The organism is Microbacterium martis (assembly GCF_047246685.1).
Taxonomy (GTDB): domain Bacteria; phylum Actinomycetota; class Actinomycetes; order Actinomycetales; family Microbacteriaceae; genus Microbacterium.
Window position 1 is genome coordinate 54,056 of sequence record NZ_JBFOKT010000003.1, and the last position, 55,769, is coordinate 109,824.

Annotated in this window: 57 protein-coding genes and 2 tRNA genes (2 of these 59 running past the window's edge); 20 read left to right on the plus strand and 39 right to left on the minus strand. The window is 69.9% G+C overall.

The window, feature by feature from the left end; genetic code table 11:
- The 4 genes from rlmB to AB3M90_RS13845 form a co-directional block, all read right to left on the minus strand.
- Positions 1-510: the 5' portion of a 23S rRNA (guanosine(2251)-2'-O)-methyltransferase RlmB gene (gene rlmB / locus AB3M90_RS13830; RefSeq protein WP_412952863.1), read on the minus strand. The gene continues 498 nt to the left of window position 1, outside the view; 510 of the gene's 1,008 nt are visible here — the first part of the coding sequence; its start codon is at positions 508-510; its stop codon lies beyond the left edge, outside the window.
- The gene (cysS, locus tag AB3M90_RS13835) at positions 503-1,903 is read right to left on the minus strand and encodes a cysteine--tRNA ligase (RefSeq protein WP_412952865.1); all 1,401 of its coding nucleotides are present in this window, start codon (positions 1,901-1,903) and stop codon (positions 503-505) included. The genes rlmB and cysS overlap by 8 nt, the downstream gene beginning before the upstream one ends.
- A 9-nt stretch (positions 1,904-1,912) precedes the next feature.
- A complete protein-coding gene (gene ispD / locus AB3M90_RS13840; RefSeq protein WP_412952868.1) occupies positions 1,913-3,175 on the minus strand; it encodes a 2-C-methyl-D-erythritol 4-phosphate cytidylyltransferase in 1,263 nt (420 codons plus the stop codon).
- A gap of 75 nt (positions 3,176-3,250) precedes the next feature.
- A complete protein-coding gene (locus AB3M90_RS13845; protein ID WP_412952870.1) occupies positions 3,251-3,733 on the minus strand; it encodes a CarD family transcriptional regulator in 483 nt (160 codons plus the stop codon).
- A gap of 135 nt (positions 3,734-3,868) precedes the next feature.
- Between AB3M90_RS13845 and AB3M90_RS13850 the strand changes: the two genes are divergently transcribed.
- On the plus strand, positions 3,869-4,417 hold the full coding sequence (locus AB3M90_RS13850) for a DNA modification methylase (RefSeq protein ID WP_412952873.1): 549 nt from the start codon (positions 3,869-3,871) through the stop codon (positions 4,415-4,417).
- 68 nt (positions 4,418-4,485) lie between these two features.
- On the opposite strand, the gene AB3M90_RS13855 is transcribed toward AB3M90_RS13850, so the two are convergent.
- Positions 4,486-5,169, minus strand: a complete 684-nt coding sequence (locus AB3M90_RS13855; RefSeq protein ID WP_412952876.1) for a response regulator — start codon at positions 5,167-5,169, stop codon at positions 4,486-4,488.
- A complete protein-coding gene (locus tag AB3M90_RS13860) occupies positions 5,166-6,389 on the minus strand; it encodes a sensor histidine kinase (protein ID WP_412952879.1) in 1,224 nt (407 codons plus the stop codon). Before AB3M90_RS13860 ends, AB3M90_RS13855 begins: the two co-directional genes overlap by 4 nt.
- Positions 6,390-6,581: 192 nt before the next feature.
- Between AB3M90_RS13860 and phoU the strand changes: the two genes are divergently transcribed.
- Positions 6,582-7,280 (plus strand): phosphate signaling complex protein PhoU, encoded by a 699-nt coding sequence (gene phoU / locus AB3M90_RS13865; protein WP_412952881.1) that lies wholly within the window; start codon positions 6,582-6,584, stop codon positions 7,278-7,280.
- Positions 7,281-7,368: 88 nt separating this feature from the next.
- On the opposite strand, the gene AB3M90_RS13870 is transcribed toward phoU, so the two are convergent.
- The gene (locus tag AB3M90_RS13870) at positions 7,369-8,118 is read right to left on the minus strand and encodes a phosphoglyceromutase (protein WP_412952884.1); all 750 of its coding nucleotides are present in this window, start codon (positions 8,116-8,118) and stop codon (positions 7,369-7,371) included.
- 69 nt (positions 8,119-8,187) lie between these two features.
- On the opposite strand from AB3M90_RS13870, the gene AB3M90_RS13875 reads away from it, so the two are divergent.
- The gene (locus AB3M90_RS13875) at positions 8,188-9,012 is read left to right on the plus strand and encodes a class I SAM-dependent methyltransferase (RefSeq protein ID WP_412952886.1); all 825 of its coding nucleotides are present in this window, start codon (positions 8,188-8,190) and stop codon (positions 9,010-9,012) included.
- A 147-nt stretch (positions 9,013-9,159) separates the two neighbouring features.
- On the opposite strand, the gene ygfZ is transcribed toward AB3M90_RS13875, so the two are convergent.
- The 3 genes from ygfZ to AB3M90_RS13890 form a co-directional block, all read right to left on the minus strand.
- Positions 9,160-10,275 carry a CAF17-like 4Fe-4S cluster assembly/insertion protein YgfZ gene (gene ygfZ / locus AB3M90_RS13880; RefSeq protein WP_412952889.1) on the minus strand — a complete coding sequence of 372 codons (1,116 nt, stop codon included), beginning with the start codon at positions 10,273-10,275 and terminating at the stop codon, positions 9,160-9,162.
- A 38-nt stretch (positions 10,276-10,313) separates the two neighbouring features.
- Positions 10,314-10,916 carry a nitrobindin family protein gene (locus AB3M90_RS13885; protein WP_412952891.1) on the minus strand — a complete coding sequence of 201 codons (603 nt, stop codon included), beginning with the start codon at positions 10,914-10,916 and terminating at the stop codon, positions 10,314-10,316.
- 148 nt (positions 10,917-11,064) lie between these two features.
- Entirely contained in the window at positions 11,065-11,355 is a 291-nt protein-coding gene (locus AB3M90_RS13890; protein ID WP_412952894.1) for a hypothetical protein, read from the minus strand.
- A gap of 76 nt (positions 11,356-11,431) precedes the next feature.
- Here AB3M90_RS13890 and AB3M90_RS13895 point away from each other — a divergent pair, with 76 nt between their 5' ends.
- The 8 genes from AB3M90_RS13895 to AB3M90_RS13930 all read left to right on the plus strand — a co-directional run bounded on the left by AB3M90_RS13895 (position 11,432) and on the right by AB3M90_RS13930 (position 20,614).
- Positions 11,432-12,115, plus strand: coding sequence for a winged helix-turn-helix transcriptional regulator (locus tag AB3M90_RS13895; protein ID WP_412952896.1), 684 nt, complete (start codon positions 11,432-11,434; stop codon positions 12,113-12,115).
- Positions 12,116-12,165: 50 nt separating this feature from the next.
- Positions 12,166-14,331: an RNA degradosome polyphosphate kinase gene (locus AB3M90_RS13900; protein ID WP_412952899.1), complete on the plus strand. Its 2,166-nt coding sequence runs from the start codon at positions 12,166-12,168 to the stop codon at positions 14,329-14,331.
- Complete coding sequence (locus AB3M90_RS13905; RefSeq protein WP_412952902.1) at positions 14,328-15,266, plus strand: NUDIX hydrolase; 939 nt, start codon at positions 14,328-14,330, stop codon at positions 15,264-15,266. The genes AB3M90_RS13900 and AB3M90_RS13905 overlap by 4 nt, the downstream gene beginning before the upstream one ends.
- A gap of 141 nt (positions 15,267-15,407) precedes the next feature.
- Positions 15,408-16,511, plus strand: coding sequence for a phosphate ABC transporter substrate-binding protein PstS (pstS, locus tag AB3M90_RS13910; RefSeq protein ID WP_412952904.1), 1,104 nt, complete (start codon positions 15,408-15,410; stop codon positions 16,509-16,511).
- Positions 16,512-16,640: 129 nt separating this feature from the next.
- Positions 16,641-17,609, plus strand: coding sequence for a phosphate ABC transporter permease subunit PstC (pstC, locus tag AB3M90_RS13915; RefSeq protein ID WP_412952907.1), 969 nt, complete (start codon positions 16,641-16,643; stop codon positions 17,607-17,609).
- Between the two features lies 1 nt (position 17,610).
- Complete coding sequence (gene pstA / locus AB3M90_RS13920; RefSeq protein WP_412952909.1) at positions 17,611-18,720, plus strand: phosphate ABC transporter permease PstA; 1,110 nt, start codon at positions 17,611-17,613, stop codon at positions 18,718-18,720.
- Between the two features lie 39 nt (positions 18,721-18,759).
- Positions 18,760-19,539, plus strand: coding sequence for a phosphate ABC transporter ATP-binding protein PstB (pstB, locus tag AB3M90_RS13925; RefSeq protein ID WP_412952911.1), 780 nt, complete (start codon positions 18,760-18,762; stop codon positions 19,537-19,539).
- A gap of 202 nt (positions 19,540-19,741) precedes the next feature.
- Positions 19,742-20,614: a type IV toxin-antitoxin system AbiEi family antitoxin domain-containing protein gene (locus AB3M90_RS13930; RefSeq protein ID WP_412952914.1), complete on the plus strand. Its 873-nt coding sequence runs from the start codon at positions 19,742-19,744 to the stop codon at positions 20,612-20,614.
- Positions 20,615-20,712: 98 nt separating this feature from the next.
- Here AB3M90_RS13930 and AB3M90_RS13935 read toward each other — a convergent pair whose 3' ends face one another.
- From AB3M90_RS13935 to sigK, 4 genes are all read right to left on the minus strand, one after another.
- Positions 20,713-21,597: an aminodeoxychorismate lyase gene (locus tag AB3M90_RS13935; RefSeq protein WP_412952917.1), complete on the minus strand. Its 885-nt coding sequence runs from the start codon at positions 21,595-21,597 to the stop codon at positions 20,713-20,715.
- Between the two features lie 176 nt (positions 21,598-21,773).
- Complete coding sequence (locus tag AB3M90_RS13940; RefSeq protein ID WP_412952919.1) at positions 21,774-22,403, minus strand: DNA-directed RNA polymerase subunit beta; 630 nt, start codon at positions 22,401-22,403, stop codon at positions 21,774-21,776.
- Between the two features lie 29 nt (positions 22,404-22,432).
- A complete protein-coding gene (locus tag AB3M90_RS13945) occupies positions 22,433-23,146 on the minus strand; it encodes an anti-sigma factor (protein WP_412952922.1) in 714 nt (237 codons plus the stop codon).
- The gene (gene sigK, locus AB3M90_RS13950; RefSeq protein ID WP_412952925.1) at positions 23,143-23,742 is read right to left on the minus strand and encodes an ECF RNA polymerase sigma factor SigK; all 600 of its coding nucleotides are present in this window, start codon (positions 23,740-23,742) and stop codon (positions 23,143-23,145) included. Before sigK ends, AB3M90_RS13945 begins: the two co-directional genes overlap by 4 nt.
- Before the next feature lie 185 nt (positions 23,743-23,927).
- Here sigK and AB3M90_RS13955 point away from each other — a divergent pair, with 185 nt between their 5' ends.
- Together AB3M90_RS13955 and AB3M90_RS13960 are read left to right on the plus strand one after the other, a co-directional pair.
- A complete protein-coding gene (locus AB3M90_RS13955; protein ID WP_412952928.1) occupies positions 23,928-24,584 on the plus strand; it encodes a fasciclin domain-containing protein in 657 nt (218 codons plus the stop codon).
- A gap of 918 nt (positions 24,585-25,502) precedes the next feature.
- On the plus strand, positions 25,503-26,048 hold the full coding sequence (locus AB3M90_RS13960) for a type 1 glutamine amidotransferase domain-containing protein (protein WP_412952931.1): 546 nt from the start codon (positions 25,503-25,505) through the stop codon (positions 26,046-26,048).
- Here AB3M90_RS13960 and AB3M90_RS13965 read toward each other — a convergent pair whose 3' ends face one another.
- Positions 26,049-26,573, minus strand: coding sequence for a CGNR zinc finger domain-containing protein (locus AB3M90_RS13965; protein ID WP_412952934.1), 525 nt, complete (start codon positions 26,571-26,573; stop codon positions 26,049-26,051).
- A 26-nt stretch (positions 26,574-26,599) separates the two neighbouring features.
- On the opposite strand from AB3M90_RS13965, the gene AB3M90_RS13970 reads away from it, so the two are divergent.
- Positions 26,600-26,812, plus strand: a complete 213-nt coding sequence (locus AB3M90_RS13970; protein ID WP_412952936.1) for a hypothetical protein — start codon at positions 26,600-26,602, stop codon at positions 26,810-26,812.
- Between the two features lie 8 nt (positions 26,813-26,820).
- Here AB3M90_RS13970 and AB3M90_RS13975 read toward each other — a convergent pair whose 3' ends face one another.
- The 13 genes from AB3M90_RS13975 to AB3M90_RS14035 form a co-directional block, all read right to left on the minus strand.
- Positions 26,821-27,456: a M23 family metallopeptidase gene (locus AB3M90_RS13975; protein WP_412952939.1), complete on the minus strand. Its 636-nt coding sequence runs from the start codon at positions 27,454-27,456 to the stop codon at positions 26,821-26,823.
- Entirely contained in the window at positions 27,453-27,986 is a 534-nt protein-coding gene (locus AB3M90_RS13980) for a DUF1697 domain-containing protein (protein WP_412952941.1), read from the minus strand. Before AB3M90_RS13980 ends, AB3M90_RS13975 begins: the two co-directional genes overlap by 4 nt.
- Entirely contained in the window at positions 27,983-28,564 is a 582-nt protein-coding gene (locus tag AB3M90_RS13985; protein ID WP_412952944.1) for an isochorismatase family protein, read from the minus strand. Before AB3M90_RS13985 ends, AB3M90_RS13980 begins: the two co-directional genes overlap by 4 nt.
- Positions 28,565-28,631: 67 nt before the next feature.
- Positions 28,632-28,704, minus strand: a tRNA-Thr gene (locus tag AB3M90_RS13990).
- 84 nt (positions 28,705-28,788) lie between these two features.
- Positions 28,789-30,345 (minus strand): alpha/beta hydrolase, encoded by a 1,557-nt coding sequence (locus tag AB3M90_RS13995; RefSeq protein ID WP_412952945.1) that lies wholly within the window; start codon positions 30,343-30,345, stop codon positions 28,789-28,791.
- On the minus strand, positions 30,342-31,499 hold the full coding sequence (locus tag AB3M90_RS14000; protein WP_412952948.1) for a DNA polymerase III subunit delta': 1,158 nt from the start codon (positions 31,497-31,499) through the stop codon (positions 30,342-30,344). The genes AB3M90_RS13995 and AB3M90_RS14000 overlap by 4 nt, the downstream gene beginning before the upstream one ends.
- Positions 31,500-31,673: 174 nt before the next feature.
- Complete coding sequence (gene tmk, locus AB3M90_RS14005) at positions 31,674-32,309, minus strand: dTMP kinase (protein WP_412952950.1); 636 nt, start codon at positions 32,307-32,309, stop codon at positions 31,674-31,676.
- Positions 32,306-35,212, minus strand: a complete 2,907-nt coding sequence (gene topA, locus AB3M90_RS14010; protein WP_412952953.1) for a type I DNA topoisomerase — start codon at positions 35,210-35,212, stop codon at positions 32,306-32,308. The genes tmk and topA overlap by 4 nt, the downstream gene beginning before the upstream one ends.
- Before the next feature lie 79 nt (positions 35,213-35,291).
- On the minus strand, positions 35,292-35,618 hold the full coding sequence (locus tag AB3M90_RS14015) for a helicase (RefSeq protein WP_412952956.1): 327 nt from the start codon (positions 35,616-35,618) through the stop codon (positions 35,292-35,294).
- Positions 35,618-35,986, minus strand: a complete 369-nt coding sequence (locus AB3M90_RS14020; RefSeq protein WP_412952958.1) for a TadE family type IV pilus minor pilin — start codon at positions 35,984-35,986, stop codon at positions 35,618-35,620. Before AB3M90_RS14020 ends, AB3M90_RS14015 begins: the two co-directional genes overlap by 1 nt.
- Complete coding sequence (locus tag AB3M90_RS14025) at positions 35,986-36,183, minus strand: DUF4244 domain-containing protein (protein WP_412952961.1); 198 nt, start codon at positions 36,181-36,183, stop codon at positions 35,986-35,988. Before AB3M90_RS14025 ends, AB3M90_RS14020 begins: the two co-directional genes overlap by 1 nt.
- A gap of 48 nt (positions 36,184-36,231) precedes the next feature.
- Positions 36,232-37,137 (minus strand): type II secretion system F family protein, encoded by a 906-nt coding sequence (locus AB3M90_RS14030; RefSeq protein WP_412952963.1) that lies wholly within the window; start codon positions 37,135-37,137, stop codon positions 36,232-36,234.
- Positions 37,131-38,138 (minus strand): TadA family conjugal transfer-associated ATPase, encoded by a 1,008-nt coding sequence (locus AB3M90_RS14035; RefSeq protein WP_412952965.1) that lies wholly within the window; start codon positions 38,136-38,138, stop codon positions 37,131-37,133. Before AB3M90_RS14035 ends, AB3M90_RS14030 begins: the two co-directional genes overlap by 7 nt.
- Before the next feature lie 425 nt (positions 38,139-38,563).
- On the opposite strand from AB3M90_RS14035, the gene acs reads away from it, so the two are divergent.
- Positions 38,564-40,531 carry an acetate--CoA ligase gene (gene acs, locus AB3M90_RS14040; RefSeq protein WP_412952969.1) on the plus strand — a complete coding sequence of 656 codons (1,968 nt, stop codon included), beginning with the start codon at positions 38,564-38,566 and terminating at the stop codon, positions 40,529-40,531.
- A 126-nt stretch (positions 40,532-40,657) separates the two neighbouring features.
- Here the strand turns inward: acs and AB3M90_RS14045 are convergent, their stop codons facing one another.
- Positions 40,658-41,116: a RidA family protein gene (locus AB3M90_RS14045; protein ID WP_412952971.1), complete on the minus strand. Its 459-nt coding sequence runs from the start codon at positions 41,114-41,116 to the stop codon at positions 40,658-40,660.
- Positions 41,113-41,337: a Sp36 family protein gene (gene sp36, locus AB3M90_RS14050; RefSeq protein WP_412952974.1), complete on the minus strand. Its 225-nt coding sequence runs from the start codon at positions 41,335-41,337 to the stop codon at positions 41,113-41,115. Before sp36 ends, AB3M90_RS14045 begins: the two co-directional genes overlap by 4 nt.
- 111 nt (positions 41,338-41,448) lie before the next feature.
- On the opposite strand from sp36, the gene AB3M90_RS14055 reads away from it, so the two are divergent.
- From AB3M90_RS14055 to AB3M90_RS14075, 5 genes are all read left to right on the plus strand, one after another.
- Positions 41,449-44,016: a transglycosylase domain-containing protein gene (locus AB3M90_RS14055; RefSeq protein WP_412952977.1), complete on the plus strand. Its 2,568-nt coding sequence runs from the start codon at positions 41,449-41,451 to the stop codon at positions 44,014-44,016.
- Positions 44,013-44,948 carry a metallophosphoesterase gene (locus AB3M90_RS14060; protein ID WP_412952980.1) on the plus strand — a complete coding sequence of 312 codons (936 nt, stop codon included), beginning with the start codon at positions 44,013-44,015 and terminating at the stop codon, positions 44,946-44,948. The genes AB3M90_RS14055 and AB3M90_RS14060 overlap by 4 nt, the downstream gene beginning before the upstream one ends.
- Before the next feature lie 56 nt (positions 44,949-45,004).
- Positions 45,005-45,081: transfer RNA gene (locus AB3M90_RS14065), tRNA-Pro, on the plus strand.
- Between the two features lie 64 nt (positions 45,082-45,145).
- Entirely contained in the window at positions 45,146-45,622 is a 477-nt protein-coding gene (locus tag AB3M90_RS14070) for a VanZ family protein (protein ID WP_412952983.1), read from the plus strand.
- Positions 45,619-46,374 (plus strand): HAD-IIB family hydrolase, encoded by a 756-nt coding sequence (locus AB3M90_RS14075; protein ID WP_412952985.1) that lies wholly within the window; start codon positions 45,619-45,621, stop codon positions 46,372-46,374. The genes AB3M90_RS14070 and AB3M90_RS14075 overlap by 4 nt, the downstream gene beginning before the upstream one ends.
- A 22-nt stretch (positions 46,375-46,396) precedes the next feature.
- Here AB3M90_RS14075 and AB3M90_RS14080 read toward each other — a convergent pair whose 3' ends face one another.
- From AB3M90_RS14080 to AB3M90_RS14120, 9 genes are all read right to left on the minus strand, one after another.
- Positions 46,397-47,677, minus strand: a complete 1,281-nt coding sequence (locus AB3M90_RS14080) for an alpha-hydroxy acid oxidase (protein ID WP_412952988.1) — start codon at positions 47,675-47,677, stop codon at positions 46,397-46,399.
- A 10-nt stretch (positions 47,678-47,687) separates the two neighbouring features.
- The gene (locus AB3M90_RS14085) at positions 47,688-48,437 is read right to left on the minus strand and encodes a FadR/GntR family transcriptional regulator (protein WP_412952990.1); all 750 of its coding nucleotides are present in this window, start codon (positions 48,435-48,437) and stop codon (positions 47,688-47,690) included.
- 115 nt (positions 48,438-48,552) lie between these two features.
- Entirely contained in the window at positions 48,553-49,206 is a 654-nt protein-coding gene (locus AB3M90_RS14090) for a thymidine kinase (protein ID WP_412952992.1), read from the minus strand.
- Between the two features lie 10 nt (positions 49,207-49,216).
- Positions 49,217-50,647, minus strand: a complete 1,431-nt coding sequence (gene mqo, locus AB3M90_RS14095; RefSeq protein WP_412953372.1) for a malate dehydrogenase (quinone) — start codon at positions 50,645-50,647, stop codon at positions 49,217-49,219.
- A gap of 95 nt (positions 50,648-50,742) precedes the next feature.
- Entirely contained in the window at positions 50,743-51,813 is a 1,071-nt protein-coding gene (locus tag AB3M90_RS14100; RefSeq protein ID WP_412952994.1) for an aspartate-semialdehyde dehydrogenase, read from the minus strand.
- 242 nt (positions 51,814-52,055) lie between these two features.
- Positions 52,056-53,336: an aspartate kinase gene (locus AB3M90_RS14105; RefSeq protein ID WP_412952996.1), complete on the minus strand. Its 1,281-nt coding sequence runs from the start codon at positions 53,334-53,336 to the stop codon at positions 52,056-52,058.
- Between the two features lie 91 nt (positions 53,337-53,427).
- Positions 53,428-54,366, minus strand: coding sequence for a DMT family transporter (locus AB3M90_RS14110; protein WP_412952998.1), 939 nt, complete (start codon positions 54,364-54,366; stop codon positions 53,428-53,430).
- On the minus strand, positions 54,363-54,956 hold the full coding sequence (recR, locus tag AB3M90_RS14115) for a recombination mediator RecR (protein WP_412953001.1): 594 nt from the start codon (positions 54,954-54,956) through the stop codon (positions 54,363-54,365). The genes AB3M90_RS14110 and recR overlap by 4 nt, the downstream gene beginning before the upstream one ends.
- Positions 54,956-55,769 carry the final stretch of a DNA polymerase III subunit gamma and tau gene (locus AB3M90_RS14120; RefSeq protein ID WP_412953003.1) on the minus strand. It continues 1,544 nt past the right edge of the window, so only the last 814 of its 2,358 coding nucleotides appear in the window; its start codon lies beyond the right edge, outside the window; its stop codon occupies positions 54,956-54,958. The genes recR and AB3M90_RS14120 overlap by 1 nt, the downstream gene beginning before the upstream one ends.

Genomic DNA, 55,769 nt, shown 5'->3' on the forward strand with positions numbered 1-55,769 from the left:
ATCCTGCGGGTGGGCGTACTCGTAGGGCGGCACCTTGATCGCGACGCCCTGGTGCACGCCGTCGAAGCCGGCCATTCGGTCGAGCTCCTGCCGCGTGACCTCGAGCACCGGGATGCCGCGGTGCGTGGCGATCGACAGCATCTCCTTGACGCGGTCGTCCATCTCGACGCGCTGCGCGATGTAGAAGGCCGTCGCCGGGATCTTCGCCCGGAGCGCCTCGAGCACCGAGTTGCGGCCCGTGACGTTCTCGGTGTCGTCGCCGGACTTCGCCTTGGGCGCGCGATTCGGGTTGCTGCCCGATGACGGGCGCGCGCCCGGACGGCCCTTGCCGCCGGCGGCCGCATAGCGCTCGGCCGCGGCCTTGCGCTTGCCGGCGGGATGCCAGGCGCGGTCCTCGGCCTTGGGGGTCGGACCGCGCCCCTCGAGCGCCTTCCGTCCGAGACCGCCCGTGCCCTTGGTGGGGCCCTTCTTCTTGCTGTTGCTCGCGCCGGGGCGCTGCGGCTTAGCCATCGATGCTCCAATGAGTTCCGGCCGGAGAGTCCTCCAGCGTGATTCCTGCGGCGGCGATCGCGTCACGGATGCGATCGGCCGCCGCCCAGTCCTTCTCCGCCCGCGCCTCGGCGCGCTGGGCGATCATCGTCTGCACGAGGGCGTCGAGTGCGGATGCCGCGGCGTCGGACGCCGCATCGGATGCCGGGGTGAGGCCGAGGACCGAGGTCATCGCCACCACGGCCCGCAGCGCATCGAGCGCGGCATCCGTCTCCCCCGCGTCGAGCGCGGCGTTGCCCGCGCGCACCGTCTCGTGCAGCACGGCGAGCGCCTGCGGCACTCCGAGGTCGTCGTCCATCGCCGCCGCGAACGCCTCGGGGATGCTCTGCGAGACGAAGAATCCGATGCCGTCTCCGGCGACTCGCGCGGCTCGCTGCAGGAAGGTGCTGATGCGGCCGAGCGCGGCATCCGCCTCCGACCACGACGACTCGGTGAGGTCGAGACTCGACCGGTAATGCGCGGCGGCGAGCGCGTAGCGCACGACGAGCGGATCGTGCTGCGAGAGCACGTCGGCCGCGAGGGTGAAATTGCCGAGCGACTTCGACATCTTCTGCCCGTTCACCGTGACCAGGCCGTTGTGCACCCAGTACCGGGCGAAGCCATCGCCCGCGGCGGTCGACTGCGCGAGCTCGTTCTCGTGATGCGGGAAGCGCAGGTCGAGCCCTCCGCCGTGGATGTCGAACTCGGCGCCGAGGTATCGCTTCGACATCGCCGAGCACTCGATGTGCCAGCCGGGGCGGCCCGCGCCCCACGGCGACTCCCAGGTGGCGTCGGCCGGCTCGCCCGGCTTCGCCCCCTTCCAGAGCGCGAAGTCCTGGGGGGCGCGCTTGCCGCGGGGATCGGCATCCTCCGCCGCCTCCATGGCGTCGATCGACTGGTGCGTCAGCGACCCGTACGCGTTCCAGGAGCGGACGTCGAAGTAGACGTCGCCCGACCCGTCCGGTGCGGCGTAGGCGTGCCCGCGCTCGATCAGGCGGGCGATGAGCTCCTGCATCTGAGGGACCGATGCCGTCGCCCGCGGCTCGTACGTGGGCGGGAGAATGCCGACACCGGCATATGCCGCGGTGAACTCCTGCTCCATCCGGTAGGCGAGGGCCCACCAGGGCTCGGCATCCGTCGCGTTCGCGAGAACCTTGTCGTCGATGTCGGTGACGTTGCGCACGAACGTGACCCGGCCGTAGCGGTGCGCGAGCCATCGTCGCAGCAGGTCGAAACTCAGCGCCGCCCGCACATGTCCGATGTGGGGGCCGGACTGCACGGTGGGTCCGCAGACGTACATCGTGATGTTCTCGGAGTCGAGAGGCACGAAGTCGCGCAGCTCGGCGGCGCGGGTGTCGTAGAGGCGGAGAGTCACCGCTCAAGCCTACTCGGGCGTGACCGGGCGACCGCCGTGCGACGACGAGCCGTCGGGAACGACGAGCGCGATGGCCGTGACCGAGATGCCCTCGCCGCGCCCGGGAAACCCCAGCCCGTCGGTCGTGGTCGCCGTAACCGACACGGGAGCGCCGCCGAGCGCGGTCGACAGGGCGGCCTCGGCCTCGGGCCGGCGGGTGCTGAAGCGCGGCCTGCTCCCCTGGAACTGCACCGAGACGTTGCCGATCGCATAGCCGGCCTCGGCCAGCAACTCACGCGTGCGGGCGAGGAACACCTCGGCGTGAGCGCCCGCGTACTCCGGGTGCGCGGTGCCGAAGTGCTCGCCGATGTCCCCGATTCCGGCGGCGCCCAGCAGTGCGTCGACGATGGCGTGCGCGACGGCGTCGCCGTCGGAATGACCCGACAGCGGCTGCTCGCCGGGCCACCGCAGCCCGGCGAGCCAGAGGTCGCCGTCGCCGCCGAACGCGTGCACGTCGGTGCCGATGCCGACGCGCGGCACCCCGGCGCCGGGCACGGTGACGGATGCCGGCTCGGACGTGGTCGCCGGGGTGCCGGACGCCGCGAGCAGGTGCCGCGCACGCTCGAGGTCGGCGGGAGTCGTGATCTTGAACGCCCGCTCGGAGCCGGCGATGCGGCGAACCCGGTGTCCGGATGCCGCGAAGAGGGCGGCGTCGTCGGTGTACTCGATCCGCGCCGCCTCCGCAGCGGTGTACGCGCTGACCAGGAGGTCGCGCGGAAAGCCCTGGGGCGTCTGCGCGGCGGCGAGCTCGGAGCGGTCGACCATCCCGACCACGGAGTCGGCGTCGACCCTTTTGAGGGTGTCGACGACCGGCAGCGCGGGGATGACGCCGGTGTCGGCATCGACCGCGGCGATGACGGCGTCGATCTGCGCCGACGGGGTGAGCGCCCGCGCCGCGTCGTGGACGAGCACGGTCGTCACGTCGCCCCACAGCGCGGCGAGCCCCGCGGCGACCGACTCCTGTCTGGTCGCGCCACCGGTCACGACCCTGCCGAGGTCGCGGCGCTCGCCCGCGGCCGCCTCGAGCTCCGCCCGCGCATCGCCCTCGTGGCCGGCCGGAGCGACGACGATCACCTGGGCCGGGCCGGCGGCGAACACGCCGTCGAGTGCGTGACGGAGGATCGAATGCGCGTCGATGCCGACCAGCGCCTTCGGCGCTCCGGCCTCCAGTCGCGTGCCGGAACCGGCGGCGACGACGATGATCGCGGTGTGGGGAACGGGGAGCAGGGTCACCGTCTCACGCTACCGCGTGGGGGTGAGACGACGAGAGGGCGGATGCGCGCAGCATCCGCCCTCTCGTGGAACGTCTCAGGAGGCGAGGACCTCGTCGAGCAGGGAGCCCGCCTTGTCCTCGTCCGTCTTCTCGGCGAGCGCGAGCTCGGAGATGAGGATCTGACGCGCCTTGGCCAGCATCCGCTTCTCGCCCGCGGAGAGCCCGCGGTCCTGATCGCGACGCCACAGATCGCGGACGACCTCGCTGACCTTGATCACATCGCCCGAAGCGAGCTTCTCCAGGTTCGCCTTGTAGCGACGCGACCAGTTCGTGGGCTCTTCCGTGAACGGGGCGCGCAGCACCTCGAACACATGGTCGAGGCCCTCCTTGCCGATCACGTCGCGAACGCCGACCAGGTCGACATTCTCCGCCGGAACCTCGATGACGAGGTCGCCCTGCGTGACGTTGAGCTTCAGATATTTCTTCGTCTCACCTTTGATGATGCGCTCCTTGACCTCGATGATGGTCGCAGCGCCATGGTGCGGATAGACGACGGTCTCGCCAACCTCAAAAAGCATAAAAACGTGTCCTTTCGGCAACCTCAAGGATACCACAGGGGATATGCGCTAAGGTTCGCGCCTCGGCGTCCTGGGGAGGGTGCCGCCATACCCGTAGAATGAGTGCGGACACCCCGCCGGACCCCAGGAGGACCTGTGAAATCGCGCCTTGTTGCGTCTGCCGCCGTCAGCGCCCTCGTGCTTCTCGGTGCGACGGGATGCACGTTCATCACGCCGCAGTCGACGGAGATCGAGTACGCCGCGTCCGACGGTGTGAACATCTCAGACGCCGACGGCCCCATCGACGTGCGGAACGCCTTCATCGTGGCCACCGAAGACGGCTCGGTCGGCAACTTCGTCGCCGCGATCGTCAACCCCACGAATGAGAGGGCGACGCTCACGATCGGCCTCGGGGGCAGCGACTCCTTCACGATCACCGTCCCCGCCAACGACACCATGAGCCTCGGCGCGAACGAGGAGCCGCTGCGCATCGTCGACCTCGACACCATGCCCGGCGCGACGATCGAGATGCACTTCCAGTCCGGCGACTCGACCGGCGTCAAGAGCGAGGTGCCCGTGCTCGACGGGTCGCTCCCCTATTACGCCGACCTCGTGCCCGAGGTCGGTGCCCGCGGATCGGAGGAGACGACGCCGACACCGGCACCGATCCCCACCGACACCGCCGCCCCGGCGCCCGAGGACTGATCGCCCCCCGACATTCGCGGCGAGAGGCCGGCACCCCGAGGGGTGCCGGCCTCTCGCCTGTTCACGGCTCACCCTTCGAAGCGATACCCGAGGCCCCGCACGGTCACCAGCATCACGGGCTCGCTCGGGTTCTCCTCGATGCGGGAGCGGATGCGCTTGATGTGCACGTCGAGCGTCTTCGTGTCGCCGAAGTAGTCGCTCCCCCACACCCGGTCGATGAGCTGACCACGGGTGAGCACGCGACCGGAATTGCGCATCAGCACCTCGAGCAGCTCGAACTCCTTGAGCGGCATGTTGATCTGGGCACCCTCGACCGAGACGGTGTGCCGGTCGATGTCGAGCGAGACGCGGCCGCCGTCGAGCACACGCTCGTCGAGCTCGGCCTCGGCCTGCACGACCCGACGCAGAACAGCGCGCATGCGGGCGAGCAGCTCGCGCGAGGAGTACGGCTTGGTGATGTAGTCGTCGGCGCCGAGTTCGAGTCCGACCACGATGTCGACCTCGGAGTCCTTGGCCGTGAGCATGATGATCGGCACCGCCGACGTCGACCGGATCTGCCGGCACACCTCGGTGCCCGGCATCCCGGGGAGCATCAGATCGAGCAGGACGATGTCGGCGCCGCGATCGCGGAACGCGGCCAGGGCACCGGGTCCGTCCTCGGCGATCTCGACCTCGTAGCCCTCGCGGCGCAGCAGATACGCCAGCGGGTCGGCGAGGTCGGGTTCGTCTTCGACCAGAAGGATGCGGGTCATGCTGTCTCTCCCTTTCGCACGCGACCGGATGCCGCGGCCCTGGCCGCTCGGCGTTCGCGTTTCTTCCTGTTCTTCCTGTCCGCATCGATCCGCGCGGGGGCGTCGATCTGAGGCAGACGGATCGTGAAGGTCGATCCCCGCCCCGGCCGTGACCACAGGCGCACCTCGCCGCCGTGGCGCTGCGTGGCGTGCTTGACGATCGCGAGTCCGAGACCGGTGCCGCCGGTTCGACGCGAGCGCGCCTCATCAGCGCGGTAGAAGCGCTCGAAGATGCGTTCGCGATCGGCCTCGGCGATGCCGATGCCCTGATCCGTCACGGCGATCTCCACCACGCCGTCGTCGGCTTTGACCCCGACGCCGACACGGGATCCGCGCGGGGAGTAGACGATGGCGTTGGCGATGAGATTGCCGACGGCCTCGATGAGGATCTGCGCGTCGCCGCGGACGAAGACGCCGCGATCGCCGCCGCGCGCCAACTCGACTCCCGCGGAGTCGGCCTGCACGACGTGCGCCTCGATGGACGAGGCGATGACCTCGTCGATCGCCACCGGTCCGACCTCGGCGAGACCGTCTTCGGCCTGCAGTCGCGACAGGCTCATGATGCGGCCGGTGAGCTGGCCCAACCGCCCGGCCTCGGCCGAGATGCGTGCGGCGAAGATGCGCACCTGGGCCGGGTCGTCGGCCGCCGACTCGATGGCCTCGGCGAGCAGGCTCACCGCACCCACCGGCGTCTTCAACTCGTGGCTGGTGTTCGCGACGAAGTCGCGGCGCATCTGGTCGAGACGCTCCTGCTCGGTCACGTCGCGGATGATGAGCAGCACCATGCGCGCACCCAGGACGCTGGCTCGCGCGGAAACGAGTCGCGGATCGAGGCTGAGTCCGCCTCGGGTGAGGCGCATCGACTCGGTCCTGCTCCCGCCCGAGGAGCGCACCGAGCGCATCAGCTGGCGCAGCTCAGGGTTGTCGAGCGTGGAGCCGACGTCGATCCCGAACCTCTTCGCCGCACTGCTGCCGGCGAGGACCAGTCCCGACGAGTCGACCACGCACGCCGCATCGTCCATGCTCTCGAGCACCGCCCTGACGCCGTCGGGCACCGCGAGCGAGGTCTCCTGCTCGACACGGGCGCGGGCGCGATAGGCCCAGGCCACGACGAGCGATGCCCCGACCCCGATCACCACGCCGACGGCGAGGGCGATCAGGGCGAGCTGGGGCAGCGTCATGTCACCAGCGTAGAGTGCGTCCGCCGCCGCACCGGCGGGTGAACGGGCCGTGGGCGGGAGGCGGGAAGTACTATTCACGTGCTGGGCACCGTCCGTTAACCTTCGGGGCACACAATCGCATCGGACTGCGCGGGAGCGGGGTCCGCCCGTTCTCGTGCTCCGCCGAGATCTGAACGAAAGGGTGCGCCTCACATGCGCGAAGTCTTCCACCAGTCCCTCGAGGACCTTCAGGCCCGCCTGGTCGAGATCGCCGATCTCGTGACGGTCTCGATCGACAAGGCGACGCGCGCGTTCGCGACGAGCGACGTCGCGCTGGCCGAAGAGGTCATCGCCGATGACGCCAAGATCGACGAGATGGCGATCCAGCTCGACGAGCAGGCCATCGAGATCCTCGCCCGTCAGCAGCCGGTCGCACGCGATCTCCGCATCGTCGTCACGGCGCTGCGGGTGAGCGCGTCGCTCGAGCGGATGGGCGACATGTCCGAGCACATCGCGCAGCTCGCCCGCCTGCGGTTCCCCGAGCGCGCCATCCCGCGCGGCCTCAAGGGCACGTTCGTGAAGATGGGCGAGCTCGATGTCGAGATCTCCCGCACGCTCTCCGACCTGCTGCGCACCGGAGATCTGCGCTTCGCCGACATCATCCGCAATGCCGACGACGACGTCGACGAGCTGCACGCCAGCGTCTTCGAGAAGGTCCTCAGCGACAACTGGAAGGGCGAGGCCACGGCGACCGTCGACGCCACGCTGGCCAGCCGCTACCACGAGCGCTTCGCCGACCACGCGGTCGCCGTCGCGAAGAAGATGGTCTACCTCACCACCGGCGACTGGCAGGTGACCGAGGCCGAGATCGCTCTGGCCGTCGAGCACCAGCAGGAGCTCGGACACGCCTGAGTCGCCGAGACCCCTCCTTCACGCCGAGACCCCCTGCTGCAGTCGTCTGCAGCAGGGGGTCTCGGCGTTTGGGCGGGGTCTCGGCGACCTACTTCTTGCCCTGCGCGGCGACGGCCGCGGCGCCGGCTGCGGCGGCCTCGGGATCGAGGTAGCGGCCGGGGCCGGTGGGCACGTTGTCCTCGTCGAGCTCGTACACCAGCGGGATGCCGGTGGGGATGTTGAGCTCGGCGATGTCGTCGTCGCTGATGCCCTCGAGGTGCTTGACGAGCCCCCGCAGCGAGTTGCCGTGGGCCGTCACGAGGACGGTCCGGCCCGCCGCGAGGTCGGGGACGATCGCATCCTCCCAGTACGGCAGCAGCCGGTCGATCACGAGCTTGAGCGACTCGGTGCGCGGCACCTCGCCGTCGATGCCGGCGTAGCGCACGTCGTTCACCTGGCTGAACTCGCTGTCGTCGTCGAGCGGGGGCGGCGGCACGTCGAACGACCGGCGCCACAGCTGGAACTGCTCGGGTCCGAACTGCTCGAGGGTCTCGGCCTTGTCCTTGCCCTGCAGCGCGCCGTAGTGCCGCTCGTTCAGGCGCCAGGAGCGCGTCACCGGGATCCAGAGGCGATCGGCGGCGTCGAGCGCGATGTCGGCCGTCTGGATGGCGCGGCTGAGGAGCGAGGTGTGCAGCACGTCGGGGAGGATGCCGGCCTCCGCCAGCAGCTCGCCGCCGCGGCGGGCCTCCTTCCGGCCCTGCTCGTTGAGGCGGACGTCCACCCAACCGGTGAACAGATTCAGTTCGTTCCATTCGCTCCGGCCGTGGCGGAGGAGGATCAGGGTGCGCGTCGCAGTCATGCCGCCAGTTTATCGACGTCGACCTCGATGGATTGGTCGCCGGGCGAGGGCGGGCGGGAGGATGGACTCATGGCGTCATCTCCTCTGGGCCGCCCCACGCGCGGAACGACCGGCACCAACCGGCTGCGCCGCAACGACCGGTGGATCGCGGCGAGCCGCGCGTTCCGCCGTGCGGTCGATCCGCTCGTCGTCGACCTCGGGTACGGGGCGAGCGGCGTCACGGCGTTCGAGCTCGCCGCCCGTCTGCGCGCCGTGCGACCGGATGCCGAGGTGCGCGGCCTCGAGATCGACCCGGCCCGGGTGGCGACCGCCGAGGCTCAACTCGCCGACGTCCGCGCCGGTCGCACCGGGTTCCCGAGCGACCTCCGCGTCTCGTTCGGCCGCGGAGGGTTCGAGGTGCCGATCGTCGACGGCAGGCGTCCGGCCGTGATCCGCGCCATGAACGTGCTGCGGCAGTACGACGAATCCGACGTGACGGAGGCGTGGCGGACGATGTCGTCGCGTCTGACCCCCGGCGGGCTCGTCGTCGAGGGCACGTGCGACGAGATCGGGCGCGTCGCGAGCTGGGTCGACCTGACGTCCGACGGACGGCCCGCCCGCTTCACCCTGTCGCTGAGGCTCGCCGGACTCGAGCGCCCGAGCATCGTCGCCGAGCGGCTGCCCAAGGCTCTCATCCACCGCAACGTCCCCGGCGAGCGGGTGCACGCCCTGCTCGTCGACCTCGACCGGGAGTGGGACCGGGCAGCCGCGCTGTCGACCTTCGGGGCGACCCAGCGCTTCCTCGCGGCCGTCACCGCCCTCCGCGATCAGGGGTGGCCCGTCTCCGGCGGTCGCGCGCGCTGGCGGCTGGGCGAGCTGACCCTGCCGTGGTCGGCCGTCGCGCCGCGCGCGTGATCGCACCGCGTCGCGAGACGACCGCAGGACGGTCGTCGAGCGAGCGCAGCGCGACGAAACGTCCGACGCACAGCGTTTCGTCTCGTCGCTGCGCTCCTCGCTCAACGGACGGGGGAAGGTCGCTCGACGACCGGGGCGGCTACCGGCTCAGCCGGCGTGCCGCGGATCGGGCGCGCTGGGGCGCCGTGACAGGCGCGTGAGCCTCGGCACGCCGGCCGTCGCCCCGGCATCCGCAGGAACGATGACCTGCTGCGCGGCGGCGATGTCGCCGCCCTCGGCGCGGACCAGCAGATCGCCGTCGGGTGCGCGCCGAGCCAGGATCGCCAGCGCGATCGGCCCGTCTTCGTGGTGTCTGGCGACGGAGGTGAGGTGTCCGACCTCGTCGTCTCCGGCGAAGACGGGGTCGCCCGCGGCCGGCAGCACGGCATCGCTGCCGTCGAGATGCAGGGCGGCGAGCCGTCGCGGCGGGTGTCCGAGGTTGTGCACCTTGGCGACGGTCTCCTGACCGCGGTAGCACCCCTTGTTCAGATGCACGGCCGTGCGGAGCCAATCGGACTCATGCGGAAGCGACCTCTCGTCGACCTCGGCCGACCACCGGGGGCGCCACGCCGCGATGCGCAGAGCCTCGGCCGCGAGAAGACCAGCGGTGGCGGCGGGCTCGAGCGACGATTCGAGCGCGCCCGCGGCATCCGCATCGAGCAGGGCGACCCGCCATGCCAGCGACGCACCGGGGTGATCGACGACCTCGCTGTACTGGTGGCCGCCGACGGCGACGTGCTGCCACGGGTCCTCCCAGACGAGCGGGACGCGGTCGCGAGCGGATGCTGCGGCATGCACGGCTCGCGCGGCGGTGCCGCCGTCGACGAAACCGACCAGCACGATGTCGGCGCGCACCTCGACGGTCGCCTGCGTGCGGAACTTCATGCGCGTCAGCCACGCGGCGAGCGCCTCGGCATCGGCGGCATCGGCGATCAGCCACGTCGCCGTGCCGTCGTCCACGACTCCTGCCGCGTGCTCCACGCGGCCCTGCGGGTCGAGGACCAGCAGCTCGGTGCTGTCTCCGGCGCTCAGCCGGCCGACCGACTGCGAGGTGATCGAGTCGAGCCACCCGAGACGCTCGGGTCCTGAGACCTCGATCGCGGTGCGGTCCGACAGTGCGACGACGGCTTCTCCGGCGGCGAGCCGTCGCTGCTCGCGGAACGGATCGCCGAAGTGGGCGATGCCCGTCTCTCCGGTCACTGCCCCGCTGACGTTCTCGAACACGCGCGTCTCACCTCCTGCCGATCACGGCCGCGGCCGCCTCAGACCTTGGCCAGACGCGCCGAGGCGTGGGCGCGCAGCGGTGTGCCGAGTGCCGCGATGTCCCACGCCCACAGCAGATGACCGTCGACCAGTCCGTACATGCGCGAGGCGGCGCCGTATTCCTTCGTGCCCGCAGCGCGGACCACGGCATCGGATGCGATGTCCACGCGGGGCCCGTTGATCTCGCCGAGATAGAACTCGAGCATGCCGTCGGAGTGCGCGAGCGACACCTCGATCGGGAAAGCGCCGTTCTCGGCGCGCAGGGCCTCGACGTCGTGCACCGTCCGCGCGACCGTCTCGGCCTGCGGCGGAAGCAGTGCGGGACCGGCATCCGCTGCCGTGGCGGGACGGGAGAGGCGCCAGAATCCGGTCTCCGCCGTCAACGGGATCGATACCGCGTGGTCGTCCCCGGTGAACGTGGCCGTTCCCGCATAGTTGAGGAAGGGGCCGCCGTCATGGCTGAAGCTGACCCGGTGCGTGAACTCGCCCTGCAGGCGGTCGTCGCCGACCGGGTAGTCGATGACCCCCGTGCCCTCCCACACGCCGATCAGCCACGCGAGCGGCGCGAGGTCGGCGGGGAGGTCGGTGGGCAGTTCGAGCACGATGCGTCAGCGCTGACCGCGGAAGAGATTGCGCAGCACCACGGCCGAGACGAAGACGATAGCGAGGCTCGCGAGGCCCAGCAGGCCGATGTAGAAGATTTCGAGCGCCATGAGGTCCATGCCACCAGCTTACCTCGCGGCCGGACGGTCAGGACGGGAGGAGGGCGGCGAGGCCGAATCCGATGGAGATGAGTCCCATCAGCAGCAGCGCCCCCGTGACGCTGCCCGCCACGCGGAAGATGAAGCCCTGCGTGCGGCCGTACCAGAGCTGCACGGCGAACGACAGGAGCACCACTGCTCCGAAGGCGACGAGAAGCCAGGGGATGCGCCACTCCTCCGGCACGAAGACCCCGACGGCGACCGTCGCGACGAAGGCGACCGCCCACACGGCGACGACGCCGACGAAGGCGTTGCGCGGTGCGAGGGCAGGTTCGGTCATGACACCATTGTTGCGCATCGGCTGCCGGTATCATGGCGGCACGGCGTCGACTCCCCGTCGCCGGTGAGGAGTGCGCGTGGCCCTGGTGCTGGTTCTGACCAACGCTCCACTGTCGGAGCAGGTCCTCCCCGCCCTCGAACTGCTCAGTCACCGCGTGCGACCGATTCCGGCCGAGCCGGCGCAGCTGGTGAACGCACCCGACTACGACGTCGTCATGGTCGACGGCCGTCACGACCTCGCCGGAGCGAAGTCGCTGTGCCGGCTGCTGCGCGCGACCGGTCAGGACGCGCCGCTCCTTCTCGTGGTGACCGAGGGCGGCATGAGCGCCCTGTCGGGAGACTGGGGCATCGACGATGTGCTGCTCGCGACGGCCGGCCCCGCCGAGATCGACGCGCGATTGCGTCTCGCCCTCGCCCGCCGCGACGAGGTCGCCGAGCCTTCGCGCGTGCAGGCCTCTGGCGTCACCATCGACGAGCAGTCCTACTCGGCGAAGCTGCGCGGCAAGCCGCTGGACCTCACCTACAAGGAGTTCCAGCTCCTGCACTTCCTCGCCACGCATCCGTCACGGGTGTTCACCCGTGAGCAGCTGCTCAGCGAGGTGTGGGGCTACGACTACTTCGGAGGCACCCGCACCGTCGACGTGCATGTGCGGAGGCTGCGGGCGAAGCTGGGCGACCAGGAGCACATCATCGGCACCGTGCGCAACGTCGGCTACCGCTTCAACGTCTACGAGGACGAGAGCATGGTGGCGGCGCGCTAGCGACGGCTCCGTTCACACGCGCGTCACCTCGCGGTGCTTAGATGTACCCCATGATCGATCCCGCACTCACCGATGCCGGTCTCGGTGACGCCGAAGACGACGACTTCGACGCCGTCGAATCGCCCGACGCCCTGCTGCCCGACCACCGGTACCTCGACCGCGAGCTGAGCTGGCTGGCCTTCAATCAGCGTGTGCTGGAACTCGCCGAGGATCCGTCGCTGCCCGAGCTCGAGCGGGCGAACTTCCTGGCCATCTTCGCCAGCAATCTCGACGAGTTCTTCATGGTGCGCGTCGCCGGCCTCAAGCGCCGCATCATGACCGGCCTCGCGGTGCCGACCAACATCGGTCGCTCCCCCATCGACGCGCTCGCCGACATCTCGCGCGAGGCGCACGCGCTGCAGCTGCGCCACGCGGCTGCCTGGACCGACCTCGTGCGTCCCGCCCTCGCCGACGCCGGGATCGAGATCATCGACTGGAACGAGCTGACCGACGACGAGCGGTCCGCGCTGTCGGACTACTTCGGCGCACAGGTGTTCCCGGTGCTGATGCCCCTGGCGGTCGACCCCGCCCACCCGTTCCCGTACATCTCGGGGTTGTCGCTGAACCTCGCGATCCGCATCCGCAACGCCCGAACCGGCCGCCAGGAGTTCGCCCGCCTCAAGGTGCCGCCCATGCTGCCGCGGTTCGTCGAGGTCCCTGGCAACAGCGAGATCAAGCGCTTCCTGCGCCTGGAGGAGCTGATCGCCAACCACCTGGGCGACCTCTTCCCCGGCATGGAGGTGCTCGACCACCACGCGTTCCGCCTCACCCGCAACGAAGACGTCGAGATCGAAGAGGACGAGAGCGAGAACCTCATCCAGGCGCTCGAGGCCGAGCTGCTGCGACGCCGCTTCGGTCCGCCGATCCGGCTCGAGATCACCGACGACATGGACGAGGTCACCATGGACCTCCTCGTCCGCGAACTCGACATCACCGACCTCGAGGTGTACCGGCTTCCCGGACCGCTCGACCTGCGCGGACTGTTCGATCTGTCACGCCTCGACCGCCCCGACCTGCGCTACCCGCCGCACCTGCCGACCACGGCTCTCGCGTTCCAGCCCACGGGCTCGAACACCCGCGCCGACATCTTCAAGGCGATCCGCAAGTCCGACGTGCTGGTGCACCACCCCTACGAGTCGTTCACGACGAGCGTGCAGGCGTTCCTCGAGCAGGCCGCGCGCGACCCCCACGTGCTCGCCATCAAGCAGACCCTGTACCGCACGTCGGGAGACAGCCCGATCGTCCAGGCCCTGATCGACGCGGCCGAGGCGGGCAAGCAGGTGCTGGCCCTGGTCGAGGTCAAGGCGCGGTTCGACGAGGCCAACAACATCGTCTGGGCGCGCAAGCTCGAGAAGGCCGGCGTGCACGTCGTCTACGGCCTGGTGGGACTGAAGACCCACTGCAAGCTCGCGCTCGTCATCCGCGAGGAAGACGGGATGCTGCGCCACTACTCGCACGTCGGCACGGGCAACTACAACCCGAAGACGAGCCGCATCTACGAGGACTTCGGGCTCTTCACGGCCGACGCGCAGGTCGGCAAAGACCTCACCCGGCTGTTCAACGAGCTGAGCGGTTACGCGATCGAGAAGAAGTTCAAGCGGCTGCTCGTCGCCCCCCTGCACCTGCGGAAGGGCCTGGTCCGGCTCATCGACGCCGAGCGCAAGAACGCGGTGGCGGGCAAGCCGTCGCACATCCGCATCAAGGTGAACTCGATGGTCGACGAGGAGATCATCGACGCCCTGTACCGTGCGAGCGCCGCAGGGGTGAAGGTCGACGTCTGGGTGCGCGGCATCTGCAGCCTGCGCACCGATCTCGAGGGCATCAGCGAGAACATCACCGTGCGCAGCATCCTGGGCCGGTATCTGGAGCACTCGCGCATCTTCGCGTTCGAGAACGCCGGAGACCCGCAGGTGTACATCGGCAGCGCCGACATGATGCACCGCAACCTCGACCGGAGGGTCGAGGCGCTGGTGCGCGTCAGCGACCCCGCGCATCTGCAGGAGCTGCAGTCGTTCTTCGACCTCGCGATGGACGCCGGCACCACCTCGTGGCATCTCGGCGCCGACGGGGTGTGGGAGCGCCACGCCGAAGACGCCACGGGCAAGCCGCTCGTGGACCTGCAGGATAAGACCATGGGGTTGATCCAGCGGCGGCGCCGCGCGCGGGCGGTGCGATGACGGAGAAGGCCGTCTACGCCGCCGGCGCCGTGGTCTGGCGGCTCGTCGACGGAAAGCTCCGGATCCTGCTGATCCACCGCACGAAGTACCGCGATGTCACGCTGCCCAAGGGCAAGGTCGATCCGGGCGAGATGCTCGCCGAGACCGCGGTGCGCGAGGTGCTCGAAGAGACCGGCATCCGCGTCGCTCTCGGCGTTCCGGTCGGGGTGAGCCGGTACCACCTCGCGTCGCGCAAGCAGAAGGTCGTCCACTACTGGGCGGCCGAGGCGACCGACGAGGCCATCCGCGAATCGACGTTCGTGCCGAACCGCGAGATCGCGGCGATCGAGTGGGTGAGCGTGAAGAAGGCGCGCGCCAGGCTCAGCTATCCGGTCGACCTCGAGATCCTCGACTTCTTCACCCACCTCGTCGACGACGGGGTGCTGCGCACCTTCCCCGTGATCGCGCTGCGCCACGGGAAGGCCCTCCCCCGCTCCGAGTGGGACGGCGCGGATGCGGCACGTCCGCTCACCGAGCGCGGCCGGAGGCAGGCGGAGTCGATCGTGGGGCCGCTGCGCGCCTTCGGCGTGCGCAAGATCGTCACGAGCGACGCGGTGCGATGCGTCGAGACGGTGCGCCCCCTGGCTCGCTCCCTCGATCGCAAGCTCACGAAGACCGGCAGGATCAGTCAGGACGCCTGGGAGGACGACACGGCCGACCTGCGCGCCGTCGTCGGCCGCCGCGTGCGGGCCGGCAAGCCGGCGGTGCTCTGCAGCCACGGCCCCGTGCTGCCGGGACTCCTGTCGGAGATCGCTCTGGCCACCGGGACCATCCAGGGCTCGTACCTCAGCAGTGCCGCCGATCTGGTGCCCGGCGCGTTCTCGGTCGTGCACCTCTCGGCGACCAACCCCGGCTCCGGCATCATCGCCATCGAGAGCCACGTCCCCAAGGTCTGACACCGTCGCAGCGCCGCCCCAGAGAGTCGCCCGGCGTTCACCTCCCGTTCACCTGCGCGGGAGAGTCTCGTTAACCGCCGCACTTAGCGTCACTGTGTGCCCTGCACCGGGCCCTACCCCTCCAAGATCGAAGGATCCACAGTGAAGATCTCCCGAATCGCACGTATCGGCGCCATCGGCGCCGTCGCCGCTCTCGCGCTCGCCGGCTGTGCCGCGAACGAAGGCGGCACCGGCGGCTCCAGCGATGCGCCCTCCGACTCCACGCTCTCGGGCATGATCGAGGCCACCGGCGCCTCGTCGCAGGAGGCCGCTCAGCAGGCCTGGGTCGCCGCCTTCCAGACGGCCAACCCCGACGCGACCGTCAACTACACCGCGACCGGCTCCGGCACGGGCCGCGAGAACTTCCTCGCCGGCTCCTCCAACTTCATCGGCTCGGACCGCGCGTTCAACGCCGACGAGCTCGCCGCCGGCGGCTTCGGCTCCTGCGCCTCCGACGAGATCGTCGAGATCCCCGTCTACATCTCCCCCGTCGCCGTCGCCTTCAACCTCGAGGGCATCGACGAGCTGAACCTCGACGGCGCAACGATCGCGGGCATCTTCGCCGGCACGATCACCAACTGGAACGACGAGGCCATCGCCTCGCAGAACGAGGGTGTCGAGCTGCCCGATCAGGCGATCGTCCCCGTGCACCGCGCCGACCCGTCGGGCACCCAGGAGACCTTCACCAAGTACCTCAGCGCCGTCGCCCCCGACGTGTGGACCCACGAGGCCAGCGACGAGTGGCCGCTGCAGACCGGTGAGGCCGGCGACGGCACCTCGGGCGTGGTCAACGCCATCACCAACGGCGTCGGCTACATCGGCTTCGCCGACGCGTCGCAGGCCTCGGAGCTCGGCCAGGTCGCCGTGCAGGTCGAGGGCGAGTACGTGCCCTACTCGGCCGACGCCGCTGCGGCGCTGGTGGCCGCCTCGCCGCTCGAGGAGGGCCGCTCGGACCACGACCTCGCCTTCGACGTCGACCCGGCCGCCGCACCCGCCGGCTCGTACCCGATCGCCCTGGTGTCGTACCTGGTCGGCTGCGTCGAGTACGACGACGCCGAGGTCGCCTCGCTCGTCAAGGCGTACTTCGAGTACGTGGCGTCCGAGGAGGGCCAGTCCGCCGCGTCGGAAGCCGCCGGCAGCGCACCGATCTCGGCCGAGCTGCGCGAGCAGGTCACCGCCGCGATCGACGCGATCGTCACCGAATGACCCCCCTCTCAGCCCTGAGCTGAGAGCGCCCGTCGCCCCCGCGTGCGCTGGTCGACACGAGACCGGCACACGCGGGGGCACCCGCATGAAAAGCCCGCACGTCCCTTCGAGCACCGTGGAGCAGCCTCGATGACCATCACCACGACGGACCCCGAACCCGTCCGCTCGACCGCGTCGCGCCCCGGCCTCCGCCGCCGCGGAGACCGCGTCTTCTCGGGCACCGCGCTCGGCGCGGGCATCATCATCCTCGTCACCCTGGCCGCTGTGGCGATCTTCCTGATCCTCCAGGCCATCCCCGCCCTGGCGCCCGACAGCTCGGGCAACCACATCCTCGAGGGCCAGTCGTTCCTGTCCTGGGTGTGGCCGTTCGTCTTCGGCACCCTGTGGTCGAGCCTCATCGCCCTGGTCATCGCCGCGCCGATCGCCATCGGCATCGCGCTCTTCATCTCGCACTACGCCCCGCGCCGCCTCGCCGGCGTGCTCGGCTACATCATCGACCTGCTGGCCGCCGTGCCCTCGGTCGTCTTCGGCCTCTGGGGCGCCCTCACCTTCGCACCGATGCTCGTGCCGTTCTACAAGTGGCTCAACGAGAACCTCGGCTGGATCCCGCTGTTCTCGGGCACGCCCTCGGGGACGGGCAAGACCATCCTGACGGCATCCCTCGTGCTCGCGGTCATGATCCTGCCGATCATGACCGCGATCTGCCGCGAGGTCTTCCTGCAGACGCCTCGCCTCCACGAGGAGGCGGCCCTCGCCCTCGGCGCGACCCGGTGGGAGATGGTCCGCATGGCCGTGCTGCCCTTCGCCCGCAGCGGCATGGTCTCGGGCGCGATGCTCGGTCTCGGTCGGGCGCTCGGCGAGACGATGGCGGTGACTCTCGTGCTGTCGCCGCTGGGCATCGTCACCTTCAACCTCATCAATCCCGAGAACCCGACGACGATCCCGGCGATCATCGCCCTGCGGTTCCCCGAGGCGCACGACGAGGGCGTCAACACCCTCATCGCCGCCGGTCTGATCCTGTTCATCGTGACCTTCGCGGTCAACTTCGTCGCCCGCTGGATCGTCTCGCGCCGCGCCGAGTTCTCGGGAGCCAACTGACATGACCACCACCGCCCTCGCACCGAACCCGAGCCCCACACCCGCCACGGCGTCGCCGTCGACGACGGCCGGGCATCTGCCCACCTGGGCGCCCTGGGCGCTGCTCGCCGGATGCTTCGCCGTCGCCGCCGTGATCTTCACCTTCGCGAACATCGGCGGCGACCCGGCCGACTTCAACATCGCGATGACGCTCGTCGTGGGGATGCTGCTCTACATGGCCGCGATCTATCTGCTCTCGGCTGTGGCGGAGAGCAGACGGCACGCCATGGACCGCCTGATGACGGCCCTGGTGTCGTCGGCGTTCGTCGTCGCCCTGCTGCCGCTCGTCTCCCTCCTTTACACCGTCGTCGTCAACGGCCTCACCCGGTTCGACGGCGAGTTCTTCAGCTTCTCGATGCGCAACGTCGTGGGCGAAGGCGGCGGGGCGATCCACGCCATCTGGGGCACCGTGCTCATCACGCTCGGAGCGACGATCATCTCGGTGCCGATCGGCCTGATGACCTCGATCTACCTCGTCGAGTACGGCGAGGGACGCCGGCTCGCGCGGGGCATCACGTTCCTCGTCGACGTCATGACCGGAATTCCGTCGATCGTCGCGGGTCTGTTCATCTACTCGGTCTTCGCCCTCCTCCTCGGCCCCGGCACACGGATGGGCATCATGGGCTCACTCGCCCTGTCGGTGCTGATGATCCCCGTCGTCGTCCGCGGGTCGGAGGAGCTGCTGCGCATCGTCCCGAACGAGCTGCGCGAGGCGGCGTACGCCCTCGGCGTCCCGAAGTGGCTCACGATCATCAAGGTCGTCATCCCCACCGCCATCGCCGGCATCACCACGAGCATCATGCTGGCCATCTCGCGCGTCATCGGCGAGACCGCGCCCCTGCTGCTCACAGTCGGCATCGTGCCGAGCATGAACCTCAACATGTTCGCCGGGCAGATGGCGACACTCCCCGTGTTCTCCTACATGCAGGCCAAATACCCCGGCATCCCCGCCGATGCGTTCATCGAACGCGCCTGGGCGTCGGCGCTCACGCTCATCGTGATCGTCATGCTGCTCAACCTGCTGGCGCGCATCGTCGCCAAGGTGTTCGCCCCGAAGACCAGCGGTCGCTGAGCGGCCCCCGTTCCCGAGTCAACAAGAAGGATCTCTCAGATGTCCAAGAGCATCGAAGTCAACGACCTCAACGTCTACTACAGCGACTTCCTCGCGGTCGAGGGCGTGAACATCGACATCAAGCCCAACACCGTGACGGCGTTCATCGGTCCGTCCGGCTGCGGCAAGTCGACCTTCCTCCGCACCCTCAACCGCATGCACGAGGTCATCCCCGGTGCCCGCGTCGAGGGCGAGGTGCTGATCGACGGCCAGAACCTCTACGGTGCCAATGTCGATCCCGTGCTCGTGCGCCGCCGCGTCGGCATGGTGTTCCAGCGCCCCAATCCGTTCCCGACCATGTCGATCAAGGAGAACGTGCTCGCCGGCGTGAAGCTCAACAACGCCCGCATGGCGAAGAGCGACCAGGATTCCCTCGTCGAGCGCTCGCTGCGCGGCGCGAACCTGTGGAACGAGGTGAAGGACCGCCTCGACAAGCCCGGATCGGGCCTCTCGGGCGGCCAGCAGCAGCGCCTCTGCATCGCGCGTGCGATCGCCGTCTCCCCCGACGTGATCCTCATGGACGAGCCGTGCTCCGCGCTCGACCCGATCTCGACGTTCGCGATCGAGGAGCTGATCGCCGAGATCAAGCAGCAGTACACGGTGGTCATCGTCACGCACAACATGCAGCAGGCGAGCCGCGTGTCCGACAAGACGGCGTTCTTCAACATCGCCGGCACCGGCAAGCCCGGCAAGCTCATCGAGTACGACGACACCAGCACGATCTTCACGACGCCGTCGGTGCAGGCCACCGAGGACTACGTCTCCGGCCGCTTCGGCTGAGCCGCGTTCTCGGGGGTGTGCCGGATGCCGGATGCTGCGGCATCCGCACGGCGTGTCGCCGGGCTTCGAGGCCCGACACTCCGGCCTTCTTCCGGCATCCGGGCCGCGCGACTGTTCCTGCACACGTCGGCAGATCCGACGTCCCTCTCCCGGACGGGGGTCACGGTCCCCGGGCAGGACGATCCGAGCGGATGCTGGGGCGATGTCCTTCCGTCGTGCCGACGCAGCGCTGGCGAGGCACGGCCCCGTCGCCCGGACGCGCGACCTCGCCCATGCCGGGGTCACGAAGCGCGAGCTGACACGGGCGGTCGCGGCGGGCGAGGTACGGCGTATCCGGCAGGGGGTCTATGCCCTGCCGGACACCCCGGACGCGCTCGTGCACGCCGCGGAGCACGGCGGCGGCCCCGCGTGCACGACGGCCGCACGGCTGCATGGTCTCTGGGTGCTCGAGGTCCGCGACCGTGCGCCGTCCTTCCACGTGTGGCTGGGACGTCGAGGCGATGCGCACGGATGCACCCGCGCCGGCTGCGCCTCGTCGCTTCGCATCCACTGGGATGCCGGTACCGCGCTGGTCGGCCGTCTGCCGCCGGTCGAGAACGTCCTGCTGCAGGTGGCGCTGTGCGAGGGCGAGGAGGCCTTCTTCGTCGCCCTCGAGTCGGCGCTTCGCCAGAGCCTCCTGCCGGCGCCGAGGCTCAGATGGCTGGGAGCACGACTCCCCCGACCCCTTCGCTGGCTCCTCGCCTTCGCGCGCGCGGACGCCGACAGCGGCCTGGAGTCGCTCGTGCGCCTTCGGCTGCACAAGGAGGGCATCGCGGTGCGGACCCAGGTGCTCATCGACGGGGTCGGCGAGGTCGACTTCCTCCTCGACGACCGGATCATCGTCGAGGCCGACGGCCGGGCGAATCACGACGATGCCGTGGGCACGCCGGCGGCGACGTCGAAGCGGCACAAGGACCTCCGGCGCGATGCGAGGGCGGCAGCGCGCGGCTACGAGACCCTGAGATTCGACTACGCCCTCATCGTGCACGAGTGGCCGACCGTGCTGGCCGCGATCGTCGCGCGACTCGAGCGCTGATCACGCGCGACCCGGATTCCGGACGGATGCCGGCGTGTCGCCGCCAGTCGCCCGCGACACGCCGGACCGTGGCCGCGGCATCCGGAATCCCGCCGGGTTCACTCGCGCGGCGAGAGGAGGTACGCGTTCATCTCGTCGGTGAGCACCCGGTCGACGGGCAGCGCGGCCCCGTCGACGGCCGTGATCGCCACCGCCAGGCGCACGCTCGAGACCAGCCACGCGGCATCCGCCCGAGGCAGATCGGATGCCGCGATGCGGTCGTAGCCCACCGCGAAGCCGCGCTCCGCGAGGTGCTCGTAGACGCTGAGCTGCGTCGTGCCGTGCAGGATGCCGCCGTTCGGCGCCGGGGTCACGAACCGGTCGCCGAAGCGGAGGATGAGCGAGGCGGTCGGCGCCTCGAGCACGTAGCCGTCGGTGGAGAGGAAGATCGCGTCGTCCGCGTCACGACGGTGCGCCTCGCGCAGCGCCGCCATGTTCACCGCGTATGACAGCGTCTTCGCGCCCAGCAGCAGCCAGGGCGCACGTTCCGCGGCGCCGAGGTCGTACCCCCGGTCGAGGGTGACGACCCGCACTCCCTCGGCGCGCACGCGGCGGAAGTCGGATGCCGGTGCCGCCGTGACCCAGGCGGTGGGGGTGGGCCCGTGCTCGACGCCACGGCTCAGGATCAGCTTGATGACCGCCTCGCCCTCGCCGCACCGGGCCGCGGCCTGCTCGATGGCCTGCCGCCACTGCGAGAGGTTCGGGGCGGGGAGGTCGCACAGCCGCGCCGAGTGCGCGAGCCGCTCGAGGTGCGGCACCACCTCCTGCGCATGGCCGTCGACGACGCCGATCGATTCGAACACCCCGTCGCCCCGCTGCGTGCTCAGCTCGCCCACGCTCAGGGCGGGTGCGGCGGCATCCACCGCCGTGAAGGTGTCGCGGAAATCGGAGCGGACCTCGTCGGCGGCGATGGGATCGATCATGAGTGCGAAGCGGCGGTCCATGCTCCGAGCCTACGGTCCCGGGAATAGCCGGCGCTCGCCCGCGTTACAATGGACAGGCCGGGCCGCATAACCCCGGGCTCCAATATTCGCCGCTTCGAGCGGCCTTCCGCCGAGAGGCGTTCTTGCGGCCCGGTCTTCTTCTTTCCGGGCGCAGGCCGAAGCCTCGGGCCGAAACCTCAGGCCAGCGAACCCATCCGCCACAGCACCGCCGCGGCCGAGAGATCCTGCCCGTAGCTGCTGAGCCGCAGCGCCCGCGTCGTCAATTCGCTGGCCCGCGCAGGCTCCGTCGCCTCGTAGTCGTCGGCGAGGTGCGTGGCACCCGACGCCTGCACGCGACAGAAGGCCGCCGCGCGGTCGAGCGCGACCGCGAAGTCGCCGCGGAAGGCGCCGCGGAGGATCGTGTCGATGAGGGCGACCAGTTCGTCGGGGTCGGCCGGCACCGGTGCCCCGGCGATGACGGCATCCGCCGAGGGCAGTTCGACGCGGCCGCGTTCGTACAGCAGCGCGGCCGTGCGCGGATCTCCGTGGATGGCGAGCTGCAGAACGTAGAGCCGCCAGAGCGCTCCCGGCAGCGTGCGCGACGGCGCCTTCGCCCACAGTTCGGCGATCTCGTCGATGCCGTGCTCGGCGGTGAAGGCGACGAGGCGCTCGGCGCTGGCGCCGCTCTCGTCCGCCCGTACGCGGGTGAGCAGAGCGGATGCCGTGGCATGGGCGACCCGCGTCTCCTCGGCGGGATCGTGCGCGCCGACGATGTTGTCGAAGGCGCTGGTGGGCCGACGGACGGGGCGGTGATGCTGCTCGGGCATCGAACCAGGCTACCCGCGTTCGGGGGCGCTCAGGCCGTCGGGATGACGATGAACGGGTCGCTCGTCGGGGTCCCGGTGGGTGATCCTCCGGCCTGCTCCACCGTGACGGCGATGACGTCGCCGGCCTGCATGTCTCCGTCGAGCGCCGCCGTCGCACGGCCGTCGTCGACGTCGAAGACGCCCGCCGGAATGGCCGACTCCCCCCGGACGAACCAGAGCTCGTAGGTCTTGCCGTCGGCCGGAGCCGGGATGCCGTCGGTGACGAGCACCGCGGTGCCGGTCGAGGCCGACCAGTGAGCGGTGGCCGACCCGCCGTCGGGCAGTTCGACCGTGGCCTGCTCGGCATCCGATGACGCCTGGATCTCCTCCAGCGCGATCACCGACGCCGGTCGGTTCAGCTGCCCGTTGATGGCGACCGCCGCGATGCCGACACCGACGAGGAGAGCGAGGCACGCGGCGAGCGCGAACACCACGCGCGTCCAGCGACGGTTCGGCGCGGGCGCTGCGACGCCCTCCTGCGGCGTCTCAGCGATCTGCGCGAGCAGCGCGGCGCGGATGCCGGCGGGCGGAGCCGCGGGAGCCGCGGCCGCCGACAGGGCCACCGCGGTCTCGGCATCCGCCTCGGCGATCGCGCGCCATTCGGCATGACGGTCGAGTGCGTCGCGGAAGCGCCGCTCGTCGTCGGGCGACAGCGCGTCGAGCGCGGCACCGGCCGCGAGTTCCGCGAATTCCTGCTCGTTCATGCTGTCACCCCCATGGCTGCTCGAAGACGGCTGAGTCCGTCTCGCATCCGTGTCTTGATCGTCCCCAATGGCGCTCCGACGAGCGCCGAAATCTCGTTCTGACTGTAACCGCCGTAATACGCGAGGACGAGCGCCTCGCGCTGCACTTCGGGCAGACCCGTGAGCGCCTCGACGACCTTGCCGCCGTCGATCCCGAGCTCCACCTGCTCGGCGACACTGTCGTGCGCCACCCCGATGTCTCTCAGTCCTGCCCGCACGTCACGGTCCGCACTGGACTGGGATGCGCGCACCCGGTCCACGGCCCGACGATGTGCCATCGTCATCACCCAGGCTCTTCCTTGCCCTCTGTTCGGAGCGAAGCGCGAAGCGGATTGCCAGATCTCGAGAAAGACCTCCTGCAGCACCTCCTCGCTCTGGGAGCGATTGACCACCACGCGGAGGATGAGTCCGAAGACCCGTGCGGAGAGGCTGTCGTACAGCTCGGCGAAGGCGCGCTGGTCGCCGTCCGCGATGCGCACGAGGAGTTCGGCGACCGCATCGCTCGCCGTGCCGTCCTCGGGCACGTCCATTCCGTCGATGACCATCCCCTCCAGCATGCCGTATAACGGTCGATATCCCGGCAGCCGTCACCTGATCGTGAGCGAATGCGCCCCGATTCTGCGCGGGAGAAGGCCGTCCGCATCGATCGATGCGAAATTCCTCCCATCCGATGCCGCAGGGGCTCCGAACAGATGTCGACGCCACGGAGAGGCCGTGGCCGAAGTCTCTGAAGGAGCTCGAGATGTTCAGCACCAAGAAGAAGGTCACCGCAGCAGTCACCCTCACGCTGGCGAGCGCGTTCCTGCTGTCCGCCTGTTCGATGGGCAGCACTACCGCCGAGGAGTCGACCGAGCCGATGGCGCCCGAGACCTCCGAGGCCGCGCCCGAGACGATGGACCCGGCGATGAACCTCGTCGGCCCCGGCTGCGCGGCGTACGCCGAGGCGGTGCCGGACGGCGCAGGCTCGGTCGAGGGCATGTCGAAGGACCCGGTCGCCGTGGCCGCCTCGAACAACCCGCTGTTGAAGACCCTCGTCGCGGCGGTCAGCGGACAGCTCAACCCCGACGTCAACCTGGTCGACACTCTCAACGGCGACGAGTTCACCGTCTTCGCGCCCGTCGACGACGCCTTCGCGAAGATCGACCCGGCGACCATCGAGGGCCTCAAGACCGACAGCGCCACGCTGAGCTCGATCCTGACCTACCACGTGGTTCCCGGCCAGATCGCCCCCGAGGACATCGCCGGCATGCACACCACCGTGCAGGGCGCCGACCTCGAGGTGACCGGCAGCGGGGACGAGTGGATGGTCAACGACGCCAACGTCATCTGCGGTGGAGTCCAGACCGCGAACGCGACCGTGTACCTCATCGACACGGTCCTGATGCCCCCGGCGCAGTAAGCGCGGGGCACCCTGACGGGTAGGGACGCCCGTCAGCGCCTTCCCCCACCGAGGGGGAGGGGCGGGGAAGGGAGAAGGGGCCGCCGGTGATGGTGTTCATCGGCGGCCCCTTCTCGTGCCCACTAGACTGGCAGCACGGGCCTTTAGCTCAATTGGCAGAGCAGCGGACTTCAACAGAATAGGAGCGCCTCGGGGGAAACCTCGGGGATGACACCACTCAAAGTCGGGGAACCCTTCCTGGGAGACCAGATGGCAATCCCGAGCCAAGCCGGACCCCGGTCCGGAAGGTGTAGAGACTGGACGGGTGGCACCTACAGCGAGAGCCAGGGTGAAGGGACAGTCCAGACCACGAACGCCCACCGGCGGCGGCGAAAGTCGAAGTGGCACGTTAATCCGCGGGTTGTGGGTTCGATCCCCACAGGGCCCACCCCGTTCGACCGACCCGGCCAGACGCTCGTCCCGGTGTCGGAGGCTATCGATAGCATCCCTTCCACGACCGGGGCGGGGAGACAGATGAGCGGATCACGCACCCCGACCCGACGATGAAGCGCTGCTGCACCTGCGCGGAGCTCACACCGCTCACAGAATTCAACCGGAAGTCTTCTCGCGCCGACGGACGCCAAGAAGCGTGCCGAGCGTGCAACCGCAGCTCCTCACGAGCGTATTACCAGCAGAGGCGTGAGCATCGGAAGATGCGACGTACGATGCCGGAACTGCCATGCCATCGCGACATACGAGCGTATGGGAAGGAATTGGCGATCGTCGGCCATGACGAGCGACGGCACGGGGCCCACCCCTGATCCGCCGGTATCACTGCGAGGCCCGTCCGGCCACCCCCTTCTCGTCCGCGGCGGTAGGCGGGAGGGTCGTGTCGTCCCCGGGAATCCGAGGACGACACTCCCCACGAAAGGACGAACGATGACTCTCACCGGCAGCCGAGTGGCCTTCCTGGCGACGGACGGATTCGAAGACAGCGAGCTGACCAGCCCGTGGGAGGCCGTGACGGCGGAGGGCGCCAGCGCCACGATGATCGCGCCCGAGAGCGGGAAGATCACGGGGAAGAACGGGCATGAGCAGTCGGTCGACCTGACGGCCGGCGATGCATCGGCCGAGCAGTTCGATGCGCTTGTGCTTCCGGGAGGCGTCGTGAACGCCGACCACCTCCGTCTCGACCAGCCGTCGATCGACCTCGCGCGGGCCTTCTTCGAGCAGCACAAGCCCGTCGGCGTGATCTGCCACGGCGCCTGGATCCTCATCGAAGCCGGCGTCGTCGACGGTCGCACGCTGACGAGCTACCCGAGCCTGCGGACCGACCTGCTCAATGCGGGCGCGACGTGGGTCGATGAGGAGGTGGTCGTCGACGAGGGCCTCGTCTCCAGCCGCACACCCGACGACCTGCCCGCCTTCAACGCCAAGGTGGTCGAGGAGATCGGCGAAGGCAAGCACTCCGGTCAGACCGCCTGATCAGCCTCGGGCGCCCCGTGCACGATGACGCCGCACCGCCGCACGATTCGCGCAGCGCACCGAGCAGAAGCGCTGACGGCCGTTGCGCGTCACATCGGCGACGACGCGCGTGCACGGGGCCGCCTGGCAGCGGCCCAGGCGCCCCATCCCCCGCGTCACGAGGTGCAGCGACGTCCCGACGCTGATGACGGCCCGCAGCACGTACGGAAGCGAACGCACGTCGTCTCGGTAGTGCAGGTGCCATCCTTCGCCGTCGTGATTCGTGAGCTGCGGAAACGCGGCGGCGGCGGCGAGTTGTGCGTTCAGGAGCGCGGCCCGCGCGTCGGGATCGTCTTCGTCGACGATCCGCAGCCAGTCGTCGATGACGCCCCTGACCCGGGCATGATCATCGGATGCCGGCGGGAAGGTCTGCGTCATGCCGAGTTCGAGCGTGCGCCTCTCGATGCCGTCGCGGTCGTCCGGCCAGTCGTTGGCGAGCGACGCGGCGAGCAGCACCGCATACTCACCGTAAGGGTTGAGATGCATAAGAGCATTACATCACGCTGGGGTGCATGACCTTCCCGCCCACTCTGCCCGTCCCCCGCATCGCCCCTCTCCGAGCTCATGAGCACGCCTGGCTCGTCGAGTCGCGGCATCGCACCAGCGACGGAACAGTGCTGTACGTGCGCTGCGCGTCCTGCGCCGTCCGGCGCGTCGACCTGCAGGCGCATCCGCACGTTCCGCCCGCAGCGGCGAGCGCCGTCTTCGGCGACGCACACGTCTGACGCGGCCGTCATCCGGCATCGACGATCTCTCCGTTCGCCGGCACCCGGACGCGGCCGTCCGGATGGCGGAAGACCAGCGGGATGCCGCGCGCGTCTCGCTCGAGCGACTCCGACACCTGAACGTGCACATGCGGTTCGGTGCTGTTGCCGGAGTTGCCGCACTCCCCGATCGGCTCACCGGCAGCGACGTGCTGGCCCCGCCGCACGAGGATGCTGCCTGCCCGCAGATGGGCGATGAGGACGATCGCGGAACCCGCCGAGATCGCGACATGATTGCCCGCGATGGCCGCCGCTCCCCGGCGGATGCGCGAGCGCTGCGTGAGGGCATAGCTCAGGAGGGAGAACGCCGACCGGCGGGCCACGTGATCTTCTTCGCCGTCGACCGCCACGATCACCTGGCCCGAGACCGGGGCGAGCACGCGCTTACCGAATCCCGCGAAGATGTTCGCCGGCTCGGTGCCGAGCAGGCTCGCGATCGACCGCCGCGCCCGTCGGCCGTCCGCTCCGAGAGGAACGAAGTCGATCGCGTGCGACGTGCCGAAGAGCCCCGTGCCGTGACTGGGAACGCGGGATGCCGGGCTGTTCTGCACCAGCCACCGTCCGGAGAACGGGAAGCGCAGCTCGACGGCATCCGCTCCGTTCATGCGGTCAACTCGATCAGCCGGCGGACCGTTCGCAGATTGCGGGCGGTGCCGTCGACTCCGAGGGCGCGATCGAGCACCGAACGGGTGAGCTTCGAGGAGGCCACCCCGCCATCGCCGTAGTCGATCCACAGATCGTCGCCGACGAGGTCGAGTCGCTCGCCGGGCTGCAGACGCTCTCGCAGCGCGGCGACGGCGCCCGGCCGCGCCGGCCCGGCCAGGAACATGGCGTGCACGTACTTCGCCTCTCCCTCGGGGAAGGGCTGCGCCCGCTCCGATTCGACGAGCTGATCGTGCGAGCGGTGCACCACCGGGGTGTCGACACCGAACTCGTGGGCGATGGCCCTCCGCACGGTCTCGCAGGCAGCGGCGGTGTCGGGGGGCGTCGCGCAGACGATGTTCCCGCTGGCGATGTAGGTCGACACATCGGCGAGATCGGTCTCGGTCGCCAGGACCTCCCGCAGCCGGGCCATCGGCACGCTGTTGCGGCCGCTGACGTTCACGGCGCGCAGCAGCAGGACGCTGCGGCTCACGCGTCGACGCTCTCGAGCAGCTGCGCGCCGGCGTGCGCGAGCTCGGCGAGCGCCGCTTCGCTCGACTCCGCACCGACGCCGGCGACGAGGTCGGTGAAGACCCGCACCTGCACGCCGTGCGCGATGGCGTCGAGGGCAGACGCGCGCACGCAGTGATCGGTGGCGATGCCGACGACGTCGGCGCCGAGCACGCCGGCCTCGCTCAGCACGGCGCCCACGGTCGATCCCTCGTCGGTCACGCCATCGAACATCGAATAGGCCGGGCTTCCCTGCCCCTTGCGCACATGATGCGTCACGGGGTGCACGGTCAGGAGCGGGTCGTACTCGGCGCCCGCGGTTCCGGCGACGCAGTGCGGAGGCCACGTGTCGACGTAGTCCGGCGTCTCATGGAAGTGCCCGTCGTTGTCGCCCTCGGCATGGTGCCAGTCACGCGACGCGACGATGACGGCGTAGTCGTTCGCATGCGCGTCGAGGAACTCGGAGATGGCGGATGCGACGGCGTCGCCGCCCGTGACGGCGAGGGCACCGCCCTCGGTGAAGTCGTTCTGCACGTCGACGATGAGGAGGGCTCGGCTCATGCTTCGAGAGTACGCCGCGCAGACGAGGAAAGGCCCCGTGATGTTCTTCGCATCACGGGGCCCTCGGAGCCGCTTGTCAGAATCGAACTGACGACCTTTTCATTACGAGTGAAATGCTCTGCCGACTGAGCTAAAGCGGCGTGCGACGCGTGAGCGGCGCGATCACCGATATTACCCTGTCTCGTGCCCGGTCGCGAATCGAGCGGGCGCCGCGATCCGGTGCGTCACTCGCAGCGCAGGCCGTCTTCCGGCACCAGGTCGTCGATCAGATAGGCCTCGACCGCCTCATCGACGCAGGCGTTGCCCTTGTTGTATCCGGTGTGTCCTTCTCCGACGCGGGTGATGAGCACGCCCTCCTGCAGCTGAGCGGCCAGCGACTCCGACCATTCGTACGGCGTCGCGGGGTCGTTGGTCGTTCCGACGACCACGATGGGACCGGCTCCGTCGGCCGCGATCGCGCCCCGGGTGCCGGTCGGCGGGTAGGGCCACACCTCGCACGCATCCGGCCCGGTCCAATACGGCGCGAGGGTCGGTGCACCCTCGGCGATCCGCGCCTCGGTCGCCTCCGCCGCGGCCGGATCGTCTTCGAGCGGGTAGTCCATGCAGTTGTAGGCGCGGAACGCCTCTGACGAGTTGTCGACGTAGACGCCGTTCTCCCGGCCGTTGTACCCGTCGGCCAGGAGGAATGCCGTCGTGGGATCGCCCTGGAGGGCCTCGGTCAGGGCCTGCGTCAGGTAGTCCCAGCTCTCCTCGGAGTACAGCGGATAGATGATGGCCGTCAGCAGCGCATCGGCCCCCATGAGTCGCCCGTCGCCGTTCCTCAGCGGAGTCCGATCGGCGCTGGCGAGGAGCGCACCGAGATCGACCATGGCTTCGTCGACCGATCCGTTGAACGGGCAGCCGCGCGAGTCGAGACAGTGCTGCATGTAGGCGCGCAGCGCCGATTCGAAGCCCAGCGCCTGGGTCGCCCCGACCTCGAGTCCCGGGATCGACGGGTCGACGGCGCCGTCGAGCACGAGACGCCCGGTCTTCTCGGGGTACAGCTCGGCGTACGTCGCGCCGAGGAAGGTCCCGTAGGAGTACCCGAGGTAGTTGAGCTGCGTGTCGCCCAGCACCGCGCGGATCAGGTCCATGTCGCGGGCGGAGTTGACCGTCGTGATGTAAGGCAGGATGCCGCCGCTGTTCGCATCGCACGCCTCCGCGAAGGCTTCGTGGGCGTCGAGCAGCTGCGCCTCCCACTCGGCCGTCCCCCGCTTCGCGCTCGGGATGCCGTAGAGGTACTCGTCCATCTCGGCCGCGTCGTAGCAGGTGACCGCGGTCGACGCACCCACACCCCGCGGATCGAAGCCGATCACGTCGTAGTTCTGGATCACGTCGGCTCCGACGACGAAGTCGAGGCTGTTCAGGATGAAGTCGACCCCGCTCGAGCCCGGTCCGCCCGGGTTGGTGAGCAGCGAGCCGAGGGCGGTCCCCTCCGCCTGATGGCGCACCACCGAGAGCGTGATCTCGCCGTTCGCCGGGTTCTCCCAATCGAGCGGGGCGGTCACCTCGGTGCAGTCGAAGCCGGTGCCGCATCCGCTCCACTCGAGGGTCTGCGAGTAGTACGGAAGGAGGTCGGCGGCGACGCCCTCGGTATCGGGCGCCTGCGTCGACGACGGCCGCGGCGCGGCCTGCTCGGGGATCATCGCATACAGGCAGCCCGAGAGGGCGACGGATGCCGCTGCCAGGCCCGCCACGAGGGCGACGGCACGCCGGAAGCGCGAAGTCGATCGGTGTCTCACGGTTTCCTTCCGCTCGCGATCGTCACGAGCAAGCTCTCCAGGGCGAGCAGCGGGGCGACGTTGCGCTCCAGCGACTGCCGCGTCTCGGCAAGGTGGTCCAGCACGACAAGAGTACGCGCCGCCGGCCAGGCGGACGCCAGGGCGGCCAGCTCCGGGCGCAGTTCGCTGTTGATCAGGTCGTCGCCTTGGCCGAACTGCAGCATCACGACATCGCGGAAGAGCGACTGCAGGTCGGTCAGCACCCGGTCGATCCCGTCGCGCAGGCTGCGGGTGGCCCGCTTCTTCTGGTCGTCTTCGAGCGCGCTGAGCTGCGTGCGCAGCGCCGGCGGCACAGCCTGCCCCTCGGCGATGCCGACGGTGCGAAGGAGCGAGGAGCGCTCTTCGGCGTCGCGCTCCGCAGTGAGGGCCTTCGCATCTTCGGTCGCGGCCTGGATGATGCGACCGGCCACCTCGACGGCGTCTCCCACGCCGCGCACGCTGAGGACCGAGCGCAGCGTGTCGTCGCGTCGACGGCGCGCCGACTCGTCGGTGGCCAACCGCTGGGCCATTCCGATGTGGCGCTGAGCGTGACGAGCGGCCTGTTCGGCGACGGCGGCGTCGACTCCGGTTCGCAGGCTGATCAGGCGCGCGACGTCGGCGGCATCCGGTTCGCGCAGTCGCAGCGAGCGCACGCGCGAACGGATGGTGGGCAGCAGGTCGGCCTCGCTCGGCGCGCACAGGATCCACACGGTCTGGTCGGGGGGCTCCTCGAGGGCTTTGAGCAGCACGTTCGACGTGCGCTCGACCATGCGATCGGCGTCTTCGACCACGATCACCCGATATCGACCCGCCGACGGCGCGAAGTAGGAGCGTTCGACGAGCGCCCGCGCCTCGGCGATCGTGATGATGACCTTGTCGGTGCGCAGCGCGGTGACGTCGGGGTGGGTGCCCGCCAGGACCTGACGCATGGTCGCCTCGTCGTCGGGGTGGTCGGCGATCAGCGCGGCGGCGAAGGCGTGCGCGAGCGTCGAACGGCCTGAGCCCGGCGGTCCGGTGATGAGCCAGGCGTGCGAGAGCGCCTCGGGATCGGATGCCGCGGCCCGGAGCGTCTCGACCGCCGCGTCCTGCCCCCACACATCGCCCCAGGGGAACGGGGCGGCGACGGTCTGGGGCATGTCCTCACTCTAATCGGGAGCACCGACACCGGCCGCACCTGGCCAGGCAGCCGCCGCCAGGTGGCGCATATCGTCGCTCCATGACGGCGCGAGCGACCAGAGGCGCCACCTCCGGGGCGCCTGTGGCATCAGCATCCCCCACGGCCGCCCAAGGGGGCGGCGGGGCATGGGTGATCAGCGGGTGGCGAGCAGTGCCTCGACGCGGGTGCGGATACGGGCGGCGATCTCGTCGGCGGATGCTGCGGCGTCGATGACCAGGAACCGCTCGGGCTCCGCGGCGGCGAGGGTCAGATAACCGTCGCGGACGCGACCGTGGAACTCGGCCTTCTCGGCCTCCAACCGGTCGAAGGGCTTGTCGTCGGAGTCGAGGCGCTCCCGCGCGGCCCGGGGGTCGAGGTCGAGCAGAACGGTCAGGTCGGGCAGCGCCCCCTCGGCCGCCCAGAGCGACAGGTCGCGAATCTCGGTCGCGTCGAGCACACGCCCCGCGCCCTGGTACGCGACCGAGGAGTCGAGGTAGCGGTCCTGCAGCACGACCTCGCCGCGCTCGAGGGCGGGGCGGACGACGGTCGACACGTGGTGAGCGCGATCGGCCGCGTACAGCAGCGCCTCCGCCCGCGGCGCGATGTCGCCACGGTGGTGCAGCACGATGTCGCGGATCAGCTGCCCGACCTCCGAGCCGCCGGGCTCACGGGTGCGTACGACGGTGCGGCCGGACTCCGTCAGCCAGCGCGCGAGCAGGTTCGACTGCGTGGTCTTGCCCGAGCCGTCGCCGCCTTCGAGCGTGATCCACGTACCGGGACCTGCGGTCACGAGTCCGCCTTCGCCGCCGCGTTCCTCGCCCGGGTCGCCGCAGCCTTCTTGGCAGCTGCCGAACGCGCGGCGGCCGTCGCGGCATCCGTCTTCTTCGCCGCCGGCTTCTTCGCCGCCGTCTTCTTCGCCGCCGGCTTCGCGGTCGTCTTCGCGGCGGGTGCCTTCGCGGCCGACGTCTTCTTCGCTGCGGGCTTCTTGGCCGCGCTCGAGCGGGATCCGCGCTTCGGGGCCGGTCCCTTCGCCCGCTTGTCGGCGAGCATCTGCACCGCGACCTCGAAGGTGATGTCTTCGACCTTCTGCCCGCGTGGGATGGTGACGTTCGTCTCGCCGTCGGTGACGTACGCTCCGAATCGACCGTCGCGGATGCGGATCGGCTTGCCGCTCACCGGATCGGCGTCGAACTCGACGAGCGCGCTCGAGGCGCGACGGGCGCCGTACTTCGGCTGCGCATAGATCTCGAGCGCCTGCTCGAGGGTCACATCGAAGATCTGCGACTCGCTCTCGAGCGACCGCGAGTCGGTGCCCTTCTTCAGGTAGGGCCCGAAGCGTCCGTTCTGCGCGGTGATCTCGTCTCCCGATTCGGGGTCGACGCCGACCACGCGCGGCAGGCTCAGCAGCTGCAGAGCCGTGTCGAGCTCGATCGTGTCGACCGACATCGAGCGGAACAACGAGGCCGTCCGCGGCTTCGGGGCGGCCTCCTTCTTGGCGCCGCGCCTGCCCTTCGCACCGGATTCCGCCTGTGGAGCGACGATCTCGCCGGTCGCCTCGTCGACCTCGGCGTCGTCGGGAACCGGATCGTTCTCCTGCACGTACGGGCCGAAGCGACCGTCCTTGACGACGACGATCTTGCCGTTCTCCGGGTTCTCCCCCAGCACGCGATCACCGGCGACGGGGGCGTCGATGAGCTCCTGCGCCTTGGCGGCCGTCAGCTCGTCGGGTGCCAGGTCTTCGGGAACGTTGACGATGCGGGGCTTCGCGTCGGGGTCGGCCGGATCGGCGACCTCGAGGTAGGGGCCGTACTTGCCGAAGCGCAGGGTGGCCGTGTCGGTGATGCGGGTGGAGTTCAGCGCGCGGGCGTCGATCTCGCCGACATTGTCGACGACCTGACGCAGGCCGACCTGCGACTCCGATCCGAAGTAGAACGACTTCAGCCACTCCACACGGTTCCGCTCGCCGCGCGCGATCGTGTCGAGGTCGTCTTCGAGAGCCGCGGTGAAGTCGTAGTCCACGAGGTCGGCGAAGTGCTCTTCGAGCAGCCGCACCACGCTGAAGGCGAGCCAGGTGGGGACGAGGGCCTGGCCGCGCTTCACCGCGTAGCCGCGGTCGAGGATCGTCTCGGGGATCGAGGCGAAGGTCGACGGGCGGCCGATGCCCTTCTCCTCGAGCACCTTCACCAGAGATGCCTCGGTGTAGCGGGGCTTCGGCGTGGTGCGGTGGCCCTTGGCCTCGGCATCCGACACGGCGAGCTCGTCGCCCACGGCGACCGCCGGGAGCGACTGGTTCTCGACCGCGTCGGCGTCGCCGCGCTTCTCATCGCGACCCTCCTCGTACGCCTCGAGGAAGCCCTTGAAGGTGTAGACGGTTCCCGATGCGGTGAACTCGGCCAGGCGACCGTCGGCGGTGACCGCGATCGTGACGGTCGTCGTCTCGTACTTCGCGTCGGCCATCTGGCTGGCGACCGTGCGCTTCCAGATCAGGTCGTACAGGCGCTGCTCGTCGCGATCGAGTTCCGCGGAGAGCGACGCCGGGGTGCGGAAGTTGTCGCCCGACGGCCGGATCGCCTCGTGCGCCTCCTGCGCGTTCTTGCTCTTGGACTTGTAGACCCGCGGCTTCAGCGGCACGGCCGCGTCGCCGTAGAGGGCCACCGCCTGGCTCCGCGCCGCCTGCACCGCCTGGGTGCTGAGCGACGTGGAGTCGGTGCGCATATAGGTGATGTACCCCTTCTCGTACAGACGCTGCGCGACACTCATCGCCTGCTTCGCCCCCATCGAGAGCTTGCGGCCGGCCTCCTGCTGCATGGTCGAGGTCGTGAACGGCGCGTAGGGGCTGCGAGTGCCGGGCTTCGCCTCGACCTTCGTGACGGTTCCCGCACCCACGGCGTCGATCGACTGCGCGAGAGCGGTCGCCGTGGCCTCGTCGAGGACGACGACGGCCTTCTTGAGCTTCCCGGTGTCGTCGAAGTCGGTGCCCCGCGCGAGCTGCCCGCCGTCGACGCGGACGAGTCGGATCTTGAACCGGTGCGCCTCCGAGCCCGCCGAAGAGCCCGCAGCCGCCGCGGCGGCGTCGACGTCCCAGTAGTCCGCCGACACGAAGGCCATGCGCTCGCGCTCGCGATCGACGATGAGGCGCGTCGCGGCGGACTGCACGCGCCCCGCCGAGATGCCCGTCTTGACCTTGTACCAGAGCACCGGGGAGACATCCCACCCGTAGAGGCGGTCGAGGATGCGACGGGTCTCCTGGGCATCGACGAGATCGTGATCGAGCTCGCGGGTGTTGCCGACGGCCGCCTGGATCGCGTCCTTGGTGATCTCGTGGAAGACCATGCGCTTGACCGGGACCTTGGGCTTCAGCGTCTCGAGCAGGTGCCACGCGATGGCCTCGCCCTCGCGGTCTTCATCGGTGGCGAGCAGGAGTTCGTCTGCCGTCTTCAGCGCGCGCTTGAGCTCGGCCACCGTCTTGGTCTTGCGGTCGGACACGACGTAGTACGGGTCGAAGCCGTTGTCGATGTCGATCGAGTACTTGCCGTACGCCTTCTTGTCCTCCGCGGGGATGTCCTTCTTGTCGGCGAGGTCGCGGATGTGGCCGACGGAGCTGAGCACCTCGTAGCCGTCGCCGAGGTATCCCTGAATAGACCGCATCTTCGTCGGGGACTCGACGATGACGAGCTTCTTGCCTTCAGCCAAGGGGCGTCCTTTCTTCGAAGCACACCATACACACCACTGTGAGGGGTCGTTCACAGTGAGCGAGGTCGTGCCGCCGTCATCATCCCTCGGGTGGCCCGGCGCGGGCGCGGGAGACGGCAGCGAGTCCAGCGTACGCCGCCTGCACCCGCACCGTCGCCACGAAGCCTTCCAGCGTGCAGTCGAGAAGCGCGGCGCCGGCGGCCTGTGCCACCCGGGCCGCCAGTGCGCAGGGCGGTTCGACCGCGACCACGGCGCCGCTGGCGGCATCGGCCGCGGCGAGCGCGGCGGCATCGGCCGCGCCCGCCGACCGCTGAGCCGTGACCGCGGCTCCGCCGACGACGGTGAAGCCGAGCGCCAGCGCGGCGACGACGCCCACCAGCCCCGCTCCCAAAGCCGAGCCCGCCATCAGCGGCCACCGTCGAGCGCGCAGCTCGATGCCCGCACCGGCACCCGCACCAGGGCGCCGATCGACAGGTCGAGCGAGGCGGTGACGCAGACGAGGTCGCCGGAGTGCGACGACGAGACCGCGGCCCCGCGGACGGCTGCACCGACGACACGGTGCGCCGCATCCGCCCCTTCGCCGCGCCCGAGCAGGCGAGCCGCATCCGCCGCGGCGTCCTGCAGGGCGACGTGTCTCGATGCGGCGCCGAGCACACCGGCGCCGAGAAGCATCACGAGCACGACCGCGGGGAGAGCGAGGGCGAGTTCGGCGGAGACCGAGCCGCGGTCGCGGCCTCGAACGGGAGAGCCTCGAGCGACCCGCAGGGCGCGCATCATGCGACCGTCAGGGCGCGGCGGACGAGATCGGTGAGGATGCCGCGGACCTCGTCGGACCGCATGATGACGACCAGCAGTCCGGCGAAGGCGACGGCGGCCATCGTCGTGATGGCGTACTCGGCGGTCGCGGCTCCGGATTCGTCGCCGAACAGCGATGCCGCGCGGCGACGGTCGAGTCGGGGGATGGCGTTCATGGTGTTCCTTCTTTCTCTCAGGTGTTTCTGTCGGGGGTGTTTCTGCGGTCAGAGGGGCACGGGTGTGGAGGACAGCACGCTGAGCAGCAGTGGAGCGACGCCCAGGAGGAGGAAGGCGGGCAGCGTGCACACGCCGAGGGGGATCAGCAGCCGCGTGGAGAGCTTCGCGGCGCGAAGCCGTCCGTGCACCCGCGAGGCGTGCCGGTCCTGCGCGGCGGACGCACGGAGGAGTTCTCCGGCGGGCACACCGGCAGCGCGAGAGAGGTCGAGCACGGCATGAATGCGCTCGTCGTCGCCGGCTCCCGACGCCGAGCTCTCGGCCACGAGCCGCAGGGCCCTGTCGATCGACGCCCCGCCGGACAGCGCCACCGCGACCAGCTCGGCGCGCATTCCCGGTGTGCCGGGCGCAGGCTGCGCGTCGCGCAGCAGCCGGCGCGTCCACAGTCGCGCAGCGAGCACGAGGAGCAGGCCGAGCACCACGGCGACGGCGCCGAGGGGGTTCCCGACGATCACTCCGAGCGTGTCGAAACCCAGAGCGAACCCGAGCAGCAGACCGGCGAACGGCATCCACAGCAGCAGCCGCGCCGTGCCGGCCGGTTCCGCCAGAGCGACGCGCACGTCGTCTGCCGCGGACTCCGCGTCGCGCAGGGTCTCGGCGATCGTCCGGAGCACCTCCGCGAGGGGCGCACCGACGACGGTCGCGACTTCCCACGCGGCCGCGAGGTCGGCCCAGGCTCCCCCCTCGACCTCGATGGCCTCGATCAGCGGCACGCCCGATTCGATGCGCGCGACGACGGCCTCGGCGTGCCGATCTCCGCTGTCGGCGAGGTGCCGCCAGGCGACGACCGGCCTCGCACCCGCCTGCAGCAGCACGGCGAGCGTCTGCACCGAGGTCGCGGCATCCGCTGTTCTATCGGGATCGGCCGTTTCTCGTCGCGGCCAGGGGATCACCACGGGGTCACCTCCTCGACGTCGAGACGGTCGCCCGTCAGGACGAAGGTGCCCGTTCGGGAGATCCGCCGGACGCCGTCGGGCGTCCGCTCGAGGTGCAGCACCGTCGAGAACGCACTGACGGCCTGACGTGCCAGCGCCGTCGCATCCATCCCGGCGAGCGCTCCCAGCGCTTCGAGCCGAGCGGGAACGTCTCTCAGACCGCTGGCGTGCAGTGTACCGGCGCCGCCGTCGTGCCCGGTGTTGAGCGCCGTCAGCAGTTCGCGCACCTCTTCGCCCCGGCACTCGCCGACCACCAGGCGGTCGGGTCTCATGCGCAGCGACTCGCGCACGAGTCGGGCGAGGCTGATGCCGCCCGCTCCCTCGAGATTCGCCTGCCGCGCCTCGAGGGCCACATGGTGGGGGTGCCGCGGCCGCAGTTCGGCGACGTCTTCGATGGTGACGATGCGCTCGGCGGGCGACACCTCGGACAGCAGGGCGGAGAGCAGAGTGGTCTTCCCCGTGCCGGTGCCGCCGGTGATGAGGATGTTGGCGCGATCGGCGACGAGCCGATGCAGCCAGCTCTGCTGACGTGCGTCGAACGCCCCGAGCGCGCCGAGGGCGTCGAGGTCGGCGGCCCGGATCCTGGGGATGCGGATCGAGAGCGCGGTGCCGGTCGCCGACACCGGCGCCAGGACCGCGTGCACACGGATGCCGGTGTCGAGCCGCACGTCGACGCACGGTGCCTGATCGTCGAGATGGCGCCCGCCCAGGCCGACGAGCGCCACGGCGAGGTCGCGCACCTCCCGCTCGGAGGCGCTCCAGGTCGGCACGGGCTCGGCCCCGCTCCCGCGATCGACGAAGAGTCCGGCGGCCCCGTTGACGAAGACGTCGGTCACCGCGTCGTCGACGCAGTGCTCCGCGAGCGGACCGAAGGCGGGATCGAGGCGCAGGGCGGCGCCCGAGGCGAGGGCCGGGTCGGTCGGCGCCGCGGAGCGGGGCTGGATGACGAAGGAATCGGGCACGTCGCGACGCTATTGCGGAGCCGCCCCGCCGACGCCGCTTCCGGCGGGATGCGACCGGTGCCTGTGAACAAGCTCCGGCATCCACGGGCAGTGGAGGAGCACCCGATGCCGACCGCATCCGATGGCGACCGGCATCCGATCAGGCAGCGGAGAGCGCTCCCATGGAAAAGGCGGCACCTCACGGGGGGAATGAGGTGCCGCCCACGGCGGGCCACGATCGGGGGATGCGGGCGCGCCAAGGCCGGAATCAGAATTCGGCTGTCGTCGAGTGTACGCAAAGCGACCGGTCGCACAAAACCGGCCGCACTACCGACTTTCGGCGGTATGCGGTGTCGGATGCCGGAGATAGATTCGCCCTGTCACGGTGGCGCCTCCGCGTCGCGACCGTGCCCGCATGACCGTGATGCCGCAAAGGAGCGTCTGCGATGAGCAGCCAGATCGACCACCTTCTCGACGAGACCCGCAAGTTCCCTCCGTCCGAGGAGTTCGCCGCAGGATCCGTCTCGTCGCCCGAGCTCTACGAGCGAGCCGCGGCCGACCGGGAGGGGTTCTGGGCCGAGCAGTCCCGCGAGCTGCTGCACTGGCATACTCCGTTCACGAACGTGCTCGACTGGTCGAACCCTCCGTTCGCCAAGTGGTTCGACGACGGCGAGCTGAACGTCGCCTACAACTGCCTCGACCGCCACGTCGAGGCCGGGAACGGCGACCGCATCGCCCTGCACTGGGAGGGCGAGCCCGGTGATTCCCGCAGCATCAGCTATGCGGAACTCACCGACGAGGTGAAGCGGGTCGCCAACGTCCTCGCCGGCTTCGGCGTCGGACACGGCGACCGCGTGGCCATCTATCTGCCGATGATCCCCGAGGCCATCGCCTCGATGCTCGCCGTTGCGCGACTCGGCGCCATCCACTCCGTGGTGTTCGGCGGCTTCAGCGCCGACAGCCTCCGGGCCCGCATCGACGACGCCGGCGCGAAGGTCGTCATCACGGCCGACGGCGGCTACCGCAAGGGCAAGGTCTCGGCCCTCAAGCCGGCCGTCGACCAGGCGCTGGGCGACCGCGGCGAGGGAGAGCAGCAGACGGTCGAACGCGTTCTCGTCGTGCTGCGCGGCGGCAACGAGGTCGACTGGGTCGACGGTCGCGACGTCTGGTGGCACGACGCCGTGCCCGCGGCATCCGCGGACCACACCGCCGAGGCCTTCCCCGCCGAGAACCCGCTCTTCATCCTCTACACCTCCGGGACGACGGGGAAGCCGAAGGGCATCCTGCATACGTCGGGCGGTTACCTCACTCAGGCGGCGTATTCGCACAAGTACGTGTTCGACCTCAAGCCCGAGACCGACGTGTACTGGTGCACGGCCGACATCGGGTGGGTGACCGGGCACTCGTACGTGACCTACGGGCCGCTCGCCAACGGCGCGACCCAGGTGCTCTACGAGGGCACTCCCGACGCACCGCACCCCGGCCGCTGGTGGGAGATCATCGAGAAGTACGGGGTCTCGATCTTCTACACGGCGCCGACCGCCATCCGGTCGTTCATGAAGATCGGCCGCAGCATCCCGGCGAAGTTCGACCTCTCCTCTCTGCGCCTGCTGGGGTCGGTGGGCGAGCCCATCAACCCGGAGGCGTGGATGTGGTACCGCGAGGTCATCGGAGCCGGCAAGACGCCGATCGTCGACACCTGGTGGCAGACCGAGACCGGGGCGATCATGGTCTCGGCCCTCCCGGGCGTCACCGAGACGAAGCCCGGATCGGCGCAGGTCCCGCTGCCCGGCATCTCGATCGACGTGGTCGACGAGCAGGGCGTCGAGGTCGGCAACGGCAGCGGCGGACTGCTCGTCGTGACCGAGCCCTGGCCGAGCATGCTGCGCGGCATCTGGGGCGATCCGGAGCGGTTCCGCGAGACGTACTGGGAGAAGTTCGAGCAGCAGGGCTACTACTTCGCCGGTGACGGCGCCCGCCTCGACGACGACGGCGACCTCTGGCTGCTGGGCCGCGTCGACGACGTCATGAACGTCTCCGGCCACCGTCTCTCCACCGCCGAGATCGAGTCGTCGCTCGTGGCGCACGAGGCCACCGCCGAGGCAGCGGTCGTCGGAGCATCCGACGAGACCACGGGGCAGGCCGTGGTGGCCTTCGTGATCATCAAGGAGAGCTACCTCGCGGGGCACGATCCGGCCGGGCTCGCGCAGCAGCTGCGCCTCTGGGTCGGCGAGCAGATCGGCGCCATCGCGCGCCCTCGCGACGTCTACATCGTGGGCGAGCTGCCGAAGACACGCTCGGGCAAGATCATGCGGCGCCTGCTGCGCGACGTCGCCGAGGGCCGCGAGGTGGGTGACACCACCACGCTGGCCGACACCGCGGTGATGAGCATCATCTCGGCGCAGGTGAAGTAGCCGGCGCTGATGCGGATGCCGAGACCCCCGCTCCGCGTCGAGACCCCCCGCTGCGGACGTCAGTAGCGGGGGGTCTCGGCGCTAAGCGGGGGTCTCGGCGGAACGCGGCGCGGCGTCGCGCGGAGCTCAGGCGAGGATGAAGGTGACCTCGACCTCGACCGGGCTGTCGAGCGGCAGGACCGGAACGCCCACCGCGGCGCGCGCGTGGCGTCCGGCATCCCCGAAGATGTCACCCAGCACTTCACTGGCGCCGTTGATGACGCCGGGCTGGCCCGTGAACTCCGGAACGGATGCGACGAAGCCACCCACCCGCAGCACCCCGGCGAGCCGGTCGACGCCGCCGGCGGCATCCGCGGCCGCCGCGAGCGCGTTCAGGGCGCAGGTGCGCGCATAGCGGGTGGCGTCATCCGCGGCGACCTCGGCACCGAGCTTGCCGGTCGCCGGCAGGGCGCCCGCGGTGAACGGGAGCTGTCCCGAGGTGTAGACGAGGCCACCGTGGACGACGGCCGGCACATAGGCGGCGACCGGAGCGGCGACGGCGGGAAGCTCGATGCCGAGCTCGGCGAGTCTGGTCGAGACGCTCATGCCGCCCCTCCGTCGAACTGGCGAGCGGCCTGCTCCGCGGCCGCGAGTCCCGCGTTGGCCGACGAGTCTGCCGTGACCGGGCGCTTCAGATAGGCGACGAGGCCGCCCTCGGGCCCGGTGACGACCTGGACGAGCTCCCACCCCTGCTTGCCCCAGTTGTTGAGGATGGCGGCGGTGTTGTGGATGAGCAGCGGCGTGGTGAGGTATTCCCACGTGGTCATGGCACTCCTGTCGATTCGGCGTCGCGCCCGCCGATTCGAGTCGATGACCGCGGCGGCGATGTGCGGGCTCGTCAAAGGCGGTATTCAGGGAACTCCCCTACGATCAAGCGTATGCCCAAAAAGAATCGCACCGTGAGAGGCGTGCTCGGCGGTCTCGTCGGGCTCGTCGGTCTGAGCGCTGTCGCCGGTCTTCTCGTGACCGCCAGCGTCACTCCCGTCCTCGCGATGACCGGTGTCGCCGGCGCGCAGGCGCTCACCCTGTTCGACCAGCTGCCGGAGAACCTCAACCCCGGCACGCCCATGGAGCAGTCGACGATCTATGCGACCACGCCCGACGGCACCCCGGTCGAACTCGCCTCGTTCTTCGAGCAGAACCGCGTGCCGGTGACCTTCGAGCAGGTCTCCCCCGTCCTCTACGATGCGATCCTCTCCAGTGAGGACAAGAACTTCTTCAGCCACGGCGGCGTGAACGTGGGCGCCACGGTGAAGGCACTGGTCGACAACGTGCGCGGCACCTCCAGCCGCGGCGCGTCGACGATCAGCCAGCAGTTCGTCAAGAACGTGCTGATCCAGCAGTGCGAGCAGGAGGTCGACACGACCTCCGAGACCTACTCCGAAGAGCTGCAGCAGTGCTGGCAGGATGCCACGAACGCGGTCGGGACGAAGGGCATCGAGCGCAAGCTGCAGGAGATGCGCTATGCGATCCAGATCGAGAAGGACTTCTCGAAGAACGACATCCTGCTGGGCTATCTGAACATCGCGAACTTCGGCGGAACGGTCTACGGCATCGAGGCCGCGGCCAACTACTACTTCTCCACGACCGCGCTGAACCTGACGGTGGCGCAGGCGGCGACGCTCGCGGGCATCGTGCAGAACCCGAACACGTTCCGCATCGACAAGCCGCAGGGCACGATCACGAACGCCGACGGCGTGGCGCTGAACTCCGTCGACGACGGCTACTCGCTCACGAAGGACCGTCGGCACTACGTGCTGACCCGCATGCTCGACGACGGAAAGATCACGCAGGCGCAGTTCGACGAGGCCGACGCCTCCGTCATCGAACCGCTGATCAATCCGCCGACGCAGGGGTGCGCTGCGGCGGGAACCAACGCGTACTTCTGCCAGTACGTGAAGTCGATCGTCGAGAACGACGAGGCCTTCGGCGCCACGCTGCAGGACCGCCGCGACCTTCTCCGCCGCGGCGGACTGAAGATCTTCACCACCTTGGACTACCGCATCCAGGAGCCTGCCGCGCAGAAGATGGCCGAGATCGTCCCGGCGGTCTACGGATCGTATTTCGGCGCCGCCGGCACCTCGATCGAGGTCGGCACGGGGCGCATCCTCTCGCTGACGCAGAACACGCTCTTCAGCGAGACGATCACCGACGATCCGGCCTACACGTCGCTCGTGTTCGCGGGCGACAAGAAGAACGGTGACTCGGTCGGGTTCCCGGTCGGATCGACGTACAAGCTGTTCACCCTGATCGACTGGCTCGAGAAGGGGCACTCGGTGAACGAGCGCGTCAACGGTGCGCTCTCCACCAACATGAAGTTCACCGCGGCGGCGTGCGGTGGCGGCACCATGACCGCCAACACCAAGGAGATCGGCAACTTCAACAACCAGGGCGGCTACACCGGCACGGTGATGAACTTCACCGCGCAGTCTCTGAACAGCGGGTTCTTCGCCATGGCGTCGAAGCTCGATCTCTGCGACATCAACAAGGTCGCCGACCGCATGGGTGTCACGCTCGCCACCGGCGAGAAGACCTACGAGGACAACGTTCCCTTCAACGTCCTCGGGTCGAAGAACATCTCCCCCCTCGCGATGGCCAACGCCTACGCGACCGTCGCGAGCGGCGGCACGTACTGCACGCCGAAGGCGATCGACCGCGTGATCGGCCCGGACGGCAAGGACCGCGAGCTCCCCAAGTCCTCGTGCACCGCGGGCGTCATCAGCCCCGAGGTCGCCGCGACCGCCGCCTACGCGCTCCAGGGCGTGATGCGCAGCGGTGGCACCGGAGCGGTGGCCAACCCGAACGACGGCACCCCACTGATCGGCAAGACCGGAACGCACAACACGTACGGCACGATGATGATCGAGTCGAGCACGAAGGTCGCGACCGCGGTCTGGGTCGGCCGTTCGCAGGGCCAGGAGAACATCTATCGGCAGCGGTACAACGGTCGCGCGCTCAACGAGCTGCGCTATCCGCTGGCGGAGACGGCCCAGGCCGCGGCGAACGCCGCGTACGGCGGCGACGCCTTCCCCGAACCCGACAAGAACCTCACGAAGGTCGTGATGACCGACATCCCCGACGTCGTGGGAATGACGCCCGACGACGCCAGGGCGGCCATCGAGAGCGCCGGCTTCACGTTCTCTCTCGGCGGTGCACTCGACAGCTCGATCCCCGCGGGACTCGTCGCCGCGCAGGACCCCGTCGGACAGGCCCTCGCCGGCTCGACCATCACCGTCGCGACGAGCAACGGGCTGGGCACGACCGTTCCCGCCGGGCTCGTCGGCATGTCACGAGCGCAGGCCGCAGCAGCGCTGACGTCCGCCGGGTTCACGAAGTACACGATCGACAATTCGTGCAACCCGCCGACGGCGACCGTCACATCATCCAGCCCTGCGCCGGGGACCGCGGCCAGCAAGGCCACCGCGGTCACCGTGACATGCGGATGAGGCCGCGCCCATCCGTCCACCCGGCCCTCACCGCGCTCGGCGCGGTGGGGGCCGCGGGTGTCGCCACCGCGGTGTGGGGCATCGGCATCGAGCGCTATCTCTTCACGGTGCGCGAGGCGACGGCATCCGCTCTGCCCCCGGGCTCGGCGCCGCTCAGGGTCCTGCACATCTCTGATGTGCACATGGCGCCCTGGCAGCACCGCAAGCAGGACTGGCTGGCGTCGCTGGCCGGGCTGAACCCCGACCTCATCGTCAACACGGGCGACAACCTCGGTCACCGCGACGGGCTCGAGGGCATCCGACGCGCGTTCGATGCGTTCGAGGGCATCCCGGGCGTCTTCGTGCACGGCTCGAACGACGTGACCGGCCCCTCTCCGCGCAACCCGCTGCGCTACTTCCTCGGACCGTCGAAGAAGAACCGCGAGCCCGAGCTGCTCGACACCGCAGCCATGGACCGGTACTTCACCGAGGAGCTCGGCTGGGTCGACCTCGACAACACCGCCGCCCGCCTCGAGATCGCCGGCGGCACCGTCGACTTCTTCGGGGTCGACGACGCGCATCGCGACTGGGATCGTCTCGACCTCCTCCCGTCGGCCATCGACGATCTCGGAACCCCGGATGCCGGTGCAGCGCGCATCGGCGTGACGCACGCACCGTATCGACGGGTGCTCGACGGATTCGTCGACTTCGGCGCGGATGCTGTCTTCGGCGGTCACACGCACGGCGGTCAGGTCCGGTTGCCCGGATACGGCGCTCTGGTCGCCAACTGCGACATCCCGCTGTCGCAAGCGCGGGGGCTCAGCACCTGGTCGCACGCGGATCGCTCGGTGCCCTTGAACGTCAGCGCCGGGTGCGGGCACTCGATCTATGCACCGGTGCGATTCGCCTGTCGACCGGAGGCGACGCTGCTCACCCTGACGGCGCGGGTCTGATCGCGCCCCGATTCGGCGCAGGGCGCTTTTCCCTGTAGACTCGGAGGGTTGCAAAACGGGGTGTGGCGCAGCTTGGTAGCGCGCTTCGTTCGGGACGAAGAGGTCGCAGGTTCAAATCCTGTCACCCCGACCAGTGACACCGGAAGGCCGCCCCGAGGGGCGGCCTTCTCTGCACAGGGATCGCACGAAAGGGACTCATGGGCTCTCTGCTCCCCCCGCCGCGCCGTCTCACCCGCGCCTGGGCAGCTGCCCTCGGCATCCCGTTCCTCGTCGGTCTGGGGCTCCTCACTCTGACGCCCTCACGCGTCGAGAGCGCCATGCCGAGCATCGTCGATCTGACCCTCGCCGCGATCCGCCGGCTCGGATGGACCTCGCTCGATTTCGACCGGGTCGAGGTCATGGCCAACGTCCTGGTGTTCGTGCCGGTCGGGGCGCTGGCCTTCGTGCTCCTCCCCCGCCGGATCGGTCTGCTCGCACTTCTCGTCGGGCCGCTCCTCTCGCTCGGCGTCGAGTCGACGCAGAAGCTCATGCTCCCCCACCGTGCGGCGACCGTGAGCGACGTGATCGCGAACTCGATCGGGGCGACCGGCGGCGTGCTCCTCGCCGTGCTCTGCACTCTGCTCTTCGCGCGACCGCGCATCCCCCATCCCGCTCCTACGCCGGAGGCCTCATGACCGCTCCCGCCCTCGTCGCCTTCGATCTCGACGACACGCTCGCGCCCTCCAAGGGGCTGATCGACCCGCGCATCGCCGACCTGTTGCGCTCTCTGCTGCGCGCGGTCGACGTGGCGATCATCTCGGGTGGAACCGAAGCGCAGTTCCGCTCTCAGGTCATCGCCCGGCTCGGCGAGACGGATGCCGGCGACCTCGCGCGACTGCACCTCCTGCCGACCTGTGGCACCCGGTACCTGCGGCACGACGGCGCCGACTTCACGGCCGTCTACGCCCACGACCTGAGCGACGAGCAGAAGCGGGCGGCGCTGGCGGCGCTGCGCGAAGAGGCGGAGCGGCTGGGACTGTGGGAGCCCCAGCCGTGGGGGGAGATCCTCGAGGATCGAGGCTCGCAGATCACCTTCTCGGCCCTGGGTCAGCTGGCTCCGCGTGAGGCGAAGCACGAGTGGGATCCCACCGGGGCCAAGCGCGGCGCGCTCCGCGACGCCGTCAGCGCCCGGCTGCCCGGACTCGAGGTGCGCTCGGGCGGATCGACGTCGATCGACATCACCGAAGCGGGCATCGACAAGGCGTTCGGCATGCTCCAGCTCTCCGAGCACACCGGCATCGCCCTCACCGACATGCTCTTCTTCGGCGATCGCCTCGACGAGGGCGGGAACGACTACCCCGTGCTCGCGCTCGGTGTGCCGTCGGTGGCCGTCGACGGCTGGGAGGACACCGCCGACCGTCTCGAGAGGCTGCTGCCCACGCTCTGAGCGGGGCGGCCACGGCGGGGGCTCAGCGCGCGACCGACTCGCCGACTGTCCGCGACACCGGCACCAGCCGGGTGAGCTGCGTGACGTGCGCGGGCTCGAGCTCGGCCAGCGACGCGACGCCGAGCAGACGCATGGTCCGCTCGATCTCGCCCCGCAGGATCGCGATCGCGCGGTCCACGCCCTGCCGGCCCCCGGCCATCAGCCCGTAGAGGTAGGCGCGGCCGATGAGCGTGAAGTCGGCACCGAGCGCGACGGAGGCGACGATGTCGGCGCCGTTCATGATGCCCGTGTCGACCATGACCGTGAAGTCGTCTCCGACGGCCTTGCGCACCTCGGGCAGCAGGTGGAACGGGATGGGGGCGCGGTCGAGCTGACGCCCGCCGTGGTTGGAGAGCACGATGCCGTCGACGCCCTCGTCGCGCAGACGCACCGAGTCCTCGACGTTCTGCACGCCCTTGATCACGATCTTGCCGGGCCACAGGTCGCGGATCACCGCCAGATCGTCGTAGCTGATCGTGGGGTCCATGGCCGCATCGAGCAGCTCGCCGACAGTGCCGCCCGTCGCGCTCAACGACGCGAACTCGAGCTTGGTCGTGGTCAGGAAGTCGAACCACCACCACGGGCGCGGAATCGCGTTGAGGATCGTTCCCAGCGTCAGCTGCGGCGGGATGCTGAACCCGTTGCGCTTGTCGCGCAGTCGTGCGCCGGCGACCGGCGTGTCGACGGTGAACTGCAAGGTGTCGAAGCCCGCTGCTGCGGCTCGCCGGGTGAGTTCGTACGAGATCTCCCGGTCGCGCATGACGTAGAGCTGGAACCAGTTCCGCCCAGGGATCGTCCCGTGCGACTCGCGGAGGGTGGCCGCCTTGACGCCCTCGATCGACGTGGTGCCGAGCGTCGAGAGCGTGAAGGGGATTCCCGCGGCGGCCGCGGCGCCGGCACCGGCGACCTCGCCCTCGGTCTGCATCAGACGCGTGAAGCCCGTGGGCGCGATGCCGAAGGGCAGCGCGGCCGGCCCGCCCAGGATGTCGACGCGCGTGTCGACCGTGGGCGCAGGGCGCAGGATGCCGGGATGGAACTCGACATCCTGGAACGCCTGCCGTGCGCGCTGGAGCGACAGCTCGCCCTCCGCGGCGCCGTCGGTGTAGTCGAAGGCGGCCTTGGGGGTGCGCCGCTGGGCGATGCGGCGCAGGTCGTCGATCGTGAGGGCGGCATCGAGGCGGCGCTTGCGTCCGTCGAGTTCGGGCTTCTTGAACTGCATGAGCTCGAGCAGTTCGACGGGCTTCGGCAACTGGCGCTGGACCATGATGTCTCTCTCAGTTCTCGGGGTCGACGGGTGTCGGTGGACGGACGGCGGGGCCGCGGGTGAGCCCGGCCGCGGTGTAGTAGCCGGTGATGTGAGAGCGGACGAGTGCGCGCGCGGCATCCGGTTCACCCTCGTCGATGGCGGCGACCAGCGCCCGGTGCTCCGCCCGCAGCCGTGCCGACATGGCCGGCCAGTCGGCGATGCGCGCGGCCCCCGCCTGCACGTACGACTCGATCGACGATCGGAGACCGGCCATCATCGCGGCGATGACCGCGTTGCCGCTCGCCTCCGCGAGAGCGAGGTGGAGCTGGGCGTCGAGCGCGAGGAACTCGTCGGATGTGAGCCCGGTCGCGTCCATCGCGTCGAGGAGCCGGTGCGCCTCGCCGGTGTCGCGGTCCGCGGACGAGGCGATCGCCTCGACGACCGAATCCTCCAGCACGAGGCGCGTCTGCACCACATCGTCAAGCGGGAACCCCTGCGCCGCCACCTGCAGGCGCAGCAGAGCCGACATGCCTCCCGTGGGCGTGGCGATCACGATCGCGCCGGACTGCGGTCCGGAGCCCGTCGCCGTGCGGATGAGCCCCATCACCTCGAGCACGCGGAACGCTTCGCGGACGCTCGAGCGTCCGACGCCGAGGTCGGACGCGAGGTCGCGCTCGGAGGGCAACCGGTTCCCCGGTCCCAGGCGCCCCACGGATAGGTCGTTCTCGATGCGCTCGAGGACGAGCCGCCAGGCGCGGGCGGGCTGCGCGTCGTGCATCCGTCCTCCTCGAGTCGGCCACCGGCACGGGTCGCATGTGGTCTGACCACACTACCGGGTGTGGTCGGACCACACAACCGCCGTGTCGGGAGCCCGATCGCCCGGCCGGGCGGGATCAGCCGAGGCGCCCGCCGGACTCCTGCAGATAGCACGTCCCGCAGAGGGACTCGTAGGTCGTCAGCTCGGGTGCCGCAGCCCCGTCGGCGCCCTCGTCGATGGCCACCTGGTCGCCGTCGAATACGAAGCGTCCGCCGATCACGCGGCCGTTGAAGACCGCCTTGCGCCCGCAGCGGCAGATCGTCTTGAGCTCTTCGAGGGAATGCGAGATCGCCAGCAGCCGGGCCGACCCGGGAAAGGCATGGGTGAGGAAGTCGTTGCGGATCCCGTAGGCCATCACGGGGATGCCGTCGTCGATCGCGATGCGGAAGAGATCGTCGACCTGCGCCGGAGTGAGGAACTGCGCCTCGTCGATGAGCAGGCAGGCGACGTCGACCGGCCCGGCGGGGATCAGCTCGTCGTCGACCGCCCGACGGATCCGCTCGCGATGCTCGGCGAACAGCGCGCGCGCGTCATCGTCGTGCTCGATGAGGAAGTCGACCTCACGCGTGACGCCGAGGCGGCTGGCGATCTCGGACGCGCCCTTCGTGTCGATCGCCGGCTTCGCCAGCAGGACCCGCTGCCCGCGCTCCTCGTAGTTGTAGGCGGCCTGCAGAAGCGCGGTCGATTTGCCCGAGTTCATCGCTCCGAAGCGGAAGTAGAGCTTCGCCACGGGGCTGAGCTCAGGCGCTGATGCCGAGGGCGGTGGCGGTGGCCGCCGTCGATTCCTCGGCGAGAGCCGGATCTTGGTTGAGCTTCTCCCCGAACGTGGGGATGAGCTCGCGGAGCTGCGACTCCCACCCGGTGTACTCGTCGGGGAAGCACGTCTTGAGCAGCTGGAGCATGATCGGCACGGCGGTGGAGGCACCGGGCGACGCACCGAGAAGACCCGCGATCGAACCGTCGGCCGACGACACCACCTCGGTGCCGAACTGCAGGATGCCACCCTTCTCGGGGTCTTTCTTCATCACCTGCGCGCGCTGCCCCGCGTCGATGAGGGTCCAGTCCTCGTCTTTCGCGGTGGGCATGAAGGTGCGCAGGCTGTCGACCTTCTTGGCGTGGTTCTTCAGCAGCTCGCCGATCAGATACGTGATCAGGTCGGGGTTCTTGACCGCCACCTGGAGCATCGGCAGTAGGTTGTGCGGACGCACCTGCGTGACGATGTCGAGCATCGAGCCGTTCTTGAGGAATTTCGGACTGAAAGTGGCGAACGGCCCGAACATCAGCGACGCCTCGCCCGCGACGACCCGGGTGTCGAGATGCGGCACCGACATGGGCGGCGCTCCGACCGACGCCTGCGAATAGACCTTCGCCTTGTGCTGCGCCACGATCTTCGGGTTGGTGGTCTTGAGGAACTGTCCGCCGATCGGGAAGACTCCGTAGCCCTTGATCTCGGGAATGCCCGACTTCTGCAGCAGCTTGAGCGCCCATCCTCCCGCGCCGACGAAGACGAACCGGGCCTTCACCTCGTTGGGCGTGCGCCCGATCGTGGTGCGGAACTTGACCAGCCAGCGTCCGTCCTTCTGCTTCTTCAGGCTGCGGACCTCGTGGTTCGTGCGCAGCACGACGCCGGAATCGGTCAGGTGGTCGAAGAGCTGGTGCGTCAACGCACCGAAGTCGACGTCGGTTCCCGCGGGCACGCGAGTGGCGGCGAACGGTTCGCCCTTGCGGCGCTTCTGCATGAGCAACGGCGCCCACGTGTTGATGACGCGGGAGTCCTCGCTGTACTCGATGCCCGCGAAGAGCGGCTGATCCTTGAGCACCTCGTAACGGTTCTTGAGGTAGGCGACATCCTTCTCACCGCGCACGAACGTCATGTGCGGGGTGGCGTTGATGAACGTCGACGGGGCGTCGAGCACTCCCCGCTGCACCAGCGACGACCAGAACTGACGGCTCTGCTGGAACTGCTCGTTGATCGAGACCGCCTTGGCGGGGTCGAGCGGGGCGTCGCCCTGCTGCGGCATGTAGTTCAGCTCGCACAGCGCGGCGTGGCCGGTGCCGGCGTTGTTCCAGGGGTTCGAGCTCTCCTGGGCGACGTCCGAGAGTCGCTCGAACGCCATGATCTTCCAGTCCGGCTGCAGCTCGTGCAGCAGCGTACCCAGGGTGGCGCTCATGATGCCACCGCCGATCAGGACGACATCGACGTTATCAGTCACCCGACCAGTCTAGTTCGCTGCGACGACCCTCCCGACCGTGCGGACGGCCCGGTTCAGCGCACCGGCGAGAGACGCTCGGCGAGCACTTCGGCGATCTGCACGGCGTTCAGAGCGGCACCCTTGCGCAGGTTGTCGTTGCTGATGAACAGCACGATCCCCCGGCCCTCGGGCGCCGACTGATCGGCGCGGATGCGACCCACGAAGCTCGGGTCCTTGCCGGCCGCCTGGAGCGGGGTGGGAACCTCTTCGAGCACGACCCCCGGCGCCTCGGCCAGGACCTCGGCGGCTCGCTCGGGCGTGAGCTCGCGAGCGAACTCGGCGTGGATCGACAGCGAGTGCCCGGTGAACACCGGCACGCGCACGCACGTGCCCGCGACGCGCAGGTCGGGCAGCTCGAGGATCTTGCGGCTCTCGTTGCGAAGCTTCTTCTCCTCGTCGGTCTCGTTCTGCCCGTCGTCGACGAGGTTGCCCGCGAAGGGGATCACATCGAAGGCGATCGGGGCGACGTACTTCTCCGGCTGCGGGAAGTCGACCGCCGAGCCGTCGTGCACCAGGCGCAGGGTGTCGCCCTGCGCGAGGACGCCCTCGACCTGACCGAGCAGCTCGTGGGCGCCGGCGAGCCCGGAGCCCGACACGGCCTGGTAGGTCGAGACGATGAGCCGCTCGAGGCCCGCCTCGGCGTCGAGCGCCTTGAGCACCGGCATCGCGGCCATCGTGGTGCAGTTCGGGTTGGCGATGATGCCCTTGGGGCGATCGTCGATGGCGTGCGGATTGACCTCGCTGACCACGAGGGGCACCTCGGGGTCCATCCGCCAGGCGCTCGAGTTGTCGACGACCACGGCTCCGGCCTCGGCGAAACGCGGTGCGTAAGCGCGGCTCGCGGTCGCGCCGGCCGAGAAGAGCGCGATGTCGATGCCCGCGGCATCCGCCGTCTCCACGTCTTCGACGACGACGGTCGCGCCGCCGAACTCGATCGCCGTGCCGGCCGAGCGCGACGACGAGAACAGTCGGAGCTCGCCGATCGGGAACGACCGCTCGGCGAGAATCTCGCGCATCACGGTGCCCACCTGGCCGGTGGCGCCGACGATGGCGACGGAGAGTCCTGAGTCGGAGATGCGGGTCATGGGTTTCCTCGGCGTCAAGCGTGCTGCGTTCGAGGCGTCAGGCGTGGCGTCGGGATGCGGATGCCTCGCCTGGCGCCGGTGTCAGGGTTCGGGTGAGTCTACCGCGCTCGGCGGATGCCGGTCGGCGGATGTCCCGATCTGCGGGCGGCGTTCCGATCTGCGGTCGCGCGGGGCGGATTCGTGAGCGGATCGGGACAGCGTGAGCGGATCGGGACAGGCGAGGGCCGGAAGGACGGATGCCGTCAGCGGCCGGTGCCCGCGTGGACCGTGGCCTCGGCTTCTCCGTCGAGGCCGTAGGCCGTGTGCACGGTGCGCGCCGCCTCGGCGAGGTCGTCGCCGCGCAGCACCACGGAGATGCGGATCTCCGACGTCGAGATCATCTCGATGTTGATGCCCCCGGCCGAGAGCGCCTCGAACAGCGTCGCCGAGACACCCGAGTGGGTGCGCATGCCGGCGCCGACCACCGAGAGCTTGCCGATCTGGTCGTCGTGCACGAGGTTCTGGAAACCGACGTCGCCCTGCGCGGCGGCGAGGGCCTTGAGTGCCGCCGCGGCATCCGCCTTGGGAACGGTGAACGAGATGTCGGTGCGTCCGGTCGCGGAGACGTTCTGCACGATCATGTCGACGTTCGCGCCCGACCTCGCGACGATCTTGAAGATCTCGGCCGCCTTGCCGGGCACGTCGGGCACGCCGGCGACGGTGATCTTGGCATGGCTGAAGTCGGTGGCGACACCGGCGACGATCGGTTCTTCCATGACTGCTCCCTCGGCTTCGCGAGGGTTCTTCATGCCCTCGCCCAGAACGTACGTGCCCTCGGCCGACGAGAACGTCGACCGGGCGTGGATGAGCACGCCGTGGCGGCGTGCGTATTCGACGGCGCGGATGTAGAGCACCTTGGCGCCGTTGGCGGCGAGTTCGAGCATCTCTTCGGTGGAGACGTGGTCGAGCTTCTGCGCCTTCGGGATCACCCGCGGGTCGGCCGTGAAGATTCCGTCGACGTCGCTGTAGATCTCGCAGACGTCGGCGCCGAGCGCGGCGGCGAGAGCGACGGCGGTCGTGTCGGATCCGCCGCGGCCCAGGGTCGTGATGTCGCGGGTGTCGCGGTTGAAGCCCTGGAAGCCGGCGACGATGACGATCGCGCCCTCGTCGAGCGCCTCGCGCAGGCGCACCGGGGTCACGTCGACGATGCGTGCGGCACCGTGCTGCGAGTCGGTGATCATGCCCGCCTGGCTGCCGGTGAACGACCGCGCCTCGAAGCCCATGGAGTGGATCGCCATGGCCAGCAGCGCCATGGAGATGCGCTCCCCGCTCGAGAGCAGCATGTCGAGCTCGCGCGGCGCGGGGATGGGCGCCACCTCGTTGGCGAGATCGAGCAGCTCGTCGGTGGTGTCGCCCATGGCGCTCACGGCGACGACGACGTCGTGACCGGCACGCCGTGTGTCGACGATGCGCTTGGCGACGCGCTTGATGCTCTCTGCGTCGGCGACGGACGAGCCGCCGTACTTCTGCACGATGAGGGCCACGTTCACTCCCGGGGGTGTCGGGCGGATCCGCCCACCGCTCATTCTACGATCGCGTCGTATACCGCTCCGCGCATGTGACGGGCCACCCTGGTCAGGGAGTGGGCGGATGGGCGGTGGGGACGAGTTCGGACGGGGTGGATGCCGGCGGCCGCAGTCGTCCGCCGGTCGCGGCGAACCAGCATCCGGCGATGATGAGCGGGAACCCGATGAGGAGTCCCGGGGTGAGGGGCTCGGCGAGCACGATCGCACCGAGGACGATCGCGACGACCGGGTTGACGTAGGTGAAGAGCGGAGCACGCACCGGCCCGACCTCGCGGATGAGGGCGAAGAACGCCAGGAACGCGACCGCCGTGCAGACGACGGCGAGCACCAGCAGCGCCGCGATCGACGGGAGGGTGGGGATCTGGTGCTGGGTGAGAGCGGCGAGCGGCAGGTAGATGATGCCGACCATCAGGAGCGACAGGGTGATGGTTCCGATCGACGGGACGTCGGCGAGCTTGCGCGCCACGATGAACGGCGCGATGGAGTAGAGCACCGCGACGAGCAGCACCTCGCCGGCGGCCAGCAGATCGACCTCTCCCCCGAGCAGACCCGGACCCGCGACCACGATCGCGACGCCGACGAATCCGACGAGCAGACCGAGTCCTCGCGCCGGACGGAGAACGCCGCGATCGCCCCCGCCGAGTGCGATCAGCGCCGCGAACAGGGGCACGGTCGCCACGAGCAGCCCGGTCATGCCCGACGGGAGCGTCATCTCGGCGTGACCGAGGAGCACGAACGGCCCCGCCATCTCGACCAGCCCGAACGCGAGCACCCAGGGCCAGTGCCGCAGGGCGGCGCGCAGCGCCCCACCGCGGATCGCGAAGGGAAGCAGCAGGAGTGCCGCGAGGAGGGTGCGGCCGGCCACGATCGACGGCGGCGACAACGACTCGACGGCGATGCTGATGAAGAGGTAGGGCACGCCCCACAGCACGGCCATCGCCGCGAACAGCAGCCAGCCGCGCCGGGAGAAGCCCCCCTGCGCGGTCACAGGACGCGCCGACCCTCGAACGCTCGGCCGAGCGTCACCTCGTCGGCGTACTCGAGATCGCCTCCCACCGGTAGACCGGAGGCCAGACGCGACACGGTGATCTGCATGCTGGTGAGCAGCCGGCTGAGATAGCTCGCCGTCGCCTCGCCCTCGAGGTTCGGGTTCGTCGCGAGGATGACTTCCTGCACGGTGCCGTCGGCGAGCCGCGACATCAGCTGTGCGATGCGCAGGTCGTCGGGTCCGATGCCTGCGATCGGGCTGATCACGCCGCCGAGCACGTGGTAGAGCCCGCGGAACTCGCGCGTGCGCTCGATCGCCGCGACGTCTTTCGCGTCTTCGACCACGCAGATGAGGGCCTGGCTGCGCCGCGGGTCGCGGCAGATGGCGCATCGCTCCTGCTCGGCGACGTTGCCGCAGATCTCGCAGAACCGCACGCGCACACGGATCTCGGTCAGCAGCTCGGACAGACGGGCGACGTCGAACGTCGGAGTCTGGAGGATGTGGAATGCGATGCGCTGGGCCGACTTGGGCCCGATGCCGGGGAGCCGACCGAACTCGTCGATCAGCTCCTGGACGATGCCGTCGTACATCAGGAGAACCTCGTCGGGGGCTCGTAGGGCTCTTCGCGCACGAACGTCGCTCCGAGCACCTGGCGGATCACGGCCTCACCGTAGCGCTGCACTCCCCCGACCGAGGGCGAACGTTCGGTGACCACCGGAGGATTCGACGGGGCGCGCGTCGCCGCGGGAGCGCCCCCGAGGTCGGCCGTCGACCCAGCCGCGGTCGCCGTCGGAGCGGCGGTCGCCGTCGGAGCGGCGGTCGTCGTCGAAGCAATCGTCGTCGGAGTCGCGGTCGCGACCGATCGCGAGGTCTGCGGCCCCGCCTGCCGGGGATCGGGGCGGCCGTACCCGGTGGCCGGCTCATACGCGGGGTCGTAGGGGGGCTCGTCGTCGTATGACGGAGCCTCGTCGTCGCCGGGCAGGGGCGGCTCGTCGCTGTCGACGGCGCCGTCGGTCGGCGGAGTCGGTGCGGAGGCCGCCGCCTCGACCTCCTCGGGCTCGTCGTCGACGGGAAGCGGAGACGCGGGTGCCTGTTGTGCGGGCGCCGGCTCTTCGGTGGTGGGAATCGCTGCGACCGCCCACTCCGTGACGGCGGGCGCCGATGCGGCACGGACCTGCGGGCGTGAGGAGCCCGCTGACGCAGGCTCCGATACGGGTGCGGAACCGGACGGTGCGGCCGGGGCGGATGCCGCGGGCTGCCGCGGCGCTCCCCCTGAGGGCATCGGCGCCGGCACGTACTTCACGCGCACGCCGAGCTCCTGCTCGATCGCGGTGCGGAGATGGTCGGAGGGTCCCGAGCCGGGCGTGGTGCCCTTGAACTTGGCGACGTCGTGCTGGCTGGTG

What these genes read in the sequence shown, in the direction of transcription:
- AB3M90_RS13845 (WP_412952870.1), bottom strand. Translation starts at nt 3,733, where the DNA reads ATGCTTTTTGAGGTTGGCGAGACCGTCGTCTATCCGCACCATGGCGCT.
- AB3M90_RS13855 (WP_412952876.1), bottom strand. Translation starts at nt 5,169, where the DNA reads ATGACCCGCATCCTTCTGGTCGAAGACGAACCCGACCTCGCCGACCCG.
- AB3M90_RS13860 (WP_412952879.1), bottom strand. Translation starts at nt 6,389, where the DNA reads ATGACGCTGCCCCAGCTCGCCCTGATCGCCCTCGCCGTCGGCGTGGTG.
- phoU (WP_412952881.1), top strand. Translation starts at nt 6,582, where the DNA reads ATGCGCGAAGTCTTCCACCAGTCCCTCGAGGACCTTCAGGCCCGCCTG.
- AB3M90_RS13870 (WP_412952884.1), bottom strand. Translation starts at nt 8,118, where the DNA reads ATGACTGCGACGCGCACCCTGATCCTCCTCCGCCACGGCCGGAGCGAA.
- AB3M90_RS13875 (WP_412952886.1), top strand. Translation starts at nt 8,188, where the DNA reads ATGGCGTCATCTCCTCTGGGCCGCCCCACGCGCGGAACGACCGGCACC.
- AB3M90_RS13890 (WP_412952894.1), bottom strand. Translation starts at nt 11,355, where the DNA reads ATGACCGAACCTGCCCTCGCACCGCGCAACGCCTTCGTCGGCGTCGTC.
- AB3M90_RS13900 (WP_412952899.1), top strand. Translation starts at nt 12,166, where the DNA reads ATGATCGATCCCGCACTCACCGATGCCGGTCTCGGTGACGCCGAAGAC.
- AB3M90_RS13905 (WP_412952902.1), top strand. Translation starts at nt 14,328, where the DNA reads ATGACGGAGAAGGCCGTCTACGCCGCCGGCGCCGTGGTCTGGCGGCTC.
- pstC (WP_412952907.1), top strand. Translation starts at nt 16,641, where the DNA reads ATGACCATCACCACGACGGACCCCGAACCCGTCCGCTCGACCGCGTCG.
- pstA (WP_412952909.1), top strand. Translation starts at nt 17,611, where the DNA reads ATGACCACCACCGCCCTCGCACCGAACCCGAGCCCCACACCCGCCACG.
- pstB (WP_412952911.1), top strand. Translation starts at nt 18,760, where the DNA reads ATGTCCAAGAGCATCGAAGTCAACGACCTCAACGTCTACTACAGCGAC.
- AB3M90_RS13930 (WP_412952914.1), top strand. Translation starts at nt 19,742, where the DNA reads ATGTCCTTCCGTCGTGCCGACGCAGCGCTGGCGAGGCACGGCCCCGTC.
- AB3M90_RS13935 (WP_412952917.1), bottom strand. Translation starts at nt 21,597, where the DNA reads ATGGACCGCCGCTTCGCACTCATGATCGATCCCATCGCCGCCGACGAG.
- AB3M90_RS13940 (WP_412952919.1), bottom strand. Translation starts at nt 22,403, where the DNA reads ATGCCCGAGCAGCATCACCGCCCCGTCCGTCGGCCCACCAGCGCCTTC.
- AB3M90_RS13945 (WP_412952922.1), bottom strand. Translation starts at nt 23,146, where the DNA reads ATGAACGAGCAGGAATTCGCGGAACTCGCGGCCGGTGCCGCGCTCGAC.
- sigK (WP_412952925.1), bottom strand. Translation starts at nt 23,742, where the DNA reads ATGCTGGAGGGGATGGTCATCGACGGAATGGACGTGCCCGAGGACGGC.
- AB3M90_RS13955 (WP_412952928.1), top strand. Translation starts at nt 23,928, where the DNA reads ATGTTCAGCACCAAGAAGAAGGTCACCGCAGCAGTCACCCTCACGCTG.
- AB3M90_RS13960 (WP_412952931.1), top strand. Translation starts at nt 25,503, where the DNA reads ATGACTCTCACCGGCAGCCGAGTGGCCTTCCTGGCGACGGACGGATTC.
- AB3M90_RS13965 (WP_412952934.1), bottom strand. Translation starts at nt 26,573, where the DNA reads ATGCATCTCAACCCTTACGGTGAGTATGCGGTGCTGCTCGCCGCGTCG.
- AB3M90_RS13970 (WP_412952936.1), top strand. Translation starts at nt 26,600, where the DNA reads ATGACCTTCCCGCCCACTCTGCCCGTCCCCCGCATCGCCCCTCTCCGA.
- AB3M90_RS13975 (WP_412952939.1), bottom strand. Translation starts at nt 27,456, where the DNA reads ATGAACGGAGCGGATGCCGTCGAGCTGCGCTTCCCGTTCTCCGGACGG.
- AB3M90_RS13985 (WP_412952944.1), bottom strand. Translation starts at nt 28,564, where the DNA reads ATGAGCCGAGCCCTCCTCATCGTCGACGTGCAGAACGACTTCACCGAG.
- AB3M90_RS14000 (WP_412952948.1), bottom strand. Translation starts at nt 31,499, where the DNA reads ATGCCCCAGACCGTCGCCGCCCCGTTCCCCTGGGGCGATGTGTGGGGG.
- AB3M90_RS14015 (WP_412952956.1), bottom strand. Translation starts at nt 35,618, where the DNA reads ATGGCGGGCTCGGCTTTGGGAGCGGGGCTGGTGGGCGTCGTCGCCGCG.
- AB3M90_RS14020 (WP_412952958.1), bottom strand. Translation starts at nt 35,986, where the DNA reads ATGCGCGCCCTGCGGGTCGCTCGAGGCTCTCCCGTTCGAGGCCGCGAC.
- AB3M90_RS14025 (WP_412952961.1), bottom strand. Translation starts at nt 36,183, where the DNA reads ATGAACGCCATCCCCCGACTCGACCGTCGCCGCGCGGCATCGCTGTTC.
- acs (WP_412952969.1), top strand. Translation starts at nt 38,564, where the DNA reads ATGAGCAGCCAGATCGACCACCTTCTCGACGAGACCCGCAAGTTCCCT.
- AB3M90_RS14045 (WP_412952971.1), bottom strand. Translation starts at nt 41,116, where the DNA reads ATGAGCGTCTCGACCAGACTCGCCGAGCTCGGCATCGAGCTTCCCGCC.
- sp36 (WP_412952974.1), bottom strand. Translation starts at nt 41,337, where the DNA reads ATGACCACGTGGGAATACCTCACCACGCCGCTGCTCATCCACAACACC.
- AB3M90_RS14055 (WP_412952977.1), top strand. Translation starts at nt 41,449, where the DNA reads ATGCCCAAAAAGAATCGCACCGTGAGAGGCGTGCTCGGCGGTCTCGTC.
- AB3M90_RS14060 (WP_412952980.1), top strand. Translation starts at nt 44,013, where the DNA reads ATGAGGCCGCGCCCATCCGTCCACCCGGCCCTCACCGCGCTCGGCGCG.
- AB3M90_RS14070 (WP_412952983.1), top strand. Translation starts at nt 45,146, where the DNA reads ATGGGCTCTCTGCTCCCCCCGCCGCGCCGTCTCACCCGCGCCTGGGCA.
- AB3M90_RS14075 (WP_412952985.1), top strand. Translation starts at nt 45,619, where the DNA reads ATGACCGCTCCCGCCCTCGTCGCCTTCGATCTCGACGACACGCTCGCG.
- AB3M90_RS14080 (WP_412952988.1), bottom strand. Translation starts at nt 47,677, where the DNA reads ATGGTCCAGCGCCAGTTGCCGAAGCCCGTCGAACTGCTCGAGCTCATG.
- AB3M90_RS14085 (WP_412952990.1), bottom strand. Translation starts at nt 48,437, where the DNA reads ATGCACGACGCGCAGCCCGCCCGCGCCTGGCGGCTCGTCCTCGAGCGC.
- mqo (WP_412953372.1), bottom strand. Translation starts at nt 50,647, where the DNA reads ATGAGCGCCACCCTGGGTACGCTGCTGCACGAGCTGCAGCCGGACTGG.
- AB3M90_RS14100 (WP_412952994.1), bottom strand. Translation starts at nt 51,813, where the DNA reads ATGACCCGCATCTCCGACTCAGGACTCTCCGTCGCCATCGTCGGCGCC.
- recR (WP_412953001.1), bottom strand. Translation starts at nt 54,956, where the DNA reads ATGTACGACGGCATCGTCCAGGAGCTGATCGACGAGTTCGGTCGGCTC.